This window comes from Thermodesulfobacterium hveragerdense DSM 12571, from assembly GCF_000423845.1.
Classification (GTDB): Bacteria; Desulfobacterota; Thermodesulfobacteria; order Thermodesulfobacteriales; family Thermodesulfobacteriaceae; genus Thermodesulfobacterium; species Thermodesulfobacterium hveragerdense.
Window position 1 is genome coordinate 112,398 of record NZ_AUIT01000001.1, and the last position, 54,898, is coordinate 167,295.

Genomic DNA, 54,898 nt, shown 5'->3' on the forward strand with positions numbered 1-54,898 from the left:
TACCGACCACGTAGACCACTCAAACTTTGAACACATCCTTCAAAGCCTTTTAAAGTTTAAAAGGTCTGTTCAAGATCTCATCCCAAGGTTTATCGTAGGTGTAGAAATAACCCATGTACCTCCAGACCTCATTCCTCCCCTTATCAATGAATGTCGAAAAGCTGGGGCAGAAATAGTGGTGGTCCATGGAGAAACTGTTGTAGAACCTGTGGCTGAAGGGACCAATCTTGCCGCTATCCTGGGAGAAGCCGACATCCTTGCTCATCCAGGGCTTATTAAGCCTGAAGAGGTAAAACTTGCAGCTCAAAAAGGGATCTTTTTAGAAATATCTGGCAGAAAAGGACACTGTCTTACCAACGGACATGTAGTCAGCTTGGCTAAAACTTATGGAGCCAATCTGGTAATAAACTCAGACGGACATAGTCCCTCAGATTTTATGTCTAAGGAATTAGCTATTAAAGTAGGGATAGGAGCTGGGCTTTCAGCTGAAGAAGTTCAAAAAGTATGGGAAATCGCTCAGAAAAGGTTTCTAAAAACTTAACCATAGAAAAAACACTTTCTTCTATCTTTAGCACCTTAGGGTATCCTGAAACCATCCTTAAGTTTAATACAAAACTTCTCATATCTCTTTCAGACATTTCCTATGAGTTAATCCTACCTTTAATCATCCAAGAAAAAGGACAAACCTACTTTTGGGTAGACTACAAACCTCAAAACTTTTTGTCCTGTTTTGAAAGAGGTTTTATAAGTTTAGCAAGACTTGTTAGTAATCCTTTACCTTTCTTTGGGGCAATAACCAACCTCACAGAGTTTATATTAATAGACTTTTATCAAGTAAAAACCTCTAAAGGAAATAAAGAAATAATCCCCCCGTATGGTAAAATAAAAACCTATACTCCTGGTCCACCCAAACCCTTTAACCCTGAAATTGAAACCAAAATTTTGAGGCTCTACCTAAAAGGAGGATGAAAAAACTTAGCAAACAGGCTGTAAGCTTGGCTTAAAAACTTGAGCGTTGTCTTTGGGTCTCAAAAAGAGCTATAGCAGCAGCTACCGAAACATTAAGGCTTTCTACCTTTCCTTTCATCGGAATTTTGGCTAAAAAGTCGCACTGCTCTAAAATTCCGGGTCTAATCCCTTTTCCTTCGTTTCCTACGATTAAAACCAAAGGAATTTGAAGGTCCAGCTGATATATGGACTTTTCGGCTTTGTGGGTAAGCCCTAACACCCATAAACCTTTCTCTTTAAAAAATTGAAGGGCATGTTTTAGGTTGGTAACCTTAGCTATAGGGAGGTTAAACACAGCTCCTGCAGAAACCTTAGCTACTGTTTCAGTCACTTCACAGGCTCTAACCTTAGGGATTACCACCCCATGAACCCCTAAGGCATCAGCACTACGTATAATAGCCCCTACGTTATGAGGATCCTCTACCTCGTCCAACATGACCACCAAAGGCACTTCACCTCTCTTTTCCCAGTTGGCTACTATATCCTCTAAATCGGCGTAATTAAAGGTTAAAAGATAGGCCACCACCCCTTGGGTGTTTAGATGTGCTGGTATTTTGGGAGGTAATTTTTCTGAGATTTTAACGGTAATCCCAAGTTTTTTAGCCTTCTCTAAAATTTGATGTTTTTTCCCTGACAGGCTATTTTTATCAAGCCATATCTTTTCGATAGACTGAGGGTTGTTTTTAAGAGCCTCTAAGACAGGGTTTATTCCGTAAATAAAGGAGGTCATAGATTAAGGTTAAAGTTAGACAAGAAGATTTTCCACTGATGGTTTCTATAGGGTCTACTTAACTCAGCTTTAACTATCGAAAAGAAAAGCTCTTTACTTTTTTCTAAGGTTTCGTTTACTATCACATAATCAAACCAGGAGGCAAACCTGAGTTCTTCTTTAGCCCTTTTTAAACGATTTTGCACCTCAGCCTCGTTTTCTGTACCCCTTTGAATGATACGAGTTTTAAGAGACTGAAGGTCAGGAGGGGCTATGAAAATAAATATTGCATCTGAACCAAAATATGACTTAAGTCTGGTGGCTCCTACCACCTCTATGTCTAACACTAAGTGTTTGTTCTGAGTAAAGGCCTTTTCTACCTCTGTCTTTGCCGTTCCATAAAAGGTCCCAAAAACCTCTACCCATTCTAAAAATTCATCCCTTTCTATCATCTCTAAAAAAACAGAACGGCTTATAAAGTAATAATGTTTTCCATCTTCCTCTCCAGGACGTGGAGCTCTGGTAGTATGAGAAACAGAAAAATAAAATTCATCCTGAGGCAAATCCTTAAGTATCGTGCTTTTACCAGCCCCAGAAGGACCGGTAACCACTATGATTAGTCTCTTATTCCTCTTCATCTTTTTCCAACCTTTCTAACCCATCAGACATCAGCCTTTGGGCTACAGTTTCTGCTTGTATAGCAGAAAGGATGATATGATTGCTATCGGTGATGATGATAGAGCGAGTCTTACGTCCCTGAGTAGCATCGATAAGCCTTCTTGTTTCCTTAGCCTCTTCCTTTAACCTCTTCATAGGAGCAGAGTTTGGATTTACGATAGCAATGATTCTATCTGCAACCACATAGTTGCCAAAACCTATGTTTAAAAGTTTACAACTACATCCCATAAAGACCTCCATAAAAAGAAAATTTTGGTTTAAAAGAGATTAATCAAGTTTATCTTTAATTATTGTAAAACATTTTTTCATTTTGTCAATTTTTCTCAAAAATCCTTTCTTTTACGAAGTTTTTTTATGACTTTAATACCCTTGGTTTTAAAAAATAAAGCCGGCCCTAATAAGGTATATACTACGATTAAGACAAAGATAGAGTAAGAAGGATAGGCAGCGGAAAGGGTAAGGGCACCTACAAAAAGCAGTAAAAGATAAAAATTTTGAGATTTTTCTATTTTTATGTGTTTAAAGCTGGGATATTGGATAGGAGAAACTAACAGGTAAGAGACAAGGCTTACAGCAGTTAGAGTAGCCCATTTAGGAAGCTCAAAATCAGGACGATAGGATTGTATAAAAAGCACAGAAGAAGCCAAAATAGCCGCCCCTGCAGGTGAAGGGAGTCCTTCAAAATAACCAAGCCCAGAATGGGCTTTTACGTTATATCTTGCAAGCCTTAAAGCTACACAGGTAGTATATAAAAAACAACTCAACCATCCCAGTTTACCAAATTCTATAAGCCCAAACTGGTATATAAGAATAGCAGGGGCTAAACCAAAGGAAATGAGGTCGCTCAAAGAATCATATTCAAGACCAAACTTAGAAGTCTGCTTTAAATATCGAGCAATCCTCCCATCAAAGATATCAAAAACCATCGCTAAAAAAATAGCCCAACCAGCTTTAGTAAAATCTCCGTGGATGGAACATATGATCGAATAAAAACCAAAAAAGAGGTTAAAAGTAGTAAAAATGTTAGGGATTAGTGATAACATACTTTTAATCCTTCTTTAATAACATACGACCCAAAACAGTTTCTCCAGCAAAAACTCTATGTCCTTCTTTTACGTAGATTTCAGCGTTTTCAACTGGGAAAAAAAGCTCTACCCTTGAGCTAAACTTTATGATACCGATAGGGTCTCCTGCGACCACATCATCTCCAGGAAGGACAAAAGCCCTTATCCTTCTTGCAACCATCCCCGCTATCTGTACCACCCAAAAAGGGGTACCATCTTCTCGTTCTATAAGATAAAGTTGTTTTTCGTTTTGTTGAAAAGCTTCTTTTTTAAAAACAGGAAGTTTTTCTCCTTTTACATACTGCATACGTAAGACTTTACCTGTGATAGGAGAGCGATTGATATGAACATCCCATAGCCTCATAAAAATCCCTATCCTCCAAAGGGGGGCAGAAAACCAAGAAGGATTTTCTTCTATCTGACAGGTAACTACCTTTCCGTCTGCAGGAGAGATGATGAGTTCTGGGTCTAAGACAGGTTCTCTTTTAGGGTTTCTGAAAAAAAAGGCATTAGCCAACCCTATTCCTAACCCTAAGAGCGCCGCTTTTCTTTTTTTAAACAAAAGGCTTGTACCTGCAAACAGTAAGGGATAAAACACCCACGGAAAACCTTCTTTGTGCAGCATAAATTTACTCCTTTTTATTTTTTATGGTAGAAAATAAACTTTCGTCTGTATGTGGTAAAAACAGGGCAGCTACATAGGTATTCATATAACCTTGGTAGTTTGCAAGCTCTAAGTGGGTCATAGAATTAGCTATGTCTCTCATTTTAGCAAACTTTTCTTGAGAAAGAAGGGCCATTTTTGCTCCGGCTAAACTGGTGTTACCTAAAAAGAAAAACCTATCTCTATCTAAATCCGGTAAAAGTCCTATAGAGATAGCGTCTTCCACATCAAGATAGTTTCCAAAAGAACCTGCTAAATAAACCCTTTCTATATCTTTTAAAGATAACCCTACAGACTCAACCAAAACCTGGCATCCTGCAAAGATAGCGGCTTTGGCTCTGATAACGTTATCGATGTCTGGTTCAGTAAAAACTATGTCTTCTCCTGTTTGGGTGTCTTGTTTAAAAACCACTACATATTCCCAACCTTCTTCCCCTTTTCTTATCCGGGGATGAATTATGTCTTTTTTAATTTTTCCAGATTTATCTATGATCCCTACTCTAAAAAGAGAGGCCAACAAAGAAAGGATCCCGGAACCACAAAGACCTATAGGTTTTACCTTACCGATGGTAACCACCATGGGTTCATAAGTATAAGGGTCTATGTTTACCATTTCTATAGCACCAAGGGTTGCCCTCATTCCATGTTTTATACCCCCTCCTTCAAAAGCTGGACCGGCAGAACAGGCAGCACAAACCAAAAAATCCTGATTTCCCAACACGATTTCTCCGTTAGTTCCAAGGTCTATAAAAAGGGTCAAAGGGCTTTCTTCATACATCTTCGAAGCTACCACGCCTCCTACTATGTCTCCCCCGACATAACTTGCTTTACAAGGAACGATCTGGATAAGCGCATTTAAATCTTTAAAACCTAAATCTTTAGCCCACAAAACAGGAAATTCAGTGGCTACGGGTACATAGGGATATTCTCTTAAATATCTCGGCTCAAGTTCAAGAAAAAGATGGGTCATCACCGTGTTAGCCGCTAAGGAGATAAGCTTTACATCCTCTAACCGCCTTTTTAAACCTAAAGCTTCTTTTATCAAAGAGAGTAATCTTTCTCTTAAAACTTCGGATAATATTTTTAATCCTCCATCTCTTCTACAAAACTCTATCCTGGTAATAACATCATCGCCATACTTGATTTGAGGGTTATAATCTGAACTAAAACCCAAAACTTTTCCTTTTCTTAGGTCAACCACCTCTACCTGTAAGGTGGTAGTGCCAACGTCTATAGCTACCCCTAAAAAAGGTTCTACAGGTTCTGCGGTAAGGTCTAACAAAACACTTTTAGAATTGCCTGAATTTTGATAAACATAAGCTATGGTTTCGAAACCTTTTTGACGAAGCACAAAAGGAATTTTTCTTAAAATTTCTAAAGGAACTTCCGGCTCAGCTATACCTTGTTTAAAAAGCCCGTCTTTTAGTCTGGTTAAATCTGAGGTATTTTCGTCTAAGGTTGGTGGATCAAGTTTTAAGACTATCTCACGAACAGGAGGGGAAAGGTGGTCAACCTGAGAGAGTTCTAAAAACTTAGCTCTTTTTTTAACAGGGCGATATAACGTTTTCTGGTCTAAGAAAGTGGTTAAAGGAACTTCTATCACCACATCCGTTAGAGGGTAACTACCACAAGCCTTATAATACTGCCCTTCTAAAATCTCTCCTTTAAGTTCTCCTGCAATCAACCTTACCTTACAACGATTACAACTTCCACTTCCGCCACAAGAGGCGTTGATATGAATACCTGCTTTTATTGCTACATCAAAAAGGGTGTCACCTTCAAGAGCCTCATACTCTTCGTTAAACGGCAAAAACTTAACCTTAGGCATTTTCTCTAATCTATAATCCCTTAAAATCCTTAAGCTAAACCTGTATTATACCAAACTTAAAAAATTGTTAAACTCTTTAGCCAAAATAGCCAAACTTGTCACTAAGTGATGTCTGCTAAATTTGTGCTAAACTTTAATCGATTGAACCGTTGAATTTTTAACGGTGTCTTTTATTTATAATTTTATACAATTTATACAATTAAATATAATAAAAGTTAAAGGACAAAACCTAACATAAAAATTGCAGGAGGGCTTATGTGGGGCGTTCTTCCTATTCATCTAAAAACCTTAATTTTTATAGCTTTTGTGATAGCTGGTTCTTTCATCATAAAATGGGTAGTCAAACAAAAATTTAGCTTCTTAGAAAAATTGATCGGAATAAAATTAAAGGAAAAAACGGTAAACCTTATTTCTTGGACCTGTTTTATCTGGGGTTTAACTTTGGGCCTCTATCTAGTAAACGAATTTCATAACCCTTTACCATCGCTAAATCCTCTTATTAATAAAATACTGATCATCTTTTTTGTATTTTCCTTAGTTTGGTTTCTTTCTCAACTAATAATAACCTTAATTACTCAATACCTAACCCAACGATTTGAGATAATACCCAGTGTTTCTATCATCGAATTATTAATAAAAATAGTCATCTTTTTTATCGGATTTATCTTAGTTTTAGACATTTTGAAAATAAACATAACCCCTTTTATCACCTCCTTAGGTATAGCAGGCCTTGCGGTGGGTTTGGCTTTAAAAGACACCCTTGAAAATCTATTTTCTGGACTTCATATCTTGATGGCCAAACAAATCAAACCTGGAGATTACATCCTGTTAGATAATAATTTAGAAGGGTTCGTGGAAGACATTACCTGGAGAAACACTCTGATCCGTCAACTTTCAAACAACCTTATCATCGTTCCTAACTCTAAGATATCTTCTTCAGTGATCGTTAACTACAGTCTTCCTGACCCTGAATTAAACATTTTAGTCGGAGTAGGGGTAAGCTATGATAGCGATCTAAACAAAGTAGAAAGGGTGACGATAGAAGTTGCTAAAGAAGTACTTAACACAGTTAATGGAGGTGTCTCTGATTTTGAACCATTTATTCGTTATCATTCTTTCGGAGATTTCAGTATCAACTTTAACGTAATTTTAAGGGTAAAATCCTATGTAGATAGACCTTTGGTTGTTCATGAATTTATAAAGAAACTACATCAAAGATACCAGGAAGAAGGAATAACAATACCCTTCCCTATAAGGACAATTCATCTTCAAAGAACTTCTTGATTTTTTAAAAAGTGGATTAATATTATCTAATAAAATCTTAAAAACAGGAGGTGTGGCTATGAAAGTAGGTAAGTTTCTTTTAAGTTGGGTTTTCAGTTTTTTGGTATTTACCTTTGTAGCAGTAAACACAGGTTTTACTGCTACGCCTTTAAGTGATGAAAGGGTAAAAGAGGCTAAGACAGTTTGTGGTGTACAAGAGGTGGATGTAGAAGGTGCTAAGAAACTCATAGCTGAAGGGGCTGTTATACTTGATGTAAGGGAATATACAGAATATAAAGCCGGACATATTCCTGAGGCTATTTGGACACCAAGAGGGCTTTTAGACTTTAAAGTTTACGAGTGGCTCCCAGACAAAGAAAAAACCTATTTAGTCTATTGTGCAACTGGAGGAAGAGGGGTAGTAGCTACTTGTGACCTTAAAAAATTGGGTTATAAAAAGGTTTATAATCTAAAAGGTGGTATCGCTGCCTGGAAAGAAGCTAAGCAACCCATAGAAACTGGAGAACCTGAAGGTCCAGGTAAAGGGATGAAAAAAGCAACCCATAAACACTAAAATCTTTATTCAGAAGGGGGATATCTCCCCCTTCTGAAAAATTTTTCAACTATAAATTTCTCAGTACTTTTTCTTCAAGATAGGCAAAAAGCTTTCCAGGTAGATAGAGACCACAACCTAAAACCCACTTTTCATCTTTAAGAACCACGTAACCCGGTTCTAAGTCCAGGTTTATTTCTACCTTTTTATGTTTTTTTAACTCTTCTATCAGTTGAAAATTAAGGGGGACTATATTTTTAGTAGCAAAAACACCAAATCTTTGTAGGAAAGCAGAGGTAGGCTTAAGATAAGAGGAGACTTTTCTTAAAAAAAGAAGACCTACGGTTTGGACCTCAATAGAGGTTAAGCTTTCTAAATAAGGGGTTTTAGGAAAAAGCCAAAAGTTTGAAACTCCCTTTAATACTTCATAGTCTTCAAAAAGAGAAGGAGAAAAACCAAACCTTCCTTCTAAATAGTCAAAAATTTCTTTTTTCTCTTCTTCATTAACTTTTTTAGGGAATCTTCCTTGCATGTTATTTAGTCCTTATCGTTAAAGAATCTTGTTTTTAGAAAAATATAATATAAAATTTTGAAATCATCAAACATGTTGACCAAGGGGATTTCTATGAACACAGCAGAAAAGTATAAGGCTGCAGGGGTTGACCTGGAAAAAGCCAATCTTTTGGTAGAAATCGTCAAAAAATATTCTTCAAGTCTTCCTCAAAAAGGGGTTCTCTCGGGGATTGGAGGGTATTCTGGACTGTTTTCCTTAGATTTAAATAGCTATAAAAACCCTGTTTTAGTTTCTTCTACAGATGGGGTTGGTACTAAAATCAAGCTTGCTATCAAGGCAGGAAGCCATAAAGGGATTGGGATCGACTTGGTGGCTATGTGTGTAAACGATATCATTACCTGCGGAGCTAAACCACTTTTCTTTTTGGACTATTTAGCTTTTGGTAAGTTTGAAGAAAAAATTTTTGAAGAATTGATCGCAGGGATAGTAGAGGGATGTAAAATCTCTCAATGTGCCCTTTTAGGTGGAGAAACCGCAGAAATGCCAGGAATGTATGCCCCTGGAGATTATGATTGTGCAGGTTTTGTGGTAGGAATAGTGGAAAGAGAAAAAATTATAGATGGTTCAACCATTTCAATAGGAGATGTCTTAATAGGGATACCTTCAAGCGGGCTTCATAGCAATGGTTTTTCTTTGGTAAGAAAAATCTTAGAAGAAAAACAAATAAGTTTAGATTACATCCCTGAAGAGTTAGGAAGACCTATAGGGGAGGTGATTCTTACCCCTACCAAAATTTATGTGCCTATCATGTTAACCCTTACTAACAAAGGATATAAAATCAAAGGTTGTGCTCACATCACAGGAGGTGGTTTTATAGACAACCTTCCAAGGATTTTACCCAAAAACTGTAAGGTAATAATAGAAAAAAATACCTGGGAAAAACCGGCGATTTTTCAACTTCTTCAGAAATGGGGAGAAATCTCTGAAAAAGAGATGTATCAGGTGTTTAACTGCGGAATAGGGCTTGTTTTGATAGTAATTAAAGAAGAGGTAGAGGAAATAACTGGTCTTATTTCTGCTTTAGGAGAAGACTACTATATAATAGGATATGTTGACAAAAAAGAGGAAAATGAAACACAAGTTATCTTGGTTTAGAGGGGTTGAGACATGTATTTTCAAGAAGTGATTGCTACTTTAAATCGTTTTTGGGGTGAGAAAGGTTGTGTAATACTCCAGCCATATGATATGGAAGTAGGGGCAGGCACCTTTCATCCTGCTACTTTTCTTAGGTCTCTTGGTCCTGAACCCTTTGCCTGTGCCTACGTACAACCTTGCAGAAGACCTGCAGACGGAAGGTATGGAGAAAATCCTAACAGATTACAACATTACTACCAGTATCAAGTCATCATTAAACCCTCGCCTGATAACATCCAGGACCTCTACTTAGAAAGTCTTCAAGCCTTAGGTATTGACCCTAAGGAACATGACATAAGGTTTGTAGAAGACGATTGGGAATCTCCTACCTTAGGAGCCTGGGGTTTAGGTTGGGAGGTTTGGCTTGACGGGATGGAAATCACTCAGTTTACCTATTTTCAACAAATAGGAGGTTTTGACTGTTTTCCGGTAACGGTAGAAATTACCTATGGGCTTGAACGTATTACCATGTATCTTCAGGAGGTAGAAAACGTTTTTGACCTTAAATGGAATTCAAAATATACCTATAGAGACATACACCATCGCGGAGAAGTAGAATATTCTATCTATAACTTCGACGAAGCAGATGTAAACCTTTTAAAAGAACTTTTTGACAGATACGAAGCCGAAGGCAACAGACTTTTAAGTTTAGGCCTTGCGCTTCCAGGTTATGACTTTGTAATCAAATGCTCTCATACCTTTAACCTCCTTGATGCAAGAGGGGTTCTTTCTCCTATAGAAAGGGCAAACTACATAGGTCGTGTGAGAGGATTGGCAAAAAAAGCAGCTGAAACTTGGTTAAATAAAGGAGAAAAAGGAGATGAGTAAAAACCTTCTTTGGGAAATAGGGACAGAAGAGCTTCCGGCAAGATTTATTGAACCTGCCCTTTTAAGCTTACAAAAGGCTGCGGAAAAAAGATTAAAAGAACTTTTTTTAGACTATCAAGAAATCAAAACCGCAGGAACATTTAGAAGATTGGTCCTTTTGGTAAAAAATCTTTCAGAAAAACAACCAGACAGAGAAGAGGAGATTTTAGGTCCTTCTATCAATGTAGGGCTTACTAAGGAAGGAACCTTTAGTCAGGCATTAATTGGGTTTGCTAAAAAGCACGGAGTAAACCCAAAAGACCTTAAAACCAAAAAAACCCCTAAAGGTGAATATTTTTACCTCAAAAGAACCATTCCTGGACAAAAAACAAAAGACCTTTTACCTTCCTTACTTTTGGCTCTACTTAAAGAAATCTATTTCCCAAAAACCATGAAATGGGGGGGTTATGACGTAAGATTTGGCCGTCCTATAAGATGGATGGTCTGTCTTTTTGGGGAGGAAGTCATTCCCATTGAAATAGCAGGGGTGCAAGCTACAAACCAAAGCTTAGGTCATCGTTTTTTAAGCCCCTCTTATATCGTTCTTAACAACCCAGACTGGGAAGAATACGAAAAACAACTTGAAAACAACTTTATTATAGTTTCTCTTGAAAAAAGGTTAGCTTTTACTAAAAAAAGCATCCTTGAGGTTTCTCAACCCTATGGTGTACCTGAAATAGAGGAAGACCTTTTAAAAGAAAACGCCAACTTAGTAGAATATCCCTTTCCCATAGTAGGCAAGTTCCAAGAAAGCTTTTTAACCCTTCCGGACCCGCTAATCACAACCGCTTTAAAAGAACATCAAAGATATTTCTGTGTTAGGAACCCCGAAGGAAGACTTCTTAACTATTTCATCGCCGTGAATAATAATCGTCCCAAAGATTGGGAGGTAGTAAAAAAAGGACATGAAAGAGTTACTAAGGCCAGACTTGAAGATGCTAAATTTTATTTTGAAAAAGACCTCAATCAACCTCTTACCTACTTTTTAGAAAAAATTAAAGGCATAGTTTATCATATCAAATGTGGAACCCTATGGGAAAAAACTCAAAGGTTAATAGATCTGGGTAAATATTTAGCTTTAAAGTTAGATTATCCATACCTTCTATCTAAGATAGAGAAAACCTGTCTTTACGCCAAAATAGATGCAGCCTCAGAGGTGGTAAGTGAATTTCCTTCGTTGCAAGGGGCTATAGGGAAGATTTTACTTGAGCATAAAGAAGAAAAGGATATTGCAGAGGCGATTTTTGAACAGTATCTTCCTTCTCCCAAAGAGGAAACTCTTCCTCAGTCTTTTGAAGGAATCATCCTCTCATTAGCCGATAAGATAGACCATCTTTGTGCGCTTTTTGGGGTTAACGAAAAACCCTCTGGAGAAAAAGATCCTTATGGGCTTAGAAGAGCAGGTTATGGGATAGTAAAACTCCTTATAGGAAAAGAAAAGTTCTTAGAAATAGAAGAGGCTATAGAGTTTTCTCTTAGTTTGTTAGAAAAACAAGGGTTTCTGAAAAATCCTAAGGCTTTAGAGGAGATTACAGAATTTATCAAAAAACGCTTAGAGGGAGAATTTTTAACCTTAGGTTTTAGCAAAAACGTGATAGGGGTTGTGCTTCAGTTACCTCTAAATCCTTATGACCAATACCTAAGACTAAAAGCCCTTTCAGATTTTCAGGAAAAGAAAGATTTTGTCGACCTTATTACTGGTTTTAAAAGGGTAGCCCAGTTGTTAAAAACCGTAGACAAAAAAACTCTTTTAGAAGAAGTTGAAGAAAACCTTATCTTATTAGAAGAGGAAAAAGAGCTTTATCAAAAGGCTTTAAACCTAAGACCAGTTATACTTGGTCTGATAGAAAAAAAGGATTATCTTTCTTATTTAGAACATTTGGTAAGTCTTAAAGAACCGATAGATAAATTTTTTGATAAAGTGTTTGTGATGGTAGAAGATGAAGGACTAAGAAACAACCGTTTAAAAATTTTACAAAGGGTAGCTGAACTTTTTGAAAGGTTTGGAGACTTTACGGCTTTTATTTAAAGGTAGGTTATGAAAAGGGTTATCATAGGAACAGCCGGTCATATAGATCACGGAAAAACCACCTTAGTTAAAGTTATTACCGGAATTGATACAGACAGACTAAAAGAAGAAAAAGAACGAGGAATTACAATAGACATAGGATTTGCCCATTTAGTCTTACCCTCAGGCACCCTTGCAGGAATAGTAGATGTTCCTGGTCATGAAAAATTTATTCGAAACATGGTGGCTGGGGCCTCAGGTATAGACCTGGTTATCCTTGTGGTGGCTGCTGACGAAGGTGTTATGCCTCAAACCAGAGAGCACATAGAAATTTGCGAACTTTTAGGGATTAAAGACGGGATTGTGGTTTTAACCAAAGTGGATCTGGTAGAAAAAGACTGGTTAGACCTAATAAAAGAGGATGTAAAGGAATTTTTAAAAACCACCTTTTTAAAAGATGCACCTATCTTAGAATTTTCAGCAGTTACAGAACAAGGTAAAGAAGAGATCCTAAGAGTGCTGGATGAAAAAGCTTTAAAGGTATCAGCCAAGGTAGAAGACCAACCTTTTAGGCTCCCGGTAGACGGGGTGTTTACCGTAAAAGGATTTGGAACGGTAGCTCGTGGAACAGCCATTTCAGGCAAGGTTTACCTCAACCAACCCTTGGTAGTCTATCCGAAAGACCTTGCTACAAAAGTAAGAAACATCCAAGTTCACGGAAAAAACGTGGAAGTAGCTTATGCAGGGATGAGAACTGCACTCAACCTGCAAGGTATAGAAAAAGAAGACATAGAAAGGGGAGACGTGGTTGCAGAACCTGAAGTCTTAAAACCTTCTCAGTGGATAGATGTAAAACTTGTGTCCTTACAAAGCATAAAACCTCCGATCAAAAACTTTGAAAACCTTCTTTTTTATATCGGAACCAAAGAAACCGTAGCCAAAGTTTTCCTTTTAGGAAAAGATCAGTTAAACCCAGGGGAAGAAGACATAGCTCAATTGTTTGTGCAAGTCCCAATAGTTGCCTGGAGAGGAGATAGATTTATCTTAAGACGAGCCTCTAACAACCAGACAGTAGGAGGAGGAGAGGTTTTAAACCCTGTAGCTTATAGAAGAAAAAGAACTAAACCCTGGGAAAGGAAAGAAGTTGAATACTTAGCTCAGGCTTCGGAAAAAGAGCTTATACAGTTTTGGGTAGAAAAAAAAGAATTTTTAGGTATCTCTAAAAAAGACCTGCAGATTACCGTCTCTCTCTTTAGAGAAAGGTTTGAAAAAGTCTTAAAAGATTTAAGTAAAGACCTGATTGAAATCAAAGACGGAGAAAAGGTTTTTTATTTTAGCAAAAAAGCAGAAGAAGACCTAAAAGCGCAGATCATCACTGCTTTAAAGAATTTTCACACGAACAATCCGTTTAGTCCTGGACTTACTAAGGAACTACTAAAAACAAGAATTTCTTCCTTTGTTTCAGAAGGATTTTATCAGTATGTCCTCGAAAATTTGATAAAACAAGGTATCTTGGGAAAAAACAAAGAAATACTATATCTAACTGAGTTTAAACATCTAAACTCTGAAGAAAAAGAAAAGCTCAAAAAAGAGCTCGAAGAAAAGTTTCTCTCAGAAGGATATACCCCACGGGATTTTGAAACCGTCCTTCTTGACTTTAAAGAAAACTATAAAGCCGCTAAAGAACTGGCACAGGCCTTATTAAAAGAAGGGGTTTTGGTAAAACTTGCTGACAAATTGGTTTTCCACGCTAAAATCTTAGAAGAATGGGAAAATTTAGTAAGGGCTGCCTTTCAAAAGAAAAAAGAATTAGAACTTGCAGATTTTAAAAATCTTCCCAAAACCCAGATAAGTAGAAAATTTTTAATTCCTCTGGTAGAATATTTAGATAAGAAAAAGGTTACCCTCAGAGTAGGAGAAAAAAGAATATTAAGAAAAACTTAATGGATGTTAAAGCTGAGATAATCAAAAATCTTCTATACCTTAAAGAAATAGGCTTAACCAGTATACCAGCTTCTGAGGTTATAAAAAGACTTCTGCAACGCGAAATCTCTTTAGAAGAAGATTCTCTCTTAGCCCTAAAAGAAAAGGTTATTCACTGCGAAAATTGTTCTCTCCATAGGGTTAGAAAAGCGGTGGTTTGGGGTGATGGCCCTACTGAACCTGGGGGATTGATGATAATTTCAGAATACCCTGACCGGGACGAAGATTTTTATGGGAAACCCTTCGTAAAAGAGGTAGGTAACCTGCTTGACCGCATGCTTAATGCTATCAATCTAAAAAGAGAATTATTTTTTATTACCCATACGGTTAAATGTAAACCCCCTGGAGGAAGACCACCTGAGCCAGAAGAGATAGAAGCCTGTAGACCATATCTTTTAAAACAAATCAAGTACTTAAGGCCTAAGTTGATTTTAGCCTTAGGGTTTACTCCACCTAAGGTGCTTTTAGAAAGAAAGACCCTAACCTTGGTTAGAGGCAAGGTGTTTACCCTTAAGGAAACCTCTCTTTTTTTTACCTACCATCCAGGATATATTTTAAAAAATCCTGGAATAAAAAGGGTAGTATGGGAAGATTTACAAAGATTTAGGAAGCTTTATGAAAAAATATTTTTATCTAGTTAGTTTAGTGCTGGTTTGTTTTTGGTTCTCTTATTTAGAGGGAGCTGAGCTAAGAAAGGTTTTTCATGTAAAAATCGATGCCCCTATTACCCCTGTTATAGCTAATTTCATAAGCTATGGGATAGACCTTGCCAATAAAGAAAAGGCTGAAGCTTTTGTTATAGAGCTTGATACTCCAGGAGGTCTTGTTGAGTCTACCAGGGAAATAGTAAAAGATATCTTACAAAGTAAGGTCCCTGTCATAGTTTATGTAAGTCCTTCAGGGGCAAGAGCTGCCTCTGCCGGTACCTTTATTCTCCTTTCCTCTCATTTAGCGGCGATGGCCCCTGGTACTCACGTAGGAGCTGCTCATCCAGTAGAACTTACTGGTAAAGCTGATAAAGAGGTAATGAACAAGATAATAAACGACTTGGTAGCCTGGGCTAAAAACCTTGCTCAAATGCGTAACCGCAACGAAACCTTTGCAGAAGAAGCCATAAGAAAAAGTAAAAGCATTACTGAGACCGAGGCACTACAAATTGGAGTTATCGAGATCATAGCCAAAGATTTAAACGACCTTTTAGATAAGGCCCACGGAAAGCAGGTTTTCTTAGGAGAAGAAAAACGGGTTTTAAACCTTAAAAACGTCCGGATAGAAAAAATACCTGAAGACCTAAAGACAAAGGTGTTAAAGATTTTAACCAATCCGAATTTAGTATATTTCTTACTTATGTTAGGATTGGCTGGCCTATATTTTGAGTTATCTCACCCTGGAAGCATATTCCCTGGTGTATTAGGGGCTGTATGTCTTATATTGGCCCTGGTAGGATTAAGTGTTATTCCTGTTAACTATGCAGGACTGGTTTTTATTTTATTAGCCGGTGTACTTTTCTTCTTAGAGCTTCAGGTAACCTCACATGGGCTATTAACCTTAGCCGGGGTAATCTGTCTTTTCTTAGGTTCTATCATGCTTTTTGGTAAGAACCCGCCTGCTTTAAGGGTTTCACCCCCTGTTTTATACTCATTAGTACTTATTTTTTCTTCATTATTAGCAGGTATCACCTATATCGCCCTTAAAACCATCCGGAAAAAACCTGTTTCAGGAAAAGAAAGTATGGTAGGAAAAGTAGGGAAGGTCTTAAAAGAAATAGGCCCTGAAGGGGGAAAGATATTCGTCGAGGGAGAAATCTGGCAGGCTTATGCAGACGAAACCATCCCAGAAGGAGAAAAGGTAGTAGTGGCAGAAAAAGATGGTCTGATCTTAAAAGTGAGGAGAAAAGATCGATGAAAACTTTCTTAAACATAGGAATAAGTTTATTAATTCTTATAGTTTATCCTATGATCGGTTATGGGGAAATAGCTTGCGACCCTAAGATTTTATACCAGGCAGACGAAAAGTTTTTTGTCAGTCTCCCGGGATATCAAACTACCCCGATAAAAGAAACTAATCTCAACTTTTTTGGAAAGATCCATAATAAAGAAAGATCCTACAAAAGCACAAACACTAAGGTTAGGGTCAGAATGTTTTGGGGAGAAAATTTGATCCCTAACTGGCAAAGTTTTATTTTAAATCTTTTAGAAATTTCTAAAAATGAGCTGAAAGACGGGGAAATCAATGGAATAAAGGTTAAATTTTACGAAAATGGAGAAAAAAAGGTAATAGTTGTGCCCATTTTAGAGGAAACTTCGCAAGGATTTTTGATTTTGTTTAGCTCTAAAGACCTAAGCTTAGAAGCCCTCAAAAATTTAGTTTCCCAATTTCCAATAAAAACCCTTTGTTCTACCCCCGAGCTTTCCAAATAAGTTCTTTCATCTCTCTTACTGCCTCTTTCATACCTATCATAATAGCCCGAGAAACGATACTATGACCAATACTAAACTCTTCTATCTCAGGAATAGCAGCCACAGGCCCTATGTTTTCATAGCTTAAACCATGCCCTGCATGTACGATAAAACCAAGGTCTTTAGCCAACCGTGCAGCGACTTCTATTTTACCAAACTCTTCTTCTCTTTTTACCTCATCCTCTGCTTCAGCATACATCCCTGTATGTATTTCGATGATCTGAGCCCCAGTTTTTTTTGCGAGCTTTATGGCTTCCTCGTCTGGGTTTAGGAAAAGACTTACCTTAATACCTGCCTTGTTTAGCTCTTTTACCGCCTTTTTTACCTTTTCTACATTTCCGGTTAAATCCATTCCGCCTTCGGTGGTGATTTCTTCTGTCCTTTCTGGAACTAAGGTTACCTGATAAGGTTTAATCTCCTTAGCAAACTTGATCAATTTCTCATCTATGGCCATCTCTAAAATCAGTTTGGTTTTAATCACTTCTTTTATCAACCTTACATCCCTTTCTTTTATATGTCTTCTATCTAATCTTAAATGTACGACAATTCCGTCAGCGCCTCCTAACTCTGCTAGCACGGCTGCATGCACAGGATCAGGATAAAGGGCTTTCCTTGCCTCCCTGACTGTGGCCACATGATCCACGTTTACCGCAAGTTTGGCTGGCATATACTCCCTCCTTTTTAAAAAGTTTAAAACCTCTTCTTTACCTTCAGAAAAACCTACTTTTTCAAACAATTGTATCTCTTTTTTTAACATAAGCCAAGGAGAAAAAATCCCCTTTTCGTGGTCATAGTCAAGAAGATGAACCAACCCATGAATGGCTAAGCTCAAAAGATAGTTTTTAAAGTTTAATCCATAAAATTCTGCCTCTTCTTTAGCCTTTTCTACCGAAATAATAATCTCACCTAAAAGATCGGTTTGAAACCCCTGTTTATCAAAAAAAGAAAAAGAAAGCACGTTAGTAGGATAGTTTCTTCCTAAGTATTTAAAGTTTAAATCCCAAATGGTTGAATTATCAACCAAGGTTAAAGAAACCTCTTTTTTCTCAAATTTTAGTTCTTTTAAAGCTTGGGTTAACCTTGAAGCTATTTTTTTTTCTAAATCTTGGGGTATAAGTCCGTTCCTTGAGGTAAAAATAGAGACAGGCATTATTTTTCTACCACCTTTTTAGCAAAGATTAAAAATCCAGTATGAGCAACCATCCTATCTTCTGGTCTTAACCTTTCAGGATTGGGTTTGTATTGCCTAAGGAGTATTTCAGAAACCTCTATGTCTAAGAAAGGTAGACGCTGTAACTCTAAAAGGCATTGAGAAACTTGGTTAGTAGTAGGAACAAGGATTCCTAAAAAATGACCTCCCTTTAGGGCCCCCCAAGCTGCAGGGATCAACTTCCAGGGTTCTTTTAAGTCTAAAAAGACCGCATCTACCTCTTTTTCTTCAAAAGCCTCTGTGACTTCTGTGTTCTTAAAAATTACTCTATCTAAAAGACCAAGTCTTTTAAGGTTTTTTATAGCAATCTTCTGAAATTTGGGCTCTTTTTCATAAGAGATAACTTTTCCCTCTTGACCAACCATAAAGGCAAAAGCTGTAGTTAAAGCCCCAGAGCCTCCACCACATTCTAAAACCAGACTTCCTGGCCCTACGTTAAGTTTAAGTAAAATATACCCTATATCCTTAGGATAAACTACTTGGGTAGCCCTCTCAACCTTCATCAAAAAATCATATAGAGAAGGCCTTAATACATAAAATCTTTCACCTTTTTTTCCGTAAACGACTTCTCCGTAGTTTTTTCCGATCAATTCTTTTAGGTATAAAAAGTCTTTATGTGTATGAAAAGAAGTATCTTTAACCTCAACTAAATACTTTTTTTCGTCTGAAGTTAAAATAAGAACGTAGTCTCCTTCAGCGATCTTCATAAAACTCCCTTTTAATAAAAAATAACAGCTAACGACTAAAAAAACTTTTATAAGCCTGATAGCACATAAAAAGATCTGCTTTATGAGCCACCTCAAAGGGAGAATGCATAGAAAGTAAGGGTGGGCCAGCATCCACCACATCCATTCCATAATAAGCAAAATACTTAGCTACCGTACCTCCTCCTCCTTCATCTACCTTTCCCATAGAAACTACCTGGTAAACCACTCCATCTTCATCCCAACTCTTTAAAAGTTCTGCCAAAAACTCGGCATGGGCTTCGTTAGCCATATACTTTCCGCCATGGCCTGTATACCTGTTTACCGCTATCCCAAAACCCATTTTGGCATCATTTAGTTTGTCGTGTACCTCAACATAATTAGGGTCTATACCTGCGGTCACGTCTGCAGAAATAGCCTTGGTGTTAGCCATAACCTCAAAAAACACATCAGGAGTAGGAGATAAACCGTGTTTCTTGATAAGCTCATACACAAACCTTTCAAAAACCCTGCTTTTAGCAGAAGTATTACCTTCTGAACCTATTTCTTCTCTATCCATGAAAAGTAAAACATTAGTATATTCAGGCTCTTCTACCTCTAAAAAGGCCTTAAGAGAGGTAAAAGCACAGATACGATCGTCTTGGCCATAACCTCCTATAAACGCCCTATCTATCCCCACCTCTCTTGCCCTACCAGCAGGAACGATATAAAGTTCTGCCGAAACAAAGTCTTCCTCCCTTATTCCGTAGGTTTGATATAAAAGCTTTAAACAGTTAAGTTTAACCCTTTCTTTAATTTCCTTTTCTTCCTCAAGCTTGTCCAAGGGAAGACCTCCAAAAAGAACGTTTAATTTTTCTCCTACGATAGCCTCAGAGAGTTTTTTTTCTGCCTGAACTTTTCTTGAAAGATGGGGAAGAAGATCACAGATGGTAAAAACAGGTTCATCTTCCTTCTCTCCTAACACTATCTTAACCAAACCACCGTCTTTTTTAGCCACAACCCCATGTAAACTTAAAGGTTGAGCTACCCAGTGGTATTTTTTAATACCTCCATAATAATGGGTTTTTAAAAAAGCCAGTTCTGTGTCCTCAAAAAGAGGATGTAACTTAAGGTCAAGCCTGGGGGTATCTATATGGCTGACAACTATCTTTAAACCCTCAGTTATTTTTTTCTTACCAAAGTTCCAGGCAAAAAGAAGCTTATTTTTGTAAACTACCCATCCCTTTTTGGGTTCTTTATCAAAAAAGCCCTTTTTTTCCAAAAGAGTTAAAGCCTTTTCTATGGTTTCTCTTTCTGTCTTAGCCTCAGAAAGAAACTCTATATACTCCTTACTTAGAACCTCAACCTGGTTTTTATCCTCTTCTTTTAAAACATCAAACACATGTTTGGGTTTCCAGACTAAACCCTCTAAAAACTCAGAAATTTTTTTAGAACTACCTTTTTTTCTTGCCATAAGCCTTCCCCTTTTGTCTTAGAATATGATTTTAGTTTAAACTTTTTGAAGGTTTTGTCAATTTTTTAACCACCGCTTGAGCTACGGCCTTTACCACCCTTTTATCAAATATGCTGGGGATTATATAATCTTCCTTTAATTCCTCTTCTTTTATAACATAAGCAATCGCCTTTGCTGCCTCTATAAAAACCTCTTCATCCACCTTTTTCGCCTTAGCCTCAAGTAATCCCTTAAAAAGCCCAGGGAAGGCTAAAGCGTTGTTAATCTGATTAGGATAGTCTGAACGTCCGGTAGCCAAAACCCTGACCAAAGGTAACGCCATTTCAGGAGAAATCTCAGGGTCAGGATTGGCTAAAGCAAAAACTACTCTATCTTGAGCCATAGCCTTTAAGTCTTCAGGTTTAAGAATGTTAGGAGCTGAAAGACCTATAAAAACATCTGCCTCTACTAAAACCTCTGAAAGCGTCCCTTTTAATCTTTCAGGATTGGTAATAAAAGCGATCTCTTCTTTATAAGGGTTCATCCTTTCTTTTCTTCCTTGATAGATAGCTCCGTATGAATCGCATAAAATGAGATTTTTAACCCCATATTTTAAAAGGAGCCTTGCCGTTCCTATGGCAGAAGCCCCAGCACCTGAAATTACTATTTTCATCTCTTTTAAACTCTTTTCTAACAATCTTTCTACATTAATAAGACCTGCTAAAACCACGATAGCTGTGCCATGCTGGTCGTCGTGCACCACAGGCACCTCAAGCTCTTCCCATAACCTCCTTTCTATTTCAAAACATCTTGGGGCAGAAATATCTTCCAAGTTTATTCCACCAAACACTAAAGAAACCTGTTTTACCACCCCAACAAATTCATCTACATCTTGAGTTGTCACAGCTAAAGGGAAGGCATCTAATCCTGCAAATTCTTTAAAAAGCATACATTTACCTTCCATAACTGGTAAAGAAGCAAAAGGCCCTATATTACCCAACCCTAAAACAGCTGATCCATCGGTAACAACCGCAACGGTATGACCTTTGATAGTATATCTATAAACCTCTTCTGGATGATCTTTCAGATGTGAACAAACCCTAGCCACCCCTGGGGTATAAACCTCAGCCAAAGTCTTCTGGTCTTTTATCTGCACCCTATTGACTATCTCTATTTTTCCTCCTTCATGCAACTCAAAGGTCTTATCTATAACCTTTAGCACTTTTATATCTTTTAGCTCTTTAAGTGCCTTGATGATTTGCTGACGTTGTCTTTCCTCCAAACAGATTATCTCTATCTCTCTTATTACCTTATCTGTAGAAACTTTAAGTAAACTCGAACTTCCTATCTCGCATCCATACCTATTCAAACATCCTATTATTTCTCCAAACTTTCCTAACAAAGTAGGCATTTCAAGTTTTACCCTAAACGAAAAACCTGAAAAACAAACCCTCTCTAAATTTTTGGTCATTCTCTCCATAAAAACTCCTTTCTAAGAGATTAAATAGAATTCTTTTGATAGGCTTTAAACGGTTTAAGATCAAGGATAGGGGTTCCATCAAACATATCGATTCCTTTTACCTTGACCTTATTGGCTGAAACCTCTAACACCTCTAACACTGAAAGACCTATAGGATTAGGTCTTATAGGGGAACAGGTGCTAAAAACCCCTTTTAATTCCTGACTGTGTGGGGGCTTTTGTAAAAGTTTTTCAGGGGTAAAAGGAGGTGACTTATGAAATACAAAAAGCACTACTATCTTATCTTCCTTTTTAAGGTCCCTTAATCCCTCTTGATACTCAGGTTTAATCTCTAAATAACCTTCTATTTCTGAAATAGACCAATGACGAGGGATTTCTTTAGCTTCGGTTCTTACATAACCTATAGGACGAAATATATACTCCTCCATTTTTTCTCCTAAGAATAAATAAAACGTAGCAGGGGGCATCCCCTGCTACTTACAACATTGTTTACCAAGTTAATATACCAGAAAATAACCTACTGAGAAGTAGAATTTCCAGGCATATCTTTCTTGTTTGTCTCTTTTTGCTGCTGTTTTAAGGCTTTATGCTCCCTAATCCTTGATTTCTCACGAGCTCTTTCCCTGACCTGTTTTCCAAAACCTTTTTTAGCTTCCTCTCCTTTAAGTTGTTTGGTAGCATTGCTAACCTCTTTTCCTATCCCAGCCCCCTGATAAGGCTTAGGACCAGCAGGCCCTCCTTTAGGACCCTGAGCATACCCTAAAGAAACCCCTAACCAAGAAACTCCTACCAATAAGGCTATTAGCTTTTTCATCTCTCCACCTCCTATAACTTGTCTTTTTATTTTATTGTATCAAAAAGCATACCTAAAAGTTATTTACCTCTTAACACTGAGAGACCCAAGAGTTTAAAAATTCAACCTTGAAACCTGAGGGAACATTTTTCAAACTTTGTATTTTTTGCAAATAGTCCTAAACTTTTAACACTTTCAATTTTTAACCAAAACATAAACCTTTTTTCTTATTGGTAACACCTTCAGATCATCAAAATTTTTCTCTTTAAACCCTAAGGACTCAAACTTCTTTTTAGAAATAAGAATCCATCTATCTTTAAGTTTTGAAACCACCTCCTGATTGCATTCTTTAAGATATATAAAATCTAAAGCCTGATATCTATATTTTCCGTAGTAAATCAAATGATGAGGTGTTTCTCCACAAAGATATATCACCTCATTTTTTCCTACGGTTAAAATAAGGTTTTTGGCTGCTTTTCTAAAGTAATCCAACTTTTCCTTATGGTAAGAACAATAAAAGGCAGAATAAGTCTGTTTGATAAAAAATGTACAAAAAACTAAAAACCAAAAAATGCCCTTATACGTAACTTCTTTACGAAATCGGAATCCAAAAACTATGCTTCCAGACATCAATAAAATGATAGTTAAAAAGGCTTCCCAATAATAAAAACCTTTAAACATAAGATACCCTAAAAAAGAAAGGCTAAGAAAAACGCAGAACCAAGGTAAAAAGCGGATACAAATCTTGCCTATCCTAGAAATCATCCTTTGTTTTTCTAAAATCAAGTATAAAAAAACCGTAGAAGAAACAAAAACCAAACCCCCTACTCCAGGAAGCATATATCTTAGCCTTGCACCTAAGCAAAAAAGATGAAACAAGTATGAAAAAACAAACAGGAAAAGAGAAAAAAGGAAAAACCTAAAAAAATTAGGATGCTTATCAAGGAAACTTTTGAAAAACTCTTTTTCTTTTAAAACCATCAAAAAAAACACCCAAGGGGCATATCCTATCAGAAAACCCAAGGTAAAGGCCTCAAAATGTTGAGTTAAAGAAACCTCTGCCCCAGACACTGCCCCCCTATATTCTCCCAACCAGGCCTTAAAAAGGGTTATATCAAAACCCAAACTAACTAAAAGCCATGTTACAAAAATTCCCAAGGTAATCCCTATACCTAAAAAATGGGGAATAGAAAAAAGTTCTTTGGTTCTTTTGAAGTAAAGTAGATAAGGTATCCAAGCTAAGTAAAAGAAAAGCATAGCATGAAAAGTTTTGGTGAGCACAGCAAGTCCCGTAAAAATGCCCCATAAAACAAATCCAACCATTCTTCGTTTTTCTATCTCATAAAAATAAAACCAGGAAAAAAGGCTTGTTGAGACTAAAAAGGTGTAAAAACCGTCTATCTCAGCCCTTATAGCTTTATCTATGACCTCTGGTGTGGTTAAAAAAATCAACCCAGGGAGCCCCAAAACAACCCAAAAAGTGTTTTTTTCTTTGGTAATCTCGTCTTTTTTTAAGGTTTTTATCCATACCCAGGTAAAAACCAAAGAGGTAAACATTAGGCTCACAGCAGAACTGGTTCTGGCTGTCCACTCTGAGAAGTCTTTAAAAAGATAAAACCAAAGAGCAAGAAACCAGTTATAGCCCGGTGGTTTTAGAAAATAAAAAGTATCGAAAAGCTTAGGAAATAAAAAGTCTTTGGTTTCAAGCATCTGCAAAGCAATTAAGACTCTCCTCCCCTCTTCTCCTTGCAACTCCTTTTCTCCTATAAAAGGCAAATAAAGAGCCCCTCCAAAAACAACCAAAAATAAAGCTATTTTAAAAAAGGCTTTATTTTTCATAAAAACCTCTTAAACTTATAAAAATACTACTTTTTTGTTTGAATCACAACCTTATAGTAGAGGATTTTTATGAAAAAGGAAAGGTTGATTTTCGTTTTTTTGGTTTTGGCCCTTTTACTGATTTTTTGGAATTTAGGAGAGAAACCTTTGTTTGGGGTAGAGGGAAGATGGGCTGAAGCAGCAAGAGAAATGGTGCTTAGAGATTCCTGGTTTGTTCCAACCATCAACTTTGAACCTCATGTAACCAAACCCCTCATCCCTTTCTGGCTTATAAAATTTTCTGGAACGATTTTTCAAAGTTTTAATGAGTTTACCGTAAGACTACCAGGGGCTTTAATCGCTTTAGCAAGTTTGGTTGTGTTTTACATAGGTGTAACCCCTCTTTTTTCTTATCCTTGGAACCTTATAGCCTCTGGCCTCTTACTTACTTCCGTAGGTTTTTTAGAGTTTTCTCGTTTAGCTCAGTCTGAAATTTATCAACTTTTTGGCATCATCACAGCCCTTGCTTTTTATATCCATTTTAGGGAGAAAAAGAGCTTTTTAGGATACTTAGGGTTTTTTGGTGGTATGGTGATAGGTGGCTTATCAAAGGGATTAACCTCTTTTGTGGTTTTATTGACCTTACCTTTGATAGATGCTATCCTCGTGAAAAAATTTTATCATGTAAACTGGAAATCTATCTTAGCAGGAACCATGGCGTTAGGACTTTATTTTTCACCTTATTACCTAACAGCTCAAGAACTAAAAAGCCAAATCCCCTTTTATCTATGGATAAGAGAAAACTTACAACAAGCAGTAGACCCTTATGATAACCTTAGACCCTTTTACATCTATTTCTTGTATTGGCCTACATGGGTAGCCCCTTGGTCGTTTTTTTTATTTGCTGCTCTTGTTAAGTTTATAAAAATTTTTAAAAAGTTATCACAGGAAGAAAAGCTTTTCTTTTTAACCTCTATCTTCATCTTTCTTATCTTTACCATGGCCAAAGCCAGAAGAGGCTATTATCTTCTTCCGATTTTACCTTTCTCCATAATTTTTATTACCTACTATTTAAAACACCATGCTGACTGGTTTTTATTAAAAATCTATCGATTAGTTGGACATTGTTTAGTGTTTTTACCCTTGATATTTCTTTTAATTTTACCCTTTTTAAAGTTATCCCTTTCTTATACCTTAGGTTTAAGCCTGATCTTAGGCTTTTTGTTCCAAGTTGTAGTATTCTTTCTTTTTAAAAAAGAAGATTTTTTCAGAACCATCCTACACTTTGCAATAGTTGAGTGTTTAGTCTTTACTGTAATTACACCCCACTATGCTAAAAGTTCAGAAAAAGAGGCAGGTTTGTTTGTAAAATATTTACTTTCTAAAAATCCAAAAGCAACCCTATGTCAGGTTAACAACCCTGTAGCTAACGTCTATTTTTATGCCCATATCCCAAAGAAGGTAGAAGCTTTTACCTCTTCTCAAACCTGTGACGTTATAATCATAAGAAAAGCACTTCCTAAAGAAATAGAAAACCTATCTTTTAAAGAATACAAAATTATAACTTTTAAGGCTCAAAAAGACCCCTCAAAAACCTACTTTATTTTCTATCGAGATTTTAAATGATCCTCTACCAGTTTTCTTGCTTCTTTGTAGTCTTTTATCCAAAAAAGTTTAGAATAAAGCCTTTTGCAGTCCTCAAAATCTAAATGTTCTACCAATTTTATGGCATGAAGTTCTTCTTTCAGATGAGGAAAGGGATTCTCTTCTTGGGGAAGAAGCTCTTCCTTAGGGATGATTTTTATGTAGACCAAAGACCTTGCAGCAAGAAGATTTTCTATTTTTGGGTTTTCTTTGCGGTTAAAGATGTATCTTAAGGTCAAAAGCTCTCCAGGAGGAAAGACATAGGGTTTACCGACAATAGGTTTTAAAACCTTCTGCAGTAAAAAAACCTGATAAACCTTACAAAAACCTGATGTCTTTAATTGCAAAAATTTTTTAAAGTAAAGGTGTATAGTTCCAGCCTCTACATATACCTTTTTTATTCCCTGTTTTAAACTTAAAAGCAACTTTAGACTCGCCTCAACCCTCAATTGATCTCTTAGTCTAAACCTTTCAGCATCTGCTTTAGAAAAATCCTTTACACTTTCTACGATTTTCTCAAAATTGTTAGTTAAAGAAACTTCATAAAACCTGAGAAGTTTTTCTATGGCATTTTTTTCTGTCTCTGCTATCTTCTCTAAAATATATTCCTCTGTTGTTTTTTGAGAGACAAGCCCTTCTGCCCTTTGTTGTAGAAATCTCACCCCTTCTAAATAAGGTTCTATCTGAAAAATTTTCTTTCCTTGTTGATAAAAATTTTTAAGAATCTTAAGGGTTTGTTTTTCAAACTCTGGGAACCAAAACTCTTCGTTTAAAACATAATCCTCTTCAGAAATTTTACCTTCAAGAACTAACCTAAAATTTTCATTAGGTGGCTCTTCAAGAAAGATAACTTCAGCACTTTCCATAAAGTCCTTAGCAAATGGAAGGACTTCTATCCTATGGGTTGAAAAACCGACTATGATTTCTATTTTTTGAGAAGAATTCATCTGAAAAGGATTTACTCTACCACTTTAACAATATGCCTCCAAAGGTGAAACCTCCTCCAAAGGCAACGAGTAAGACTAAATCTCCTTCCTTAAGGCCCCCTTTCTTTTCTGCTTCGTAGAGGGCTATAGGAATGCTGGCTGCTGAAGTATTTCCATATTTATCGATGTTTACAAAGACCTTTTCTTTAGGAAGGTTTAGTCTATCTCTAAGATATTCTATAATTCTTAAGTTTGCCTGATGAGGTACCAAAAGGTCTAAGTCTTCCTTAGAAAAACCGTTTCTTTCAAGTAACTCCAACGCTAACCTTTCCATTACCCTGGTAGCAAATTTAAACACTTCTCTTCCTTGCATTTTGATGTAATATTCTTCCTTAGGTAACCTGTCATCAAATGGAGGAAAAGCACTTCCCCCTCCTTTTAAGGTAAGTAAAGGCCACTGGCTACCGTCTGCCCCAAGGATAAAATCGATAATTCCTTTTTGGGAAGGTTTAGGACTTTTTCCTACCACAGCAGCACCTGCTCCGTCTCCTAAAAGCACACAAATGCTTCTATCTTGCCAGTTGGTTTTTCTAGAAAGGGCTTCAGCCCCTAATACCAACACTTTACATTCAGGGTTTACCTTTACAAACTGGTCAGCTATACTTAAAGCATAAACAAAACCGGAACAGGTAGCAGAAAGATCAAAGGCACCAGCTCTTGAAGCACCTAACCCTTCTTGAACCAGCACCGCAAGAGAAGGAATGAGATAGTCTGGGGTTACGGTTGCACAAATGATAAGGTTTAAATCCTCTGGAGAAATCCCTGCTCTTTCTAACGCTTCTTTAGATGCTTTGATAGCATATTGACTGATGTTTTCTCCATCTTCTAAAATATGTCTTTCTTTTATTCCTGTCCTTTCTGTAATCCAGGCATCTGAGGTTTCAACCATCTTTTCGAGGTCATGATTGGTAAGCACCTTAGGAGGAACTGCCATCCCCATACCTAAAATCGTCGACCTAACAACGTTTAAGCACACTCCTTTTCCTCCTCGATCAAGTTGTCTTTGATGGCACTCTCCAATTTTTCAACCAGATTGATTTTTATAGTATTTACCGCTACCCTGATAGCATTTTTGATAGCCAAGGCATCAGACCTTCCATGAGCGATGATTACGTTACCTTTAACCCCTAAAAGTGGAGCCCCTCCATATTCTCTCCAGTCAGCCTTTTTCTTAAATCCATCTATAGCCTTTTTAGCCATAAAAAGACCTAAAATAGAAACCACCGACTTTTTTACCTCGTTTTTTAACATCTCTAAGATAACCTCAGCCAACCCCTCTAAAAACTTAAGACAAATGTTTCCTATAAAACCATCGCATACTACCACATCTACTTCTCCGCGATAGATATCTCTACTTTCGATATTACCTACATAATTGAGATTAGAATTTTTAAAAAGCTGATGTGCCTTTTTGACCAAAAGGTTACCTTTTCCTGACTCTTCTCCGATAGATAAAATGGCTATCTTTGGATTAAGTCTCCCCCAGACCTTTTCTAAAAAGACCTTTCCCATAATCCCAAACTGAAAAAGGTCTATGGGCTTTGAATCTACATTAGCCCCTACGTCTATCAACACAAAAGATTCTTTAACCGTAGGAAGAAGGGTAGCGATAGCCGGACGTCTCACCCCTTCTATCCTTCCTAAAATAAAGATACTCCCTGCAGCTACAGCTCCAGAATTTCCAGCAGAAACAAAAGCACCAGCCTCCTTGGATTTTAAAAGTTCTATCCCCTTAAAAATAGAAGCCTCTCGCTTCTTTCTTAGAGCATCTCCTGGACTTTCATCCATTTCTACCACTTCTTCAGCAAAAACCACAGAAACCCTTGGCTTTCCTACATAGGTTTTTAAAACCTCTTCCCTCCCTACCAAGATAAGCTCTAACTCGGGGATCTCCTGAAGGGCAAGGTCTGCACCTCTAAGAATCTGGGAAGGGGCAAAATCCCCTCCCATTACATCCAAGACTACCTTATACATAGGTTAAACAATCAAAAACTAAGAAGATTCTTTTTCTAAAACCTGTTTACTTTTGTAATACCCACAGCTTGGACAAACTCTGTGAGGAAGTTTAGCAGATTTACACCTTGGACACACAGAAAAAGAAGGAGCTTCTAAATGCTTATGAGCCCTCCTCATTCCTCTTCTTGACCTTGAAGTCTTTCGCTTAGGTACAGCCATGTTACTTACCTCCTCTTTTTTCCAAACTCTCCTTTTCTATCATCTGCTTTAATACCGCAAAAGGACTTTCTTTTTTATATACCCCACAACTGCAACTTCTTTCATTAAGGTTAACCCCACAATATGAACAAAGTCCCTTACAGCTTTCTTTACAAAGCTTCTTGTAAGGAATAGATAACCAGATCTCCTCTCTTAATATGTCATAAAAAGAAATCCAAGAGTTTTCAAAAAAACTTACCTCCATCTCCTCATCTGAAAGCTCTTTTTCCTCATCAAAATTAAGAGATCTTAACGGCTTTAAATCTAAAGCAAAAGAATGCTCTAGATCAAACTCAAACTCTGTTAAACATCTATCACATTCTAAAACCAAAGAACCACTTACAAAGCCTTCTAATTTTACCTCAATACCTAATTTTTTCAATTTAAAAAATCCAAAAAGAGGTTTTTTTATCTTAAATCCCTCTAAAACCTTAACGTCAGAAAATTCGACTTTTAAACCTTCTAACGGGATGTCTTCTAAACTAATACCCCAATTCTTAAGTTCTTCCATGTTTTACTAAACCTTTCTTAGTTTGTTTTAAAATACCTCTAAATCTAAAAAAGTCAAAGGGGTATCCTAATCGAATACAACCTTCTTATGAATACCTTTTAGTCAAATCAAAAACCTATAAAACCTGACTCTAAACAAGATATTTAAGGTAAATACCACCTACCAACGGAATCCAGAGGTTATCTCTGCTGGTAAAAAGTTCTATAAAAGTAAGAAGGGAAGTTAGACCAAAGTACTGAAAGGTTAACGATCTTTTAACCATATAAACAAGCAAAAGAGAGATCAAAAAAAATGCTATCCCTCCCTCCAAGGTCTTTCCTCGAAATATTTTCCTTTTCCCTAAGTAAAAACCAACAAGAGAGGCTATCGGGTCAGCCAAGGTTAAGATCAAAAGCACTAAACGAAAATCTTCCCTCCCTACCAAATAATAAAGGCCCGTAGTTCCAACCAAAAAAAACCAACCATCACTTATTTTATAAAATTCTTCTTTTTTAAGGAATGGAGTCCAAAGCCCTTTAAAAGGAATATAATCATAAAAAAAGAGCCTTAAAACTTCAAAAATAGAGGTTAAAACAACCAAACTTACTAAAAGAAGGCCTAACAAGTGATAAGAAACAAAATAAGACAGCCCAAAAAGTAGAAAACCAAAACCTAAATGGAATGCCTTTCTATAAAAGTTCATTCCCACTCGATCGTAGCTGGAGGTTTAGAAGAAATATCGTAAACCACCCTGTTAACCCCTTTTACCTCGTTTATAATCCGGTTCGAAAGTCTTTCTAACAGATCATAAGGTAATTTTACCCAGTCAGCAGTCATAGCATCTTGACTTTCCACACATCTAATCGCTACTACATATTCATAGGTTCTTGCATCTCCCATAACCCCTACCGTCTTTACCGGCAAAAGAACCGCAAAGCTTTGCCAGACCTTATAATACCAACCTGAGTTAAGCATCTCTTCTGTAACTATCGCGTCAGCCTCTCTTAAAATATCCAGTTTTTCTTCAGAGATTTCTCCGATTATCCTGATAGCAAGACCTGGGCCTGGAAAAGGTTGTCTCCAGATGATATGTTTAGGTAAACCTAAGAGTTCTGCTATCTTTCTTACCTCATCCTTAAAAAGCTCTCGCAAAGGTTCTATCAACTTAAGGTGCATCCTTTCAGGCAAACCACCTACGTTATGATGGGACTTGATAGTAGCAGAAGGCCCTTTAAAAGAAACACTTTCAATTACATCCGGATATAAAGTCCCTTGAGCAAGATAAACCACGTTATCAAACTTTTTGGCTTCTTTTTCAAACACCTCTATAAAGGTTTCTCCTATAATCTTTCTTTTTTTCTCTGGATCTTCAACCCCCTTTAGTCTCTCCAGAAAAAGAGAGCTTGCGTCTACATAATCTACTTTAAGCCCTAAATTTTTCATCAAAGATAAAACTTCTTCTGGTTCGTTTTTTCTTAAAACTCCGTTGTTTACAAAAATGGGTATCAACCTATCTCCTATGGCTTTATGGACTAAAAGCGCTGTTACGGTAGAGTCTATCCCTCCGGAAAGGGCACAGATTACCTTTTCATCTTCTTTAACTAGATTTTTAATATCTTCTACGGTTTTTTCTATAAAAGAAGGCATACTCCAGTCAGCCGTACAACCACAAACCTCAAACACAAAGTTTCTTAACACATCTTGGCCTATCTCTGTATGAACTACCTCTGGATGGAACTGAACACCATAGATAGGTTTTTCTATATGGGCTACCGCAGCAAAAGGGGTATTTTCTGTCTCAGCCAACACATAAAAACCCTCTGGTAAAACCTCAATCTTATCACTATGACTCATCCATACCTTATATATCTCACCCTTTTTTAATCCTTTAAAAAGGGCATTTTCTTCTATTATTTTAATATAAGCAGGACCAAATTCTCGTTTTGCACTTCGTTCTACTTTTCCCTCTAAAAGATAACTTATCAACTGTAATCCATAGCAAATACCTAAAACCGGAATCCCTAATTCAAAAATCTCAACAGATATCATAGGTGCATCTTCATCATAAACACTGCTTGGACCTCCTGAAAGAATGATCCCTGAAGGGTTAAAACCTTTTATCTCCTCCAAAGACACAAAACAAGGTTTTATCTCACTATAAACCCCTAATTCTCTAATCCTTCTGGCAATAAGCTGGGTAGTCTGAGAACCAAAATCAAGAACTAATATTCTATTTTTCATCTTCCAACCCTCAACTTTCTTAAGATACCTATTCCTCCTATCAACATCAAAATCAAGACCCCTATGGCTAATATCTCAAAAAGATAATATTTAAAACGCTCTGGGTCAAAAGAAGAGGTATGAGCTATCTCAAAACCTACGATCAAAAGTCTTCGAACTAAAGCAATAATTCCTACCAGTAAAAAAGGCTCTAAGCATTTAAGCTTATATTCTTCTCCAAAAATTACCTGCAGAGTATAAAAAACCTCCAGAAACATCATGGCTATCAAAAATTTATCTAATACCCCGATAATTCCCTCTGTAAAATTAACGTAAGAAGGAATGTCCAAAATACCCTTAAACCCGTAAAAAATGATAAAACCTGTGGCGATCAGTATTCCTAAACCTATCAATATATAAAGAACTCTTTCAAACTTCACAAAAAATTCTTGCACATAATAGTTCCATCGTTCTAAGCTCATCTTAGACCACTGTCTGTGAGTTATAAAGGGTCATCGTCTTCAACAGACCCTTATAAAGGAGATCTTCTAAAGCAGCTACCGCTAACTCGATTACTTTTTTTACTTTCTCTTTTTCTTCTTCGTTAAATGGGCTTAGCACATAATTAACAACATCTCTATCTTCAGGCTTACCTATTCCTAACTTCATCCTTGGGAAATCAGAAGACCCCAAACACTCTATAATCGAAAGCATGCCTTTATGCCCACCAGCTCCCCCCTTAGGTAAAATCTTTATTTTACCTAAAGGGAGGTCCATATCATCATAGATTACCAAAAGATTGTTTAACGGTATTCGTTCTTTTAATATCCACTTCTTAACCGCTCTACCAGAAAGGTTCATGTAAGTTTGGGGCTTAACCAAAATCACTTTATCTTTATAAAAAGCTACCTCACTTTCCATTTCTTTATAAAATTTAAACTTAAGCCTATGTTTTTCAGTAAAGGCCTCTAAAACTAAAAACCCAAAATTGTGCCTTGTTTCTTTATACTCCTCTCCAGGATTACCTAACCCGCAAAAAAGCCACATCTTAACTATTCAGATTCCTCTGTAGAAGCCCCCTCTTCTTCCCCACCTTCAGCTACGATGGTAATCACGGTATCCTCAGGATTATCTAAGACTTTTACTCCTTCAGGAACTCTTATATCTTTCACATGTAAAACGTCTCCTAAATCTAAGTTAGATATTTCTACCTGGATTTTATCAGGGATGTTAGAAGGAAGACACTCTACCGTAAGGTCATGCATAAAAATTTCGATTACTCCACCTTTAGTAAGCCCTACTGGACGTCCTACAAACTCTAAAGGTACGTCTATACTTACGGTTTCTCCCTCTTTAATCGCTACAAAATCAAGATGAATAATCTTGTCGGTAACAGGATGGAGTTGATAATCTTTTAAAATTGCCTGTATTTTCTGATTTTCTCCGTTTTGAACCTCCAAGTTAAAAAGCAAAGTTTCACCTTTATATTTATGTAAAATACTTTCGAGTTCGTTAGCTTTAACCGAGATAGGAACTGGGTCAAAATTATGTCCATAGACGATAGCCGGTATCAAACCTTGTTTACGCAACTTTTTAGCACATTCCTTACCGGTTTTGTCTCTTTTAACCGCGGATAAACTCACCTGCCTCATTGTATCTCCTCCTCCTTTTAATTAACAAAATTTTATACAAAAAGGGAACTTATAGACTCATCTGTATTTATTCTTCTTATAGCTTCTGCCAATAAACCCGCCAAAGAAAGAACCTTTATCTTCCCTATGGTCTTTGCTTCTTCTTTTAATGGAATGGTATCACTTACCCAAAGAGCTTTCAACGAAGAATTAGCAATCCTTTCTAAGGCCTTCCCAGAAAGCACAGGATGGGTAGCCATTCCATAAACCTCTAAAGCCCCTCTTTCTATGATAGCATCAGCTGCTTGACACATGGTACCAGCTGTATCTACCATATCATCTATGATTATAGCTACTTTATCTTTTACTTCTCCTATGATGTGCATTACAGCACTTTCGTTAGGACGTTCTCTTCTTTTATCTATGATAGCGATAGAGGCTTCCAGTCTTTTGGCATATTCTCTTGCCCTCTCTACCCCACCAGCATCAGGAGAAACGATAACCAGGTCTTTTCCTGAAAAATTCTCTTTAATGTATTTTAAAAAAACCGGCAAGGCATAGAGATGATCTACAGGTATGTCAAAAAAACCTTGGATCTGTCCAGCATGAAGGTCAACGGTTAAAACCCTTCGCGCCCCTGCTACCACTATCAAATTAGCTACTAACTTGGCTGAAATAGGGGTTCTTGGAGCTGTTTTTCTGTCTTGTCTTGCATACCCATAATAAGGGATAACTGCAGTAATCCTTCTTGCTGAAGCCCTACGAGCTGCATCTATCATGATAAGAAGTTCCATCAAATTTTCGTTTACAGGTGGACAAGTAGGTTGGATGATAAAAACGTCAGCTCCTCTTATGTTATCTTTAATCTCAACAAAAATCTCTCCATCACTAAAACGCTTTACTACCGCTTTGCCTAAAGGAATGTTTAAAAAACTACAAATCTTTTCTGCTAACTCTGGATTAGCATTCCCAGAAAGCACACAAATCCCTTTAAAGTTATATCCTCCCATCTTGCTCCCCTAACCTACTCCAAATTTTGAACTAAAAATACTTTGGCTTCCTTAAACGTTCTTTTTAAGGATTCATAAACATAAAAAGGTGGTTCCTTTTCAAAAACCCCAAAAACTGTTGGGCCTGTGCCACTAAGGCTAACGGCACAGCATCCAAAAGTTTTAAGTTCAGCCTCAAGTTCTTCTAAAAACGAAAACTTCTCAAAAACTAAAGACTTAAAATCGTTTATAAGTCCCTGAGGATGTCTCCAGGGAGGGACTTCGGTAGAATAATAAACAGGATTTTTTGAATTTGTCAATCCTAAATTTTGATAAGCCCACTTGGTGCTTATTTCAAAGTTAGGACAAATAAGGAGATACCACGCTTTAAAAGAAGGATAAGGCATTAAGACCTCTCCTATACCTTCACCTGTAGCTGCAACATAAGGACTTAAAAAAAAGGGAACATCTGCTCCTAAACTCTTAGCTATGTTATATAAAGAAGGGTTTTCTTGGTCTATACCATAAACATAAGCTAAACCTTTAAGTATGGTAGCAGCATTACTACTTCCCCCTCCTAAGCCAGCTCCCATGGGGATAGTCTTTTTTACCCTTATATGGTGTTTTTCGTTAATCCTAAAAGTTTCTTTAAATTTTATATAAGCCTTATAAACTAAATTTTCTTCCAGAGGAATATTGCCTTTGTCAGAAACAAAATCTAACCTAAAATCTAAGGTCCCTCTTTTGATTTCTATCTCATCAAAAAGGTCTATTTTCTGAAAAATCGTATAAAGATTATGGTATCCATCCTCTCTCCTGCTTAACACTTGCAACACCAAGTTTAGCTTTGCTGGAGATAAAAAGAGATATTTTTTCATAAAGATAGGACCTTTAATCTGAAACTTTCAAAAATTTTAGTTTAAGCTCATAAAGTATAGCATTAATCAGACGTTCTTCGTCTAAAGTAAGATTACCTTTAGTTTTTTCTTTTAGCATCTCAATCGTATCTATGGTTTGTTTCGCTGAAAGAAGGTTTACCTCTTTTTTGTTGGTTAAAGGGTCTGGAAGTTCTCCCAGATGGATAAGGGCAGCCGTGTTTAGAGAAAGGATAAAAGTACTAAAAGTGATTAAGTTCGAAAAAAGATCTTCCTGCTCTTTACTCATTTATCCTTTCTCCTTCTTTTTGGTAATTACATATTCAGTCTGAGTTGCATATCCTGTTTTTACTGCCTTTCTTTCGGAAAGAAGGTCAGAAAGTTTTTTTACCCTTTCTGAAGGATGAAACTCTTTAGCTTTTTCCAAAAAACGACGTGCCTCTCCTACCTTACCGTCTATCAAATAATCTCTGGCTCTTTTAAGTATAGACACCTCTCTTTGAGATTTTTGAGATATTTTATCTTGAAAACCAAAGATAGAAGGAAGTTTCATCACTTCTAAGCTTCCACATTGAGGACATGGAGGATAGTCTTCATCTATCCTCTGTAAACTCTCAAAAACTTCTCCACACATTTCACACCTAAACTCATAAATAGGCATAACTTAATTATAATATCTATTTTTAAGTTTACAACATAAAAAAACTTGAGAAAAATATAACCTAAGCTATACTGAAAAGAGATGAAGATCGATAGAGAAACTTTTTATCATAAAGTAGGGCTTTTTATCTCCCTTCTTTTAGCTTTTCTTATCATCGCTGGCTTTGTCTATCTGTTAAGCCCTCTTTTTTCTATAATTTGCTGGGCGGGTATCATTGCCTTTTTTATCTATCCTTGTTATCAAAAAATCTATCAAAAACTTAAACGTAAAAACCTATCTTCTTTTATAGTTCTATTTTTTCTAATTCTATTTGTAATAGGACCTTTTTCAGCCATCCTTTTTAACCTCTACCAGCAAGTCCTCTCTATCTTAGACTGGGTTAAACCCATTACCAACCAGAGCCTTTATGATTTTATCGAACGACTAAAAGATTATCCTAAGATCTATACGTTCTTTACTAAACTCTTATATTACCTACAGCCTTATCTTCCTCAAATCCAAGAAAAAATCGCCCAGGTCATGTCTTCTATCCTTCAGGCAGGGGTTTTTTCTATAACCAATTTAGCTAAATTCTTATTTTCCTTTGGGTTTCAGTTAGCTTTTACCATCCTTACTTTACATTATTTTTTGATAGACGGAGAAAAAGTGATTCAAGAAATAGTCAGCCTTATACCTGGTAAAAACCAAGAAAAACAAAAAATGTTACAAAGAATTGGTTTGATTTTAAAAGGAGTCTTATACGGCAACGTTCTTACTGCTTTTATCCAGGGAATTTTAGCCTTTTTTATCTATTCTGTCCTGGGAATACCCCATAATCTTTTCTGGGCCTTTCTTACAATGTTAGCCTCTTTCATTCCAGCCTTCGGAACTTTCCTTATTTGGGGACCTTTGGTTGCCTATCTATTCTTGGTAGGAAGTTATATAAAAGCGGTGATCCTTTTGGTTTTTTGTGGAGTTATCATTTCTAACTTGGACAACTTCCTAAAACCCTTTTTAATCGGTGGAAAAACTAAAATCCACAACCTTCTCATCTTCTTTTCAGTGCTTGGAGGGATCGTAAAATTTGGTGTGTTAGGAATCTTTTTAGGGCCTATTATCTTAGCACTTTTTCTCTCGATCATAGACATCTACAAAACTCACTTGATTAACCACTTAGATAGCTTCACCTATCCTGATCAAAGTGAATAGCCTATGCCTGAACTTCCTGAAGTAGAAACTATAAGAGATCAACTAAAACCAAAGCTTTTACATCAAAAACTGGTTAAAATCGAGATATTAGACCCAGGATTTACTAAAAAAATATCTTTTGAAAGTGCACTTAGCATAGAAGGAGAAAAACTTTTAGACATAAAAAGAAGGGGGAAATATCTTTTGTTTGTTTTTGAGAAAAAAGGTCTTTTATGGCACCTTGGTTTGACTGGAAGCTTAATTCTCTTAAAACACTGTCTTAACCAACCACCCTATAAATTTCTAAGACTGCTCCTAAAATTTGAAAACGAAATCTTGGGATACTTTGACATAAGAAAGTTTGGGAAAATAAAAACCTTTGCCCTACCCCATTTTCCTAAAGAGATAGAAAATTTAGGAGAAGATGCGTTAGAAATAAAACAAGAAAAATTTGCTTCTATCCTTCAAGGTTCTTCAAAACCGATTAAATCCTTGCTTTTAGACCAAACAAAAATTGCAGGACTTGGAAATATCTATGTAGACGAAGCCCTTTTTAGGGCTGGAATACATCCTTTAAGAAAAGCCTGTTCGCTTAGCCATAAAGAGGTAGCGAAGCTTTACCATACCATTAAAATGCTCCTTAGAAGGGCTATAGAATTGAGGGGTTCTTCGATAAAAAATTATTTAGATGCCTTTGGACAAGAAGGCAAGTTTCAAGAAGAACATCTGGTTTACGGCAAAAAAGGGCAAAAATGTCCTTTTTGTGGAAAACCTTTTCAATACCTAAAACTCAATCAAAGAGGGACCACCTTCTGTCAAACCTGCCAATCTTAAAAAAAGCGACAAAAACTTGGGTTTTACCCTTGACAAAAAAAGAATAATCTTTTATAAAATTGAAAAATAAGAAAATTCTTCTAAAGGAGGGAATTATGAACAAGGCAGACCTCGTAAAAAGGATGGCAGAGATCGCAGAAGTACCTAAGTCTACTGCTGAAAAGCTCTTAGACGCTTTTATGGAAGCTGTAGAAGAAGCAGTTTCAAAAGGAGACAAAGTAGTATTGGTTGGTTTTGGAACCTTTCAAGTGTTAAAAAGAGCTGAAAGAGAAGGAAGAAACCCCAGAACAGGCAAACCTATCAAAATCCCTGCTAAAAAGGTGGTTAAGTTTAAGCCAGGCAAAAAATTAGAAGATGCCGCTTCTAAAGCATAAAAAGGTTTAAATTTAACGGGGGCTGCTTTCTCCCCCGTTAAACAAATAATCTCCTGTTTCTGTAGACAATCTTTTTTGGTTGTCAAGAATTATCTTTTTAAAATTCAAAAAGTTTTTCTTTTGTAATCCCTGAGTAATACCAGAAACAGTACTAATTTCCTCTTTAGTCGTAATAAGAATGGTTTGAAAGTTTGGATATTCTTCAAGAACCTTAAGTAAATTTTCTGTCAGAGCTTCTTTTTTTAAGAGATGGGCTTGATAAAAATGTTCAAAAGGAGGGAAAGACTGTGTTTTCTGCTGATACTTTTCATAAAGATAGCTTTTAAAAAGTGGGTTCATCAAGTCCATTTCTGGAAGATTAGAGATTTCCTCTTGAGAAAGGCTGAAAATTCCTTTATCAAGTACCTTTTGAAACAGACTCTCTTCTACCCCTATGGCTAAAACCTTTATTTTTTTGATCTTAGCCAATCTTAGAACTTCAATTAGGTTGTCAAGATTAACCCCCACTTCTACCTTTGACAGTTCTTTTCTTAGGTATTCTTTAGAAACCTTACCTTCAATAAACTGGTCTATCAGAGATTGATAGGAAGAAGGTAGGTCCAAGGTGATTATTAAATTATCGTTTAACCGATGCAGGTTTTCTAAAAATTCTTGGTAAAATTGAGTAAAATCTGCAGTTGGATTTTGCTTTTCTTCTCCTATTAAGATCAACTGAGTATTTGCCAGTTGTAAAGTAAGGTCATAGGTCGTGATAGAAGTCTTGGTATAAAAACCCTCTGGTTTAAGCCTTACAGGAACTAAAATCCCTTGTTGAGAATCTAAAGTTTTTTTTAAAAATACCTTACCTGACTTTATCCATCCTTCAGTTAAAGATTTCAAGCTAAACCAGAGATTAACTGAAAGCTCCGTTTCCCCTACTGAAGAGGAAAAAAAATAACCCAACATCCCTTCTTTTTCAAAAGGTTGAGGAACTAACTTAAAATATACTCCCTGGTCTATATGCTTTATCATCCAGGGAAAAGGGAATCTATGTAAATAAACCACGTTTTTAGCCTCCTCCCAAACAACCTGAGAAGGGTCTTTAACCGGTAATATCTTATATCCCTTTTTCCTAAAAACCTCTATTATTTTTTGATAAAGTAGGAGCTCTTCTTCAGGATAAATCAAAACCCCTGGATTTTCTAACAGCCTGTCCAACCCCACATACTCTTCTTTTTTTTCTAAAATCCTCCATAGAGTATAATCCGGGTCTAAATATATTTCTTCAGGCCTTTCTTTTAGCCACACCTGAACGATTTGGTAAGGACTTATCACGTTTTTTTCAAAAGAATAGGTCATGTTTTTACACACCACAGAAAATTTAACCACCACCTCACGTTCGTTTGGAGTAAGGGTATGTGGAGAATTAGACTTGATTAGAGCTAAGGTTAATTCGTAGCCTCCATCCTTAGGTTGCAAAAATACTACCTCTCCTCTGAGATAAAGCTTTTTAAACATAGAGAAATCCGAAAAAGAAGCAAAAACCTCTGGGAAAGAAGATTTTAAGTAGGTTAAAAGGTCTTCAAAAGATTGGAGGGTAAAAAGTTTGGTTTCGTAAAAATGTTTTAACCTACTTAAAAGGACTTCCTCTCCCAATCTTTGCTTAAGCTCTAAAAAGTAAAAAAAACTTTTGCCTTCTAAGGATGAGGTGCTGAGGAGTTTCTTGCGCAATTCCACTTTTCGCTGAGCCACATCTTTTAAAAACAAGGCAAGTCCTTTAACCCTTTGATCTTCTTGGTAAAAGATCCCATCTTTTAAGCGTTTTTCGTTAACCCAAAAGCTAAAATCCCAAGGGGAATCGAATATCGAAGGATTAACCAAAAGGGTGTTGGAGTAATCTAAATTAGGTTCCTGGTCCTTTATCAAAAACACAAAGAGATTAGAAAAAGGATAAACCTCAGAAAATTTCTTGTCTATACCTCCTAAAACAGACTTAACTTTTGAGAACCAAGAAGAAACCTCTTCTTTAGAAAGAACCTTTTTGTTATCTAAGGAATACAAAAAAATTTTCAGATTTTTATACGTTAAAACCGAAGGAACAAAAGGCTCTTTAGAAAGTATTAAAACCGGAGATTTTATCGGTTTTAGATTCTTAAACCTATAGACTAAAAATCCTCCTTCTTCTTTTACTTCATAATCCTCTGAGGGAACAAGCGCAAAATATCCCAGCTTTTTTGGAACCTTTAAGGTAATTTCATAGGTAAAGGGCTCTTCGGGTAACGGGATAAACCGATCTACGAAAATTAAAGGAACCACGGTAAAATTTACAGATTTTTCGAAATATAAAAATAAGGGGCTGTTAGGTTTTTCATCCAAAAAGGTTAAAGCCGATTCTTTAAAAGGTACTGAAGAAAGAGGTTTGCCCTCTAAAATGGCTTCTTTAAAATGAAACCCTTCTGTCTTAAAGGTTTGGACCTTTTTTTCCTGTAAAACTGTTTGCAAACTACCTTCTATAACATTTGGTTTTAACTCTAAATCCAGTTTGAGATGCAAAGGGGTAAAATTAGCCCCATACGACCCCAAAGGGAACAAAAACACCCCTAAAGTTATTAATAATAAAAGAAAAAAGGCTGTTTTCCAGTTTGCCATGTTTCCCCTTTTTGAAAAATAAAAATTTTGAAATATAATTAAAAACACTATAACTTAACTCAGGAGATTTGTAAAGGCTATGAAAAAACCAAGAGTGCTTGTGCTATGGGGATATGGTATAAACTGTGAAGTAGAAACTTCCTATGCTTTTAAACTCGCAGGAGGAGACCCTGAGATAGTTCACCTGTCTGAAATCTTTTCTGGAGAAAAAAAACTTCTTGATTATCAAATCATCTGTTTTCCTGGAGGTTTTTTAGATGGAGACCACTTAGGAAGTGCTCAGGCTTGTGCCCACAGGTTTAAACATTTAAAACTAAAAGATGGCTCCTATCTCTGGGAAAAACTTATGATTTTTCTGGAAAAAGGAGGGCTTATCTTAGGAATATGTAATGGATTTCAACTGTTGGTGAAAATGGGGCTTCTACCAGGAGGAAAATATTTAGGCGAAAGAAAGGTTACCCTTACCTACAATGACTCAGGCAAGTTTGAGGACAGATGGGTTTATCTAAAAGTAAACCCACAAACCAAATGTATCTTTTTAGAAGGTTTAGACGAACTTTACCTTCCGGTAAGGCACGGAGAAGGTAAGTTTATCCCTAAGGACGAAAAAATACTTGAAGAAATAAAATCTCAAGGTCTTATCGCCCTCCAATACATCCATCCTGAAACCCGAACCCCCACCTTAGAATATCCTTACAATCCTAACGGAGCTTTTGAAGCCGTAGCTGGGTTAACAGACCCTACCGGACGTATTTTTGGGCTTATGCCTCACCCAGAGGCCTTTAACCATTTTACCAACCATCCTCGTTGGACCCGAGAAAAGAACTTAACGGTAGCTGGGCTTGAAATCTTCAAAAACGCAGTAAACTGGGTTAAAAACAACTTGCTTTAATGTACACCAAAAAATTAGCTCAATCTCTCAGGTATCTCTTAACCCTTTGGAAGAAAAGAAGCTTTTTGATCCTTTTCCTCTTTTTTTCTGTTTACATTAGTTTTTTTTTAGCCTCTCCTTACATACTGAATTTTCTTCAACATATCTACCAACAAAAGTTTGTTTTTTATAGTCTGTCAGAACCCATTGCTTCCTTTATTAAATTTTCCTTGGTTTTGACTATTTTAGTCACCTTTCCCTTTATTTTTTATCTATTTTTAAAAGCTTTGAACTTAGGCTTCAATTTTAAAAAAAAGTTTTTCTGGATGTTTTATGTTTTGGGATTGAGTCTTTTTTATTTAGGGGTGGTGTTTGCCTATTTTATTACCCTCCCTTATGGAATAAAGTTTTTGCTTTCCTTTCGTACCGAAAAAATAGAGCCTTCCATTTCCTTAGGGCATTTTGTTAATTTTTTTTCTTTTTTTGTGATTGCCTTTGGGCTAATCTTTGAGCTCCCTCTTTTTTTAACCTTTCTGTCTTTAACCAAAGTATTAAATCCCTATAGAATCACCAAGTATCGCAGGGAAATCTTTTTTGGTATAGCCGTGCTCTCTGCAATCATAACCCCAACTCCAGATGCCTTTAACATGGCCCTTCTGTCTTTTCCTCTTTATGTACTCTTTGAGTTAGGAATTTTCCTTTCAAGGTTTTTGCTGAGAAGTAACCTGTTAGAAAACACTCAAAATGAAAACACTCAACATGAGGAATTAAAACCCTCTAAAAAAGACGATTAAATTTATTAAAACTTTAAACACCTTGACAAACAGATAAATTATATTATTTTTGTTAATATATAATGGGCCCGTAGCTCAGATGGTTAGAGCCACCGGCTCATAACCGGAAGGTCCCAGGTTCGAGTCCTGGCGGGCCCATTTTAGACTCATCTATATGTCTTTAAAAACGAGAGATTTTTACAACTTTTTAAATCAGCTTGCTCCACTTAACATAGCAGAACCACAAGATAATAACGGTCTACAGGTAGGGTCTTTTGAAGATGAAGTTTGTGGGGTTCTTTTGGTTGTAGACCTTACCTCTAAAGCCATAGATTATGCTTTGGGAAATCAGCTTAATCTTATCATAAGTCATCATCCTTTTATTTTTAAGCCTCTAACCCAAATAATAAAAGAAGACCCTAAAGGCCATCTTATCTATCGGTTAATCCAAGAAAAGATAAACCTTATCTCATGGCACACACCATTAGACAAGATAGAAGAAGGGGTCTCAGAGGCAGTCATAAGGGCTTTAAATCTCAAAGGAGAACGGTTTATCTCTTTGCAAGAAAAAAATCAAAAAGTTTTTGGATTAGGAAGGGTTGTATATTTAAAAAAATCTATTAAACTGCAAGACTTAGCTAAAAAATTAGGAAAAGTTCTAAAAAGTTGGGTGATGGTGGTAGGAGACTTAGAGACCCCTATCAAAGCTTTTGGGGTATGTGGAGGTTCAGGGGCTTTTTTAAAAGATGAGCTTAAAAACTTAGGAATTAATACCCTGATAACCTCAGACGTAAAATATCACGTAGCAAAGGATTCTTTAGAAGAGGGGTTTAACTTTATCGTCGTAGACCATGGAGTAGCAGAAGGTTTGGTGCTTGACTGGTTAAAAACATCTCTGGTTAAATTCATAACCTCTTATAAGCTCAATCTAAAAATAGAAATTTTTAGAGAACCAAGTCCATATCAAATATTATTGGCGGAGGAGAATAGATGCAAGAAGAAATTCTGCGATTGATAGAGCTTCAAAACTTAGACTTAGAAATCTTTAAGATAGAAAAAGCAGTACAAGAAATACCTCAAAGTCTTCAAAAAGCACAAAAAGAAAAAGATCAGTTGTTCAACAAAATAGAACAGTTTAAAAACCTGATAGAAGAAAAAACCAAACAAAAAAACCTTTTTGAAGAGGAATTAAAACAGGAATACCAAAGGCTTAAAAGCACTCAGGCAAGATTAGTCCAGATAAGAGGTACCAGAGAATATCAACTTCTCCTAAGGGAAATAGAAGAGATCAAAAAGGCTAACAAACAAAAAGAGGAAGAAATTCTAAAGCTGATGGAAGAGATAGAAAAGTTAGAACAAGAAAAAAGAAAATTAGAAGAGGAGTTTGTCAAGGTAGAAGAAATTTTTAACCAGGAAAAACAAAAGTTTGATGATTATTGTAACCAGCTAAACTTGGAAAAAGCCAAACTTATAGAACAAAGGTTAGGTTTAAGTAAAAAAATACCTGCAAGACTCTTGAGAAAATATGAACTTCTAAGAGAAAGAAAAGGGGGAATAGGAATAGCTCCGGTTGATAACTATGTGTGTGAAGGATGCCATATGGCCATACCTCCGCAACTCTATAATGAGATCCAAAGAGACAACAGATACTACGAATGTCCCCACTGCAAAAGACTGATCTTTTTTAAAAAGTTTTACCTACTTGAAGAATCTTCTGAACCAGCCTTAGAAGAAAAAGATGCCTCCTCAGCTTCTTAAACTTAAAAAAGACCTTTCTAATCTGGAAGAAATTGCTAACCAGACTGCCCAGTTTTTAAGAAAACAGGCTGTAGGTGCTATTCCTACAGAAACCTTTTATGGGCTGGCTACAGACCCTTTTTCAGATAAGGCCTTAGAAAAACTCTTTTTACTCAAAAATAGGCCTCAACACAAACCAATCCTTCTTCTTATAGAAGAAAGAGAACAGCTTTACTTTTTAGTAGAAGAAATTCCTCCGATTGCAGAGAGACTTATAGAAAAATTCTGGCCAGGACCTCTAACCATAGTTTTTCCAGCCAAAAAAAACCTTTCTGATTATCTAACCTCAGGAACAGGAACCATCGGGATAAGGCTTTCCTCTTCCCCAATAGTAAAGGCCATCGTCAAAGCCTTTGGTAAACCTATAACCGGAACCAGTGCTAACCTTTCAGAGAAGCCTCCTTGTTCTTCTCCTGAAGAAGTTATACAACAACTTCCAGGCCTTGATTTTATCGTAGATTATGGTTATTTAGAAGCTACTTCTCCATCTACCGTAGTTTCTGTGGTGAACAATCAGCTTTCTTTGATTAGGGCTGGTGCTATACCTTTTAAAAACATCTTAAATCTATTTCTCTAACCTACTCCTCAGTAAGTTCTAATTCTATATATGAATGGCCACACTCATAGCATTTAACATCTAATGTCCCCTCTAAAAGGGCCACATAAAGGATATCTCCCCCACATACTTTACATATCTCTCCTACATTTTCCTCTTCTATTGCTTTTATAATATCTTCCTTTAACTCTTCTGGGATATCTGGGTCAAAAATAACCTTCACCCTAACCTCCTGCACGCTCAATTTTTATTAATCTTATCAAAAATTTTCATTTTGTAAAGCTAATTTTCGTCAATTTTTTAACTTTTTTATTTAATTTTTGTAAGAACTGTTTCTTTTAGATACTCTACCCTTTTTTCAGGATAGTCTATCAAATAGTGAGTACCTCGAGATTCCAGCCGGACTTGAGCAGACTTTATGATGATCTCAGCCACCATACACAGATTTTTGAGTTCCATCACGTCAAGGTTTAAGTAAAGTCCTTCCCAGTTGGCTTCTATTTCTCTTTGAATAAACTCAAGTCTTTTCTTAGCAAACTCCAACATCTTCAAACTTCTTATTATACCTACAAAATCCCACATCACCTTTCTTATCAAATCCCAGTTATGAGAAATAAACACCATCTCTTCCTTAATTTCTTTTATGATAGGGTCTTTTATCTTAGGTAAGTTAAAGGAAGTTTCCCTGATTTCAGGCCAAAGTTCTCTGATTTTAAGACTTGCTTGATGAGCAAAACATATGCCTTCTAAAAGAGAATTAGAGGCTAATCGGTTTGCTCCATGAAGACCTGTATAGGCACATTCCCCCACGGCAAAAAGGTTAGGGATGTCAGTCTGCCCCCAAAGATTGGTATAAATCCCTCCACAAAGATAATGAGCAGCAGGGACTACAGGGATAGGCTGAGAGGTAATATCTATTCCATATTTCAAACAAGTTTCATAGATCTGTGGGAACCTCTTTTTTACATAGTCCGAAGGTAAATGGGTGATGTCAAGGTAGACGCACTCAGCCCCGGTCTTTTTTAACTCCATGTCTATAGCTCGGGTCACCACATCTCTTGGGGCTAATTCTTTTCTTACCGGATCGTATTTATGCATAAACCTTTTCCCTTCAGCGTTAAGTAAAACCGCTCCCTCTCCTCTTAAGGATTCTGAAATAAGAAAGTTTTTAGCTTTTGGATGATAAAGACAGGTGGGATGAAACTGAATAAACTCCATGTTAGCAACCCTACATCCTAAGGAATAAGCCATCGCAATCCCATCACCGGTTGAGGTATCAGGATTACTGGTGTAAAGATAGACTTTACCCACCCCTCCAGTACAAAGTACTACCACCTTAGCGAGTATTATCAGAGGTTTGGATTGATTAAGGTCAAGTACCAACCCTCCTATAACCTTAGGACTTGAAGTTCCTCTTTTTTTGTCCACAAGAATCTTTACTACAAAATGGTTTTCTAAAATTTCTATATTTTGTTCTTCAAAAACTCTTTCAAGCAAGGTCTTTTCTATAGCCCTTCCTGTATAGTCTCCTACATGAAGGATCCTTCTTCTTGAATGACCTCCTTCAAGGGTTAGATGGTATTTTTGAGGATTTTCAGGGTCTCTGTCAAAAAGAACCCCCCAGGTTATAAGATCTTTTATCCTGTCAGGAGCAGACTTGACCACAAACTCTACGGTCTCTTTTTTACATATTTCGTCTCCTGCTATCATCGTATCTTTAATATGTAAATCAAAACTATCATCTTCTCCCATAACACAGGCAATTCCACCTTGAGCAAGAGAGGTTGCTGTTTCAAAAACCCTTTTTTTAGCAAGCACAGTAATATGTCCTAAATCCTTTAATTTCAAAGCTAAACTTAAACCTGCAATACCTGTACCTATGATCAAAACATCGGTTTTTTTTATCTCCATTTCTTTTATTCCTCTTTTTGAGATTCTATTTTGGGTTTTCTCTGAAGTAAAATTTCGATAAGTTCTGGCCCGGATTTTATGTAATAAGGGGAACGATAGGCTTCTTTTTCACAAAACTTTAAGTCCTTTTTCTTTTCTTTATCTCTTACAGAATCAAAAATCGCAAAAGGTACAGGCTTTGATGAATGGGTCCTGATAGAAATAGGTGTGAGATGGTCACAACAAACAAGAATTCTATATTTATCTGTAATCTCTATAATTCTTTCCATAAAATATCTTACAACCCTTCGGTCAAACTCATTTATGGCTCTAATCTTTTTTTCAAGAGAACCTTCATGAGAAACCTCGTCAGGAGCCTCTACATGGATCACCACAAAGTCATATTCCTTTAATGCTTCGACTGCATAATCTACCTTACCTTCATAGTTGGTATCTAAATATCCTGTTGCCCCTGGCACGTTTATAACCGACATCCCAGAAAGTACAGCCAACCCTTTTATCAAGTCTACGGCTGAAATCACCGCACCTTTAAGCTGCCATTTTTCCTCAAAAGGTTCTAAGGTCGGAGTCCTACCCTGTCCCCAAGGCCAGATAGCATTAGCAGGAAGAAGATTTTCCATCTTCCTTCTCTGATTGATAGGGTGTTTTTCTAAAATCTCTATAGCTTTTAGAATATAATCCTTTAAAAAAGGTTCCTCATCATAGGAACTAAAGGCAAACCACACGTTTTTACCTAAAAGATCATGAGGAGGGTAAGTATGCAAGCCACCGGAACCTCCTCTCCAGATCAAAATATGTCTATAGCTGACTCCAGGTATAATTTCTATCTTTTCGTTAGAGATGTTCCGATTGATGGCCTCAATCAACTCTACAGCCTCTTCTGTAGAGATATGCCCAGCAGAATAGTCTTCCATGATAAGTTCTTCCCCTTCAAGCTTAAGGGTTACCAGATTACATCTATAGGCTACATCTTCAGGTTTTAGGACAATTCCACGGCTCGCGGCTTCTATAGGCCCTCTTCCAGTATATTTTTCTTCTGGAGGGTAGCCTAAAAGCCCCATAATGGCTACGTCTGAACCTGGATGCATTCCTGGAGGAACGGTCTGACAATGTCCTATCATACCGTAAGAGGCTATAAAATCCATACCAGGAGTGATAGCTACCTCAAGAGGAGTTTTCCAGTCGAGTTCTTGAACCGGAAAATCTCCCATACCGTCTCCTATAATCATAACATACTTATAACCTTCTAAACTTTCTTCCTGCAACTCTTTCCCTTCTAAACTATGGTGCTCCAGATCTACCACTTCTTTTTTCCTTTTCCTTCCCATAAAAAACCTCCTGTTAAAAAATCTTAGCTAAAACAAAAGATAGTTTAAAAAATAAGAAAAAAATCAAGGTTAACAAGACCTGAGAAAAAAAATCCGTAGGTGCAATCAACAGAGATATCCCATAAAAAAAACCAAGAAAATAAACCCTCCGTTTTTGGTAAAACTCTTTGGTAATGATTTCCTCTTTAATAAGCAAGGCAAAAAGCAAAGGAAGTTGAAAAAACACTATCGAAAAAAGAAGAACCCTTAAGATAAAAAATAAAAAATAGTTAATCTTTAGATTGGCTTCGAAGTTACTTCCAAAAAACAGAAAAATCTTTATAAGAAAGGGAACAAACACCAAATATCCTACACAAAGCCCGATCAAAGCCAGTCCTAAAGAAAGAAAAAAAACCTTTCTAAAAAAAACCTTCTCAGGCTCGTAAAACTCTGAAGAAATCACCTTCCAAACCTTTAAAAGGAAAAAAGGTAGAAGCACGATAAGAGCCAGATAAAAAGAGGCACGCAATAAAACAAAAAGAGCCTCTTCTAAGGAGGTAAAGACTAAAGGCTGTCCTTGAATGACCTTAAAATAAGGAAAAAGTAGATAAGGGAACAAATAAGGTAAGGCTAAAAAAAAACCTAACCACAACCCTAAAAAGATTAAGCCATAAAGGATTATCTCTCTCCTTAGTTTAGCTAAAACATCTACCGCTAAAATTTTAGGAAGGTTTATCTTGCTCATCTTTTCTATCAAAGACTTTAAAAGGTTCTTGAGAAATTTCTTTTATAGGAACGTCTATCACCGAGGTTGCCTCTTCTTTTAGATGTTCTATCTCCTTTTTAGCCTCAGTCAACTCCTTTCCAACCTCATCAACCTCAAGTTCTCTTTTAATCTCTTCTATACTTTTTCTAAGCTCTATAGAAAGTTTAGCCAAAAATTTACCCAGTTCAGGTAGCCTCTCAGGACCAAGAACTATAAGTGCAACCAGAAAAAGGACCACCAATTCTGAAAAACCTATGTTAAACATAACCTAATCCTGCCTGTATTCCCTGGGGATAGACCTTCCTAAGCTACAAAAAAGCTCATAACAGATAGTCCCACCAAGGGCTGCCAACTCCTCTGCAGGAACCTCTCGATTTTTTCCACCAAGAAGGATGACTTCTTCTCCTACCTGAGGACTTTCAACCCAGGTTAAATCCACATAAAGAGCTTTCATAGAGATAGTCCCTACTACCTTAACCCTCTGATTTCTAAAAAATGCAAATCCCTTGTTCCCTAAACTTCTCAAATAGCCATCTCCATAACCTACAGGAACTACCCCTAAGAGGGTCTCTCTCTCTGCTTTAAAGGTAGGACCGTATCCGGCATACTCTCCCTTACGCAACCTCTTTAACTCCACGATACGAGACCTTAAGGTCATCACAGGATGTAGCTTGATTTTATCTCGTGCAGAAAGGTCTGGATAACCTCCGTAAAGACTAACCCCTGGTCTTACTAAATTTCCCTTTTCAGATAAAAAGATAATCCCTCCTGAGTTTGCAAAATGAATAAAAGTGGGATTGAGGTTGTTTTGCTTGAGTAATTCTAAAGCTTTTTTAAAATTAGCAAGTTGGAGCTGGGTTAGTTCTGAATCAGGTTTTTCAGAACAAGAAAGATGTGTCATTAGCCCTGTTAAGAATAAAAAATCGGTGTTTTTAATTTTTTCGATGAATTTCGGGAGGTCCTCTATATCCAACCCAAACCTATGCATTCCTGTGTCTACTTTCAAATGAAAAGCCACCTTTTGCTGTCTTTTTTTAGCCTCCTCCTCCAGCCACTCTAAGGACTCAAAGCTGGTAACCACCGGAGTTATCTCAAGTTCAAACATATAGGTTAGCCAGGTTTTTTCAAACCCAGAAAGCAACAACAAAGGTTGGTTAAAACCAGCCTGTCTTAAAAGAAAAGCCTCCTGAGGCTCTGAAAGCCCAAAACCCCAAACATCCTCTTCTGAAAGGATTTTAGCAACCTCTATAAGCCCATGCCCATAGGCATCACTTTTAATAACAGGAAGAACCTTGGTGCCTTTAGGTAAAAAACTTTCTAAGGCCCTTAAGTTCTTTTTTATGTTTTCTAAGGAGATTTCCAGCTTTTTATACCAAAAAATTTTTACACCTCCTTTAGGTTCTTTAAAACCTGTTTTACATAATCAGAGGCAGAAAGCCCTGCTACACATCCCTCCCCTACAGCCTTAGCCAACTGTAAAGGAGGGCCTGTAAGGTCTCCACAGGCAAACACTCCTTGGACGTTGGTTTGCATCTTTCTGTCTACTTTTACATAACTAAACGTCTCAGGGTCAAGCTCGATACCAATAGGAGCAAGAAGTTCTATCGGACCTTTGGCACCTATCTCTATAAAAATCCCGTCTAACTCCAACTGAGTTCCATCATCAAACACAACCCCTTTTACCTCGTTATCTCCCATGATTTCTACAGGTTTTTTACTTAAAATCTCTATACTTACAGCTGTTAATTCAGAAAGGAATTCTTCAGGTATAGGTTTTAACCCATAAAAATACACCTTATCTGCAAACTTTTTCAGGATTTTAGCCCCATGGATCGCAGCACTACCGTCTCCTATAACCAACACCTTCTTTCCTCTATAAAACCAGGCATCACAATCAGCACAATAAGAAACACCTTTACCTACAAACCTTTCTTCCTGTCCAAACACCTTTTTTTCCTCTTAACTCCCATAGCAAGGATAAGTGAAAGGGAGGTGATCTCCCTTTCCTTTTCGGTAATCAGTTTAAACCCTAAGTCTAAAGGTTCTATAGTAACCACATCTTCTAAAATAAGTTCTATCCCAAACTTTTTAACTGCCTTTAAACCTTCTTCAAGTAAAAACTTACCGTCCACCTTTTCAGAAAACCCAAAATAATTCTCTATATGTGCCGACCAAAGAGCACTTTCTTCGATTTTTCCTAACAAAACCACCCTATGTTTCCTTCTACCAACGTGCAATCCCGCCTGAATTCCAGCAGGGCCTACACCAATGATGGCAATCTCATAATCATAGTTAAATGTCATTGTTTATGCTCCATCTTTTATTCTTTTTTGTCTACGTAAACTTCCTCTTGAGGTAAAGCATTCTCCAGCCATTCCTTTTCTTCTTTTATTTTATACTCCTCCTTTAACCAGTTGTAAAGGTCTACGAATTTACATTCCTTAGAACAAAAAGGACGATAGGGATTGTTTTCTAACTTTATCTTTTTATGACAGATGGGACATTTCATTGTTTTTTACCTATGCTTGATTTATATTACCAACCAAACCGCCCGGTCCTCAAAATAGGTAGTTACTTTATGACTTACTGAACCTAAGAAAAACTTGGTTAACCCTCCTCTTCCTCTTCTTCCAAGCACTATGTTAGAATAGTTTTCTTTTTTAGCCATCTTGATGATCTCTGCCGCAGGCCCCAAAAACCCTCTTTTCATCACAAGTCTAATTTTTTCCTCAGGCAAAACATTTTCTAAAATAAGATTGTTAGCTTTGGTTAGAAAATCCTGATATTCAGGATGTTTTAACTCCTTTAAAGCTTCAGAAAAACTACCTTCGAAACTTTTCTTAGAGGAAAAAGGATAAAAAATGTGAAAAAAAGTAATCTCTGCCTCTGGATGAAAAGAAAGAATAAAACTTATATAATCAACCACCCTTAAACCCATCTCTCCAAGGTCTAAACCTACTAAAAATTTTTTATTCCATTGTTCTCCTCTGATTAACCAAATTGGTAGACAACACTTTTCAAGTAATCTATGGGTTACTCCCCCTATAAAATAGGTGCTAAGCTTAGAAAGACCTCTTCTTCCTACCACAATACCGTCAAAAAGGTTTTCCCGAGCAATCCTTAAGATATCTTCTGCCAGATGCCCTACCCGAAATTGAACCTTAAAAAAACCTTTCCCCTGACATACTTTTCTAAAGAACTAACCACGTTTTTTAACTCTTTTTCTGTATTAAAAAAAACTTCACGAGCTTTTTTTTCTATCTCATCTTCTCTCTTAAACTTCTTCATCAAACTTGTTTCCCACTGGGATGAAGTTTTGTCTGGATGTTCTATTAGTTTAAGGACCGTTATGTTTAGCTCGGTTTGATAAAAAACCTGTTTTAAATAGGCTAAAGCACGATAACTTGATGGACTACCATCATAGCAAAGTAATACATGAGGAATCACCTTGCTAATTTCTTGTCTTTCTTCAAGTTGGGTTTGATTAAACATTAAACTTTTCAGAAAGGTCTTTTTTAGCAGATTCTATCGCTTGTTTTACCACGTTAAAACCTGTCCCACCCAAAATCTCTCTTCTTTTTATAGCATTTTCTATAGTAAGCCAGTTATACACATCTTCTTCTATCCTATCAGAAAAGGTTTTAAACTCAGAAAGGGTTAAATTTTCTAAGTTCTTTTTCTCTTTTTCTGCATAATAAACGATCTGTCCGGTTATATGATGAGCCTTCCTAAAGGGGATACCTTTATTTACCAGATAGTCGGCAAGTTCGGTAGCTAAAAGATACCCTTGGGAAAGGTGTCTTTCTATGTTTTCTTTCTTTAGGATTAAACCTGAGACCATCAAAGACATAAGCCTTAAACATTGCCAGGTAGTCTTAACAGCCTTAAAAACAGGAGGTTTATCTTCTTGCATATCACGGTTATAGCTTAAAGGAAGACCTTTCATCAAACACCAAAGTTGGTTAAAGGCTGCATTTACCGAAGAGGCCTTTCCACGAATAAGCTCAGCCCCATCAGGATTTTTCTTTTGAGGCATAAGAGAACTTCCGGTACAAAACCTGTCAGGAAGGTCGATAAAGGAAAATTCAGGGCTCATCCAGATGATAAGCTCTTCACACCAACGAGAAAGGTCTAATATTATAAGACTTAACACAAAAAGAAGCTCTAAGGCAAAATCCCTTGAACTAACTGCAAAAACACTATTTTGGGTTGGCTCTACAAAACCAAGTTTCTCTGCAAGCTTTTTTCGGTCTATCCCAAAGGCACAACCTGCGAAAGCAGAACTACCAAGAGGACAAATCTTTAGCCGTTTCTCATAGTCTTCTAACCTCTGAAAATGATATTTCATCATCTCATAGTAAGCCATGATCCAGTGAGAAAAAAGAACTGGCTGGGCATGCTGAAGGTGGGTAAAACCAGGCATGATAACTCCATAATATTCCTCTGCCTTATCTACAGTCGCTTGCATCAAACCTTTTAATTCTATCTTTATTTCTTTTACCCGGTCAGCTAAATACAGTCTGAAATCTGTTACCACTTGCTCGTTTCTGCTTCTTCCTGTATGAAGTTTATAAGCCACCTCTCCTATTTTTTCAAAAAGGGCCTTCTCTATATTCATATGAACGTCTTCATACTCTTTCCGAAAGACAAAGGCTCCTGCTTTTATTTCTTCCTCTATTTCAAGAAGACCTTTTTTGATAGCAAAACATTCCTCTTCTAAAAGAAGCCCTGCCTCTTTCAAAGCCTCAGCATAGGCAAGGCTTGCCTTGATCTCATACAAGGCTAACTCATGGTCAAAAGAGATGGATTCTGAAAATTCTTCGAAAAATTTATCAACTTCTTCTTGAAACCTACCACCCCAAGGTTTTGCCTCAATCCCTCCCATGACTTATCTATTTTAACCTTTTTTTAAAAAAAGCAAACATAAAATATTTCTCCTTTTTTGTTTTGAAAACCTTAACTCTATCTAATCTTTTATACGTTTGTATAAAATATTTTAAGTTTTTTGGAGCTTTAACCCTATTTCTGCCAACCTTTTACCAAAGGCTCTTAAGATCGCTCTTTCTTCTTCGTCAATTTCTCTAAGATTATCAGGACCTGCAAGATGTCCTGGACCATAAGGAGATCCACCACCTTTGGTATAGAATAACTCCTTAACAGAATATGGAACCCCTACAAAAATCATTCCTAAATGAAGTATGGCCGGAAGTAATGAAAATACGGTCATCTCTTGTCCACCATGAGGAGTAGAGGTAGAAACGAAAATCCCTGCAGGTTTACCTTCTAAAGCCCTTTCTAACCACAAAGGCGTAAGTTTATCTATCTGGTTTTTTAGTTGAGCAGAAACCACCCCAAACCTGGTAGGAGTCCCGAAAGCAATAGCTCCAGCCTCCCGAAAATCTTCTAAACTCACTAAGGGTATGTGCTTTTGCATCTCTTTTCCCTTTCTAATATCCTCTCTTGAGGAGATAATTTCTTCTGGTATAAGCTCAGGAACTGTTCTTATAACTGGTTCTGCCCCAGCGACAAGCTTTACCCCTTCTGCTATCTCTAAAGCCATTTTATAAGTATTCCCATAAGTACTATAATACACTATTAAAACTTTCATATTACTTATCCCTCTTTAATCAAATTATTAACTACTTCCAGAGCTTTTTGATAATCAGGTTCGTTAGTAATTTCCGGTACTATTTCTATGTATCTAACAGTGTTTTCTCTATCTATTATGAAAATACTGCGAGCAAGTAGTCTAAGTTCTTTTATAAGAACACCGTAGTTTAATCCAAAAGATGCCTCTCGATGGTCAGAAAGGACTAACACCCTTTCTATTCCTGCACCAGAGCAAAATCTCGCTATAGCAAAGGGTAAATCCATGCTTATGTTTAAAACTACAATATCTTCTGAAAGCTTAGCGGCTAATTCGTTAAATTTGCGTGCTTGCATATCACATACAGGGGTATCAAGAGAAGGGGTAA

The 54,898-nt window shown here is 36.8% G+C and carries 63 protein-coding genes and 1 tRNA gene (2 of these 64 only partly in view); 21 read left to right on the top strand and 43 right to left on the bottom strand.

The annotated features are described in order from the left end of the window. Window positions 1-541, top strand: the 3' portion of a protein-coding gene (locus tag G580_RS0100615) for a histidinol phosphate phosphatase domain-containing protein (protein WP_028840602.1). The gene continues 101 nt to the left of window position 1, outside the view; the window shows 541 of its 642 coding nt (coding positions 102-642); the start codon falls outside the window, past its left edge; its stop codon occupies window positions 539-541. Then, window positions 505-969 (top strand): hypothetical protein, encoded by a 465-nt coding sequence (locus tag G580_RS0100620; RefSeq protein WP_028840603.1) that lies wholly within the window; start codon window positions 505-507, stop codon window positions 967-969. Before G580_RS0100615 ends, G580_RS0100620 begins: the two co-directional genes overlap by 37 nt. Before the next feature lie 31 nt (window positions 970-1,000). Here the strand turns inward: G580_RS0100620 and rlmB are convergent, their stop codons facing one another. The 6 genes from rlmB to G580_RS0100650 all read right to left on the bottom strand — a co-directional run bounded on the left by rlmB (window position 1,001) and on the right by G580_RS0100650 (window position 5,951). Then, window positions 1,001-1,738 carry a 23S rRNA (guanosine(2251)-2'-O)-methyltransferase RlmB gene (gene rlmB, locus G580_RS0100625; RefSeq protein ID WP_028840604.1) on the bottom strand — a complete coding sequence of 246 codons (738 nt, stop codon included), beginning with the start codon at window positions 1,736-1,738 and terminating at the stop codon, window positions 1,001-1,003. After that, window positions 1,735-2,355, bottom strand: coding sequence for a guanylate kinase (gene gmk / locus G580_RS0100630; protein WP_028840605.1), 621 nt, complete (start codon window positions 2,353-2,355; stop codon window positions 1,735-1,737). The genes rlmB and gmk overlap by 4 nt, the downstream gene beginning before the upstream one ends. Then, the gene (locus G580_RS0100635) at window positions 2,342-2,623 is read right to left on the bottom strand and encodes a DUF370 domain-containing protein (protein ID WP_022854638.1); all 282 of its coding nucleotides are present in this window, start codon (window positions 2,621-2,623) and stop codon (window positions 2,342-2,344) included. Before G580_RS0100635 ends, gmk begins: the two co-directional genes overlap by 14 nt. A gap of 95 nt (window positions 2,624-2,718) precedes the next feature. Further along, window positions 2,719-3,438, bottom strand: a complete 720-nt coding sequence (gene pssA, locus G580_RS0100640) for a CDP-diacylglycerol--serine O-phosphatidyltransferase (RefSeq protein ID WP_038041172.1) — start codon at window positions 3,436-3,438, stop codon at window positions 2,719-2,721. Between the two features lie 4 nt (window positions 3,439-3,442). Further along, window positions 3,443-4,084, bottom strand: a complete 642-nt coding sequence (locus tag G580_RS09400; RefSeq protein ID WP_051172909.1) for a phosphatidylserine decarboxylase — start codon at window positions 4,082-4,084, stop codon at window positions 3,443-3,445. A gap of 4 nt (window positions 4,085-4,088) precedes the next feature. Further along, complete coding sequence (locus tag G580_RS0100650) at window positions 4,089-5,951, bottom strand: ASKHA domain-containing protein (RefSeq protein ID WP_028840608.1); 1,863 nt, start codon at window positions 5,949-5,951, stop codon at window positions 4,089-4,091. Window positions 5,952-6,206: 255 nt separating this feature from the next. Between G580_RS0100650 and G580_RS0100655 the strand changes: the two genes are divergently transcribed. Then, the gene (locus G580_RS0100655; protein ID WP_038041174.1) at window positions 6,207-7,235 is read left to right on the top strand and encodes a mechanosensitive ion channel family protein; all 1,029 of its coding nucleotides are present in this window, start codon (window positions 6,207-6,209) and stop codon (window positions 7,233-7,235) included. 58 nt (window positions 7,236-7,293) lie between these two features. Continuing rightward, window positions 7,294-7,788 carry a rhodanese-like domain-containing protein gene (locus G580_RS09405; protein WP_051172911.1) on the top strand — a complete coding sequence of 165 codons (495 nt, stop codon included), beginning with the start codon at window positions 7,294-7,296 and terminating at the stop codon, window positions 7,786-7,788. A 49-nt stretch (window positions 7,789-7,837) separates the two neighbouring features. Here the strand turns inward: G580_RS09405 and G580_RS10850 are convergent, their stop codons facing one another. Then, window positions 7,838-8,299, bottom strand: a complete 462-nt coding sequence (locus tag G580_RS10850; protein WP_051172913.1) for a hypothetical protein — start codon at window positions 8,297-8,299, stop codon at window positions 7,838-7,840. 93 nt (window positions 8,300-8,392) lie between these two features. Between G580_RS10850 and purM the strand changes: the two genes are divergently transcribed. Genes purM through G580_RS0100700 form a run of 7 tightly spaced genes read left to right on the top strand, consistent with a single transcriptional unit; the run spans window position 8,393 to window position 16,753 of the window. Then, the gene (gene purM / locus G580_RS0100670) at window positions 8,393-9,436 is read left to right on the top strand and encodes a phosphoribosylformylglycinamidine cyclo-ligase (RefSeq protein ID WP_028840610.1); all 1,044 of its coding nucleotides are present in this window, start codon (window positions 8,393-8,395) and stop codon (window positions 9,434-9,436) included. Between the two features lie 12 nt (window positions 9,437-9,448). Next, entirely contained in the window at window positions 9,449-10,303 is an 855-nt protein-coding gene (locus G580_RS0100675; RefSeq protein ID WP_028840611.1) for a glycine--tRNA ligase subunit alpha, read from the top strand. Then, window positions 10,296-12,371 carry a glycine--tRNA ligase subunit beta gene (gene glyS / locus G580_RS0100680; protein WP_028840612.1) on the top strand — a complete coding sequence of 692 codons (2,076 nt, stop codon included), beginning with the start codon at window positions 10,296-10,298 and terminating at the stop codon, window positions 12,369-12,371. Before G580_RS0100675 ends, glyS begins: the two co-directional genes overlap by 8 nt. 9 nt (window positions 12,372-12,380) lie before the next feature. Beyond that, window positions 12,381-14,294 carry a selenocysteine-specific translation elongation factor gene (gene selB, locus G580_RS0100685; RefSeq protein ID WP_028840613.1) on the top strand — a complete coding sequence of 638 codons (1,914 nt, stop codon included), beginning with the start codon at window positions 12,381-12,383 and terminating at the stop codon, window positions 14,292-14,294. Then, the gene (locus tag G580_RS0100690) at window positions 14,294-14,974 is read left to right on the top strand and encodes a uracil-DNA glycosylase (protein WP_028840614.1); all 681 of its coding nucleotides are present in this window, start codon (window positions 14,294-14,296) and stop codon (window positions 14,972-14,974) included. Before selB ends, G580_RS0100690 begins: the two co-directional genes overlap by 1 nt. Continuing rightward, window positions 14,949-16,238 carry an NfeD family protein gene (locus G580_RS0100695; protein WP_028840615.1) on the top strand — a complete coding sequence of 430 codons (1,290 nt, stop codon included), beginning with the start codon at window positions 14,949-14,951 and terminating at the stop codon, window positions 16,236-16,238. The genes G580_RS0100690 and G580_RS0100695 overlap by 26 nt, the downstream gene beginning before the upstream one ends. After that, window positions 16,235-16,753, top strand: a complete 519-nt coding sequence (locus tag G580_RS0100700) for a hypothetical protein (RefSeq protein WP_028840616.1) — start codon at window positions 16,235-16,237, stop codon at window positions 16,751-16,753. The genes G580_RS0100695 and G580_RS0100700 overlap by 4 nt, the downstream gene beginning before the upstream one ends. Here the strand turns inward: G580_RS0100700 and G580_RS11185 are convergent. The 7 genes from G580_RS11185 to G580_RS0100740 form a co-directional block, all read right to left on the bottom strand. After that, window positions 16,731-17,942, bottom strand: coding sequence for a pyridoxine 5'-phosphate synthase (locus G580_RS11185; protein WP_083960768.1), 1,212 nt, complete (start codon window positions 17,940-17,942; stop codon window positions 16,731-16,733). The two genes, G580_RS0100700 and G580_RS11185, sit on opposite strands and share 23 nt — an antisense overlap. Next, on the bottom strand, window positions 17,942-18,709 hold the full coding sequence (locus G580_RS0100710; RefSeq protein WP_028840618.1) for a tRNA (adenine-N1)-methyltransferase: 768 nt from the start codon (window positions 18,707-18,709) through the stop codon (window positions 17,942-17,944). The genes G580_RS11185 and G580_RS0100710 overlap by 1 nt, the downstream gene beginning before the upstream one ends. Before the next feature lie 28 nt (window positions 18,710-18,737). Then, window positions 18,738-20,159 carry an aminopeptidase gene (locus G580_RS0100715; RefSeq protein WP_028840619.1) on the bottom strand — a complete coding sequence of 474 codons (1,422 nt, stop codon included), beginning with the start codon at window positions 20,157-20,159 and terminating at the stop codon, window positions 18,738-18,740. Between the two features lie 31 nt (window positions 20,160-20,190). Beyond that, window positions 20,191-21,618 carry an NAD-dependent malic enzyme gene (locus G580_RS09415; protein WP_083960769.1) on the bottom strand — a complete coding sequence of 476 codons (1,428 nt, stop codon included), beginning with the start codon at window positions 21,616-21,618 and terminating at the stop codon, window positions 20,191-20,193. A 20-nt stretch (window positions 21,619-21,638) separates the two neighbouring features. Next, window positions 21,639-22,046 (bottom strand): tRNA (N6-threonylcarbamoyladenosine(37)-N6)-methyltransferase TrmO, encoded by a 408-nt coding sequence (gene tsaA / locus G580_RS0100725; protein ID WP_028840620.1) that lies wholly within the window; start codon window positions 22,044-22,046, stop codon window positions 21,639-21,641. An 89-nt stretch (window positions 22,047-22,135) separates the two neighbouring features. Continuing rightward, entirely contained in the window at window positions 22,136-22,432 is a 297-nt protein-coding gene (locus tag G580_RS0100730; RefSeq protein ID WP_028840621.1) for a hypothetical protein, read from the bottom strand. 174 nt (window positions 22,433-22,606) lie between these two features. Further along, the gene (locus tag G580_RS0100740) at window positions 22,607-24,250 is read right to left on the bottom strand and encodes an ArnT family glycosyltransferase (RefSeq protein ID WP_028840622.1); all 1,644 of its coding nucleotides are present in this window, start codon (window positions 24,248-24,250) and stop codon (window positions 22,607-22,609) included. 69 nt (window positions 24,251-24,319) lie between these two features. Between G580_RS0100740 and G580_RS0100745 the strand changes: the two genes are divergently transcribed. Further along, entirely contained in the window at window positions 24,320-25,855 is a 1,536-nt protein-coding gene (locus tag G580_RS0100745; RefSeq protein ID WP_028840623.1) for an ArnT family glycosyltransferase, read from the top strand. On the opposite strand, the gene G580_RS0100750 is transcribed toward G580_RS0100745, so the two are convergent. The 14 genes from G580_RS0100750 to G580_RS0100815 all read right to left on the bottom strand — a co-directional run bounded on the left by G580_RS0100750 (window position 25,837) and on the right by G580_RS0100815 (window position 35,939). Further along, window positions 25,837-26,820: a hypothetical protein gene (locus G580_RS0100750; RefSeq protein WP_028840624.1), complete on the bottom strand. Its 984-nt coding sequence runs from the start codon at window positions 26,818-26,820 to the stop codon at window positions 25,837-25,839. The two genes, G580_RS0100745 and G580_RS0100750, sit on opposite strands and share 19 nt — an antisense overlap. A gap of 16 nt (window positions 26,821-26,836) precedes the next feature. Next, a complete protein-coding gene (locus G580_RS0100755) occupies window positions 26,837-27,835 on the bottom strand; it encodes a beta-ketoacyl-ACP synthase III (RefSeq protein ID WP_028840625.1) in 999 nt (332 codons plus the stop codon). After that, entirely contained in the window at window positions 27,826-28,833 is a 1,008-nt protein-coding gene (gene plsX, locus G580_RS0100760) for a phosphate acyltransferase PlsX (RefSeq protein WP_028840626.1), read from the bottom strand. Before plsX ends, G580_RS0100755 begins: the two co-directional genes overlap by 10 nt. 18 nt (window positions 28,834-28,851) lie before the next feature. After that, window positions 28,852-29,034, bottom strand: a complete 183-nt coding sequence (rpmF, locus tag G580_RS0100765) for a 50S ribosomal protein L32 (protein WP_022854664.1) — start codon at window positions 29,032-29,034, stop codon at window positions 28,852-28,854. A gap of 1 nt (window position 29,035) precedes the next feature. Next, complete coding sequence (locus tag G580_RS10855) at window positions 29,036-29,584, bottom strand: YceD family protein (RefSeq protein WP_022854665.1); 549 nt, start codon at window positions 29,582-29,584, stop codon at window positions 29,036-29,038. Between the two features lie 130 nt (window positions 29,585-29,714). Continuing rightward, complete coding sequence (locus G580_RS0100775; RefSeq protein ID WP_028840627.1) at window positions 29,715-30,266, bottom strand: diacylglycerol/polyprenol kinase family protein; 552 nt, start codon at window positions 30,264-30,266, stop codon at window positions 29,715-29,717. Next, window positions 30,263-31,804, bottom strand: a complete 1,542-nt coding sequence (gene guaA / locus G580_RS0100780; protein ID WP_028840628.1) for a glutamine-hydrolyzing GMP synthase — start codon at window positions 31,802-31,804, stop codon at window positions 30,263-30,265. Before guaA ends, G580_RS0100775 begins: the two co-directional genes overlap by 4 nt. Beyond that, a complete protein-coding gene (locus G580_RS0100785) occupies window positions 31,801-32,265 on the bottom strand; it encodes a phosphate-starvation-inducible PsiE family protein (RefSeq protein WP_028840629.1) in 465 nt (154 codons plus the stop codon). Before G580_RS0100785 ends, guaA begins: the two co-directional genes overlap by 4 nt. Before the next feature lies 1 nt (window position 32,266). Then, window positions 32,267-32,830, bottom strand: coding sequence for an aminoacyl-tRNA hydrolase (gene pth, locus G580_RS0100790; protein ID WP_028840630.1), 564 nt, complete (start codon window positions 32,828-32,830; stop codon window positions 32,267-32,269). A gap of 5 nt (window positions 32,831-32,835) precedes the next feature. Then, window positions 32,836-33,435 (bottom strand): 50S ribosomal protein L25/general stress protein Ctc, encoded by a 600-nt coding sequence (locus G580_RS0100795; protein WP_028840631.1) that lies wholly within the window; start codon window positions 33,433-33,435, stop codon window positions 32,836-32,838. A gap of 32 nt (window positions 33,436-33,467) precedes the next feature. Next, window positions 33,468-34,424, bottom strand: coding sequence for a ribose-phosphate pyrophosphokinase (locus G580_RS0100800; protein WP_028840632.1), 957 nt, complete (start codon window positions 34,422-34,424; stop codon window positions 33,468-33,470). Between the two features lie 14 nt (window positions 34,425-34,438). Next, on the bottom strand, window positions 34,439-35,281 hold the full coding sequence (gene ispE / locus G580_RS09425) for a 4-(cytidine 5'-diphospho)-2-C-methyl-D-erythritol kinase (protein ID WP_051172915.1): 843 nt from the start codon (window positions 35,279-35,281) through the stop codon (window positions 34,439-34,441). Window positions 35,282-35,294: 13 nt separating this feature from the next. Continuing rightward, window positions 35,295-35,567: a DUF1844 domain-containing protein gene (locus G580_RS0100810; RefSeq protein ID WP_028840633.1), complete on the bottom strand. Its 273-nt coding sequence runs from the start codon at window positions 35,565-35,567 to the stop codon at window positions 35,295-35,297. After that, on the bottom strand, window positions 35,568-35,939 hold the full coding sequence (locus G580_RS0100815) for an FmdB family zinc ribbon protein (RefSeq protein ID WP_028840634.1): 372 nt from the start codon (window positions 35,937-35,939) through the stop codon (window positions 35,568-35,570). 81 nt (window positions 35,940-36,020) lie between these two features. On the opposite strand from G580_RS0100815, the gene G580_RS0100820 reads away from it, so the two are divergent. From G580_RS0100820 to G580_RS0100830, 3 genes are all read left to right on the top strand, one after another. Further along, window positions 36,021-37,127 carry an AI-2E family transporter gene (locus G580_RS0100820; protein WP_028840635.1) on the top strand — a complete coding sequence of 369 codons (1,107 nt, stop codon included), beginning with the start codon at window positions 36,021-36,023 and terminating at the stop codon, window positions 37,125-37,127. A gap of 3 nt (window positions 37,128-37,130) precedes the next feature. Further along, the gene (gene mutM, locus G580_RS0100825; protein WP_022854676.1) at window positions 37,131-37,940 is read left to right on the top strand and encodes a bifunctional DNA-formamidopyrimidine glycosylase/DNA-(apurinic or apyrimidinic site) lyase; all 810 of its coding nucleotides are present in this window, start codon (window positions 37,131-37,133) and stop codon (window positions 37,938-37,940) included. Between the two features lie 95 nt (window positions 37,941-38,035). Further along, the gene (locus G580_RS0100830) at window positions 38,036-38,314 is read left to right on the top strand and encodes an HU family DNA-binding protein (RefSeq protein ID WP_022854677.1); all 279 of its coding nucleotides are present in this window, start codon (window positions 38,036-38,038) and stop codon (window positions 38,312-38,314) included. A 12-nt stretch (window positions 38,315-38,326) separates the two neighbouring features. Here G580_RS0100830 and G580_RS0100835 read toward each other — a convergent pair whose 3' ends face one another. Continuing rightward, window positions 38,327-40,942, bottom strand: coding sequence for a ChaN family lipoprotein (locus tag G580_RS0100835; RefSeq protein ID WP_028840636.1), 2,616 nt, complete (start codon window positions 40,940-40,942; stop codon window positions 38,327-38,329). A 79-nt stretch (window positions 40,943-41,021) separates the two neighbouring features. Between G580_RS0100835 and G580_RS0100840 the strand changes: the two genes are divergently transcribed. From G580_RS0100840 to G580_RS09430, 6 genes are all read left to right on the top strand, one after another. Then, window positions 41,022-41,834: a phosphoribosylformylglycinamidine synthase subunit PurQ gene (locus G580_RS0100840; protein WP_028840637.1), complete on the top strand. Its 813-nt coding sequence runs from the start codon at window positions 41,022-41,024 to the stop codon at window positions 41,832-41,834. Then, window positions 41,834-42,607, top strand: coding sequence for a twin-arginine translocase subunit TatC (tatC, locus tag G580_RS0100845; RefSeq protein ID WP_028840638.1), 774 nt, complete (start codon window positions 41,834-41,836; stop codon window positions 42,605-42,607). The genes G580_RS0100840 and tatC (G580_RS0100845) overlap by 1 nt, the downstream gene beginning before the upstream one ends. A gap of 64 nt (window positions 42,608-42,671) precedes the next feature. Beyond that, a tRNA-Ile gene (locus G580_RS0100850) sits at window positions 42,672-42,745 on the top strand. A gap of 16 nt (window positions 42,746-42,761) precedes the next feature. Then, window positions 42,762-43,601, top strand: a complete 840-nt coding sequence (locus G580_RS11190; protein WP_028840639.1) for a Nif3-like dinuclear metal center hexameric protein — start codon at window positions 42,762-42,764, stop codon at window positions 43,599-43,601. Next, on the top strand, window positions 43,577-44,344 hold the full coding sequence (locus tag G580_RS0100860) for a zinc ribbon domain-containing protein (protein WP_028840640.1): 768 nt from the start codon (window positions 43,577-43,579) through the stop codon (window positions 44,342-44,344). The genes G580_RS11190 and G580_RS0100860 overlap by 25 nt, the downstream gene beginning before the upstream one ends. Beyond that, the gene (locus G580_RS09430; RefSeq protein WP_051172917.1) at window positions 44,325-44,960 is read left to right on the top strand and encodes an L-threonylcarbamoyladenylate synthase; all 636 of its coding nucleotides are present in this window, start codon (window positions 44,325-44,327) and stop codon (window positions 44,958-44,960) included. The genes G580_RS0100860 and G580_RS09430 overlap by 20 nt, the downstream gene beginning before the upstream one ends. A 1-nt stretch (window position 44,961) precedes the next feature. Here the strand turns inward: G580_RS09430 and G580_RS0100870 are convergent, their stop codons facing one another. The 14 genes from G580_RS0100870 to tpx form a co-directional block, all read right to left on the bottom strand. Next, entirely contained in the window at window positions 44,962-45,162 is a 201-nt protein-coding gene (locus G580_RS0100870; RefSeq protein WP_028840641.1) for a hypothetical protein, read from the bottom strand. Window positions 45,163-45,248: 86 nt separating this feature from the next. After that, window positions 45,249-46,850 carry an L-aspartate oxidase gene (gene nadB, locus G580_RS0100875; protein WP_028840642.1) on the bottom strand — a complete coding sequence of 534 codons (1,602 nt, stop codon included), beginning with the start codon at window positions 46,848-46,850 and terminating at the stop codon, window positions 45,249-45,251. Window positions 46,851-46,855: 5 nt separating this feature from the next. Continuing rightward, complete coding sequence (locus tag G580_RS0100880; protein ID WP_028840643.1) at window positions 46,856-48,178, bottom strand: cofactor-independent phosphoglycerate mutase; 1,323 nt, start codon at window positions 48,176-48,178, stop codon at window positions 46,856-46,858. 13 nt (window positions 48,179-48,191) lie between these two features. Continuing rightward, complete coding sequence (gene tatC / locus G580_RS0100885) at window positions 48,192-48,902, bottom strand: twin-arginine translocase subunit TatC (RefSeq protein WP_028840644.1); 711 nt, start codon at window positions 48,900-48,902, stop codon at window positions 48,192-48,194. After that, window positions 48,880-49,188 carry a Sec-independent protein translocase protein TatB gene (tatB, locus tag G580_RS09435; protein WP_051172919.1) on the bottom strand — a complete coding sequence of 103 codons (309 nt, stop codon included), beginning with the start codon at window positions 49,186-49,188 and terminating at the stop codon, window positions 48,880-48,882. The genes tatC (G580_RS0100885) and tatB overlap by 23 nt, the downstream gene beginning before the upstream one ends. Before the next feature lie 3 nt (window positions 49,189-49,191). Beyond that, window positions 49,192-50,304 carry an alanine racemase gene (alr, locus tag G580_RS09440; RefSeq protein ID WP_083960770.1) on the bottom strand — a complete coding sequence of 371 codons (1,113 nt, stop codon included), beginning with the start codon at window positions 50,302-50,304 and terminating at the stop codon, window positions 49,192-49,194. A 2-nt stretch (window positions 50,305-50,306) separates the two neighbouring features. After that, entirely contained in the window at window positions 50,307-50,870 is a 564-nt protein-coding gene (locus G580_RS11825; protein WP_051172924.1) for an NAD(P)/FAD-dependent oxidoreductase, read from the bottom strand. Further along, the gene (locus G580_RS11830; RefSeq protein WP_051172926.1) at window positions 50,843-51,226 is read right to left on the bottom strand and encodes an NAD(P)/FAD-dependent oxidoreductase; all 384 of its coding nucleotides are present in this window, start codon (window positions 51,224-51,226) and stop codon (window positions 50,843-50,845) included. Before G580_RS11830 ends, G580_RS11825 begins: the two co-directional genes overlap by 28 nt. A 17-nt stretch (window positions 51,227-51,243) precedes the next feature. Beyond that, window positions 51,244-51,432: a DNA gyrase inhibitor YacG gene (locus G580_RS0100905; protein WP_028840645.1), complete on the bottom strand. Its 189-nt coding sequence runs from the start codon at window positions 51,430-51,432 to the stop codon at window positions 51,244-51,246. A gap of 21 nt (window positions 51,433-51,453) precedes the next feature. Beyond that, window positions 51,454-52,062 (bottom strand): universal stress protein, encoded by a 609-nt coding sequence (locus G580_RS10870; protein WP_342665133.1) that lies wholly within the window; start codon window positions 52,060-52,062, stop codon window positions 51,454-51,456. Window positions 52,063-52,067: 5 nt separating this feature from the next. Further along, window positions 52,068-52,415 carry a hypothetical protein gene (locus G580_RS0100915; RefSeq protein ID WP_028840646.1) on the bottom strand — a complete coding sequence of 116 codons (348 nt, stop codon included), beginning with the start codon at window positions 52,413-52,415 and terminating at the stop codon, window positions 52,068-52,070. Continuing rightward, on the bottom strand, window positions 52,408-53,808 hold the full coding sequence (argH, locus tag G580_RS0100920) for an argininosuccinate lyase (RefSeq protein WP_038041181.1): 1,401 nt from the start codon (window positions 53,806-53,808) through the stop codon (window positions 52,408-52,410). Before argH ends, G580_RS0100915 begins: the two co-directional genes overlap by 8 nt. Window positions 53,809-53,919: 111 nt before the next feature. Continuing rightward, window positions 53,920-54,531, bottom strand: coding sequence for an NAD(P)H:quinone oxidoreductase (wrbA, locus tag G580_RS0100925; RefSeq protein ID WP_028840648.1), 612 nt, complete (start codon window positions 54,529-54,531; stop codon window positions 53,920-53,922). Window positions 54,532-54,536: 5 nt separating this feature from the next. Then, on the bottom strand, window positions 54,537-54,898 hold the 3' portion of the coding sequence (tpx, locus tag G580_RS0100930) for a thiol peroxidase (protein ID WP_028840649.1). It continues 160 nt past the right edge of the window; the window shows 362 of its 522 coding nt (coding positions 161-522); the start codon falls outside the window, past its right edge; its stop codon occupies window positions 54,537-54,539.

What these genes read in the sequence shown, in the direction of transcription:
- G580_RS0100620 (WP_028840603.1), top strand. Translation starts at nt 505, where the DNA reads ATGGGAAATCGCTCAGAAAAGGTTTCTAAAAACTTAACCATAGAAAAA.
- rlmB (WP_028840604.1), bottom strand. Translation starts at nt 1,738, where the DNA reads ATGACCTCCTTTATTTACGGAATAAACCCTGTCTTAGAGGCTCTTAAA.
- gmk (WP_028840605.1), bottom strand. Translation starts at nt 2,355, where the DNA reads ATGAAGAGGAATAAGAGACTAATCATAGTGGTTACCGGTCCTTCTGGG.
- G580_RS0100635 (WP_022854638.1), bottom strand. Translation starts at nt 2,623, where the DNA reads ATGGGATGTAGTTGTAAACTTTTAAACATAGGTTTTGGCAACTATGTG.
- pssA (WP_038041172.1), bottom strand. Translation starts at nt 3,438, where the DNA reads ATGTTATCACTAATCCCTAACATTTTTACTACTTTTAACCTCTTTTTT.
- G580_RS09400 (WP_051172909.1), bottom strand. Translation starts at nt 4,084, where the DNA reads ATGCTGCACAAAGAAGGTTTTCCGTGGGTGTTTTATCCCTTACTGTTT.
- G580_RS0100650 (WP_028840608.1), bottom strand. Translation starts at nt 5,951, where the DNA reads ATGCCTAAGGTTAAGTTTTTGCCGTTTAACGAAGAGTATGAGGCTCTT.
- G580_RS0100655 (WP_038041174.1), top strand. Translation starts at nt 6,207, where the DNA reads ATGTGGGGCGTTCTTCCTATTCATCTAAAAACCTTAATTTTTATAGCT.
- G580_RS09405 (WP_051172911.1), top strand. Translation starts at nt 7,294, where the DNA reads ATGAAAGTAGGTAAGTTTCTTTTAAGTTGGGTTTTCAGTTTTTTGGTA.
- G580_RS10850 (WP_051172913.1), bottom strand. Translation starts at nt 8,299, where the DNA reads ATGCAAGGAAGATTCCCTAAAAAAGTTAATGAAGAAGAGAAAAAAGAA.
- purM (WP_028840610.1), top strand. Translation starts at nt 8,393, where the DNA reads ATGAACACAGCAGAAAAGTATAAGGCTGCAGGGGTTGACCTGGAAAAA.
- G580_RS0100675 (WP_028840611.1), top strand. Translation starts at nt 9,449, where the DNA reads ATGTATTTTCAAGAAGTGATTGCTACTTTAAATCGTTTTTGGGGTGAG.
- glyS (WP_028840612.1), top strand. Translation starts at nt 10,296, where the DNA reads ATGAGTAAAAACCTTCTTTGGGAAATAGGGACAGAAGAGCTTCCGGCA.
- selB (WP_028840613.1), top strand. Translation starts at nt 12,381, where the DNA reads ATGAAAAGGGTTATCATAGGAACAGCCGGTCATATAGATCACGGAAAA.
- G580_RS0100690 (WP_028840614.1), top strand. Translation starts at nt 14,294, where the DNA reads ATGGATGTTAAAGCTGAGATAATCAAAAATCTTCTATACCTTAAAGAA.
- G580_RS0100695 (WP_028840615.1), top strand. Translation starts at nt 14,949, where the DNA reads ATGAAAAAATATTTTTATCTAGTTAGTTTAGTGCTGGTTTGTTTTTGG.
- G580_RS0100700 (WP_028840616.1), top strand. Translation starts at nt 16,235, where the DNA reads ATGAAAACTTTCTTAAACATAGGAATAAGTTTATTAATTCTTATAGTT.
- G580_RS11185 (WP_083960768.1), bottom strand. Translation starts at nt 17,942, where the DNA reads ATGCCTGTCTCTATTTTTACCTCAAGGAACGGACTTATACCCCAAGAT.
- G580_RS0100710 (WP_028840618.1), bottom strand. Translation starts at nt 18,709, where the DNA reads ATGAAGATCGCTGAAGGAGACTACGTTCTTATTTTAACTTCAGACGAA.
- G580_RS0100715 (WP_028840619.1), bottom strand. Translation starts at nt 20,159, where the DNA reads ATGGCAAGAAAAAAAGGTAGTTCTAAAAAAATTTCTGAGTTTTTAGAG.
- G580_RS09415 (WP_083960769.1), bottom strand. Translation starts at nt 21,618, where the DNA reads ATGGAGAGAATGACCAAAAATTTAGAGAGGGTTTGTTTTTCAGGTTTT.
- tsaA (WP_028840620.1), bottom strand. Translation starts at nt 22,046, where the DNA reads ATGGAGGAGTATATATTTCGTCCTATAGGTTATGTAAGAACCGAAGCT.
- G580_RS0100730 (WP_028840621.1), bottom strand. Translation starts at nt 22,432, where the DNA reads ATGAAAAAGCTAATAGCCTTATTGGTAGGAGTTTCTTGGTTAGGGGTT.
- G580_RS0100740 (WP_028840622.1), bottom strand. Translation starts at nt 24,250, where the DNA reads ATGAAAAATAAAGCCTTTTTTAAAATAGCTTTATTTTTGGTTGTTTTT.
- G580_RS0100745 (WP_028840623.1), top strand. Translation starts at nt 24,320, where the DNA reads ATGAAAAAGGAAAGGTTGATTTTCGTTTTTTTGGTTTTGGCCCTTTTA.
- G580_RS0100750 (WP_028840624.1), bottom strand. Translation starts at nt 26,820, where the DNA reads ATGAATTCTTCTCAAAAAATAGAAATCATAGTCGGTTTTTCAACCCAT.
- plsX (WP_028840626.1), bottom strand. Translation starts at nt 28,833, where the DNA reads ATGTATAAGGTAGTCTTGGATGTAATGGGAGGGGATTTTGCCCCTTCC.
- rpmF (WP_022854664.1), bottom strand. Translation starts at nt 29,034, where the DNA reads ATGGCTGTACCTAAGCGAAAGACTTCAAGGTCAAGAAGAGGAATGAGG.
- G580_RS10855 (WP_022854665.1), bottom strand. Translation starts at nt 29,584, where the DNA reads ATGGAAGAACTTAAGAATTGGGGTATTAGTTTAGAAGACATCCCGTTA.
- G580_RS0100775 (WP_028840627.1), bottom strand. Translation starts at nt 30,266, where the DNA reads ATGAACTTTTATAGAAAGGCATTCCATTTAGGTTTTGGTTTTCTACTT.
- guaA (WP_028840628.1), bottom strand. Translation starts at nt 31,804, where the DNA reads ATGAAAAATAGAATATTAGTTCTTGATTTTGGTTCTCAGACTACCCAG.
- G580_RS0100785 (WP_028840629.1), bottom strand. Translation starts at nt 32,265, where the DNA reads ATGAGCTTAGAACGATGGAACTATTATGTGCAAGAATTTTTTGTGAAG.
- pth (WP_028840630.1), bottom strand. Translation starts at nt 32,830, where the DNA reads ATGTGGCTTTTTTGCGGGTTAGGTAATCCTGGAGAGGAGTATAAAGAA.
- G580_RS0100795 (WP_028840631.1), bottom strand. Translation starts at nt 33,435, where the DNA reads ATGAGGCAGGTGAGTTTATCCGCGGTTAAAAGAGACAAAACCGGTAAG.
- G580_RS0100800 (WP_028840632.1), bottom strand. Translation starts at nt 34,424, where the DNA reads ATGGGAGGATATAACTTTAAAGGGATTTGTGTGCTTTCTGGGAATGCT.
- ispE (WP_051172915.1), bottom strand. Translation starts at nt 35,281, where the DNA reads ATGAAAAAATATCTCTTTTTATCTCCAGCAAAGCTAAACTTGGTGTTG.
- G580_RS0100810 (WP_028840633.1), bottom strand. Translation starts at nt 35,567, where the DNA reads ATGAGTAAAGAGCAGGAAGATCTTTTTTCGAACTTAATCACTTTTAGT.
- G580_RS0100815 (WP_028840634.1), bottom strand. Translation starts at nt 35,939, where the DNA reads ATGCCTATTTATGAGTTTAGGTGTGAAATGTGTGGAGAAGTTTTTGAG.
- G580_RS0100820 (WP_028840635.1), top strand. Translation starts at nt 36,021, where the DNA reads ATGAAGATCGATAGAGAAACTTTTTATCATAAAGTAGGGCTTTTTATC.
- mutM (WP_022854676.1), top strand. Translation starts at nt 37,131, where the DNA reads ATGCCTGAACTTCCTGAAGTAGAAACTATAAGAGATCAACTAAAACCA.
- G580_RS0100830 (WP_022854677.1), top strand. Translation starts at nt 38,036, where the DNA reads ATGAACAAGGCAGACCTCGTAAAAAGGATGGCAGAGATCGCAGAAGTA.
- G580_RS0100835 (WP_028840636.1), bottom strand. Translation starts at nt 40,942, where the DNA reads ATGGCAAACTGGAAAACAGCCTTTTTTCTTTTATTATTAATAACTTTA.
- G580_RS0100840 (WP_028840637.1), top strand. Translation starts at nt 41,022, where the DNA reads ATGAAAAAACCAAGAGTGCTTGTGCTATGGGGATATGGTATAAACTGT.
- tatC (WP_028840638.1), top strand. Translation starts at nt 41,834, where the DNA reads ATGTACACCAAAAAATTAGCTCAATCTCTCAGGTATCTCTTAACCCTT.
- G580_RS11190 (WP_028840639.1), top strand. Translation starts at nt 42,762, where the DNA reads ATGTCTTTAAAAACGAGAGATTTTTACAACTTTTTAAATCAGCTTGCT.
- G580_RS0100860 (WP_028840640.1), top strand. Translation starts at nt 43,577, where the DNA reads ATGCAAGAAGAAATTCTGCGATTGATAGAGCTTCAAAACTTAGACTTA.
- G580_RS09430 (WP_051172917.1), top strand. Translation starts at nt 44,325, where the DNA reads ATGCCTCCTCAGCTTCTTAAACTTAAAAAAGACCTTTCTAATCTGGAA.
- nadB (WP_028840642.1), bottom strand. Translation starts at nt 46,850, where the DNA reads ATGGAGATAAAAAAAACCGATGTTTTGATCATAGGTACAGGTATTGCA.
- G580_RS0100880 (WP_028840643.1), bottom strand. Translation starts at nt 48,178, where the DNA reads ATGGGAAGGAAAAGGAAAAAAGAAGTGGTAGATCTGGAGCACCATAGT.
- tatC (WP_028840644.1), bottom strand. Translation starts at nt 48,902, where the DNA reads ATGAGCAAGATAAACCTTCCTAAAATTTTAGCGGTAGATGTTTTAGCT.
- tatB (WP_051172919.1), bottom strand. Translation starts at nt 49,188, where the DNA reads ATGTTTAACATAGGTTTTTCAGAATTGGTGGTCCTTTTTCTGGTTGCA.
- G580_RS11830 (WP_051172926.1), bottom strand. Translation starts at nt 51,226, where the DNA reads ATGACATTTAACTATGATTATGAGATTGCCATCATTGGTGTAGGCCCT.
- G580_RS0100905 (WP_028840645.1), bottom strand. Translation starts at nt 51,432, where the DNA reads ATGAAATGTCCCATCTGTCATAAAAAGATAAAGTTAGAAAACAATCCC.
- G580_RS0100915 (WP_028840646.1), bottom strand. Translation starts at nt 52,415, where the DNA reads ATGTTTAATCAAACCCAACTTGAAGAAAGACAAGAAATTAGCAAGGTG.
- argH (WP_038041181.1), bottom strand. Translation starts at nt 53,808, where the DNA reads ATGGGAGGGATTGAGGCAAAACCTTGGGGTGGTAGGTTTCAAGAAGAA.
- wrbA (WP_028840648.1), bottom strand. Translation starts at nt 54,531, where the DNA reads ATGAAAGTTTTAATAGTGTATTATAGTACTTATGGGAATACTTATAAA.